Here is a 40,714-nt window from a genome sequence, read left to right on the forward strand (position 1 = left end):
GAAGAGCAGGGACGTTTCTACAAGGCCAGCGGCGCCTGGATCGATTGGCTGATCCAGGCCTATGGCCGCAAGTTGCAGTGGGTGCTCAAGCACCAGCCGCTGACCCTGCTGGTGGCCATCGCTACCCTGGGGCTTACGGTGGTGCTGTACCTGGTGGTGCCCAAGGGTTTTTTCCCGGTGCAGGATACCGGGGTGATCCAGGGTATTTCCGAGGCGCCGCAGTCGATTTCCTTTGCGGCCATGAGCCAGCGCCAGCAGGAGCTGGCGAAGATCATCCTCGCCGACCCTGCGGTCGAGAGCCTGTCGTCCTACATTGGCGTGGATGGCGATAACGCCACCCTCAACAGCGGCCGCTTGCTCATCAACCTCAAGGCCCACGGCCAGCGCGACTTGAGCGCAGCCGAGGTAATCACCCGCCTGCAACCGCAGATCGACAAGCTGGTAGGCATCCGCCTGTTCATGCAGCCGGTGCAGGACCTCACCATCGAGGACCGGGTCAGCCGTACCCAGTACCAGTTCAGCATGTCGTCGCCGGACGCCGAGTTGCTGGCACTGTGGAGTGGCAAGCTGGTGCACGCCCTCAGTCAACAGCCGGAACTCACCGACGTTGCCAGCGACTTGCAGGACAAAGGCTTGCAGGTGTACCTGGTGATCGACCGCGACGCGGCCTCGCGCCTGGGTGTGAGTGTCTCGACCATTACCGACGCGTTGTATGACGCCTTTGGCCAACGGCAGATCTCTACCATCTATACCCAAGCCAGCCAATATCGCGTGGTGCTGCAGGCTCAGTCCGGCGAAACCCTCGGCCCGGCCGCGCTCAACCAGATCCATGTGAAGACCACCGACGGCGGCCAGGTGCGGCTGTCGAGTCTGGCCCATGTCGAGCAGCGCCAGGCGCAGTTGGCGATTGCCCATATCGGCCAGTTCCCGGCGGTGATGATGTCGTTCAACCTGGCCCCCGGCGTCGCCCTGGGCAAGGGCGTGGAACTGATCAACCAGACCCAGAAGGATATTGGCATGCCGGTAGGTGTGCAAACCCAGTTCCAGGGCGCCGCCCAGGCGTTCGAGGCGTCGCTGTCGAGTACCTTGCTGCTGATCCTGGCCGCGGTGGTCACCATGTACATCGTGCTGGGCGTGCTCTACGAGAGCTATATCCACCCGATCACTATCCTTTCGACCTTGCCGTCGGCGGCGGTGGGCGCCTTGCTGGCCCTGCTGCTCAGTGGCAATGACCTGGGCATGATCGCGATCATCGGCATCATCCTGCTGATCGGTATCGTGAAAAAGAACGCGATCATGATGATCGACTTCGCCCTCGACGCCGAGCGTAATCAGGGCCTGGACCCTCAGACGGCGATTTACCAGGCGGCGCTGTTGCGCTTCCGGCCGATCCTGATGACCACCCTGGCCGCCTTGTTCGGTGCGGTACCGCTGATGCTTGCCAGCGGTTCCGGCGCGGAGTTGCGCCAACCGCTGGGTTTGGTGATGGTCGGTGGCTTGCTGGTGAGCCAGGTGTTGACGCTGTTCACCACGCCGGTGATCTACCTGTACTTCGATCGCCTTGGCCGGCGCTGGCGCAAAGAGCCGCAACGCCTGGAGCCGGTTGAGCCATGAACCTGTCCGGACCTTTCATCCGCCGGCCGGTCGCGACCATGCTGCTGAGCCTGGCGATCATGTTGCTCGGTGGCGTCAGCTTCAACCTGCTGCCGGTATCGCCCTTGCCGCAGATCGACTTCCCGGTGATTGTGGTGTCGGCCAGCTTGCCCGGTGCCAGCCCCGAGGTGATGGCGTCCACGGTGGCCACGCCGCTGGAGCGCTCATTCGGCGCGATTGCCGGTATTACCACCATGAGCAGCTCGTCGAGCCAGGGCTCGACGCGGGTGATTTTGGCGTTCGATTCCGACCGCGACATCAACGGCGCGGCGCGGGAAGTGCAGGCGGCCATCAACGCGTCGCGCAACCTGCTGCCCAGCGGCATGCGCAGCATGCCCACCTACAAGAAGATCAACCCGTCCCAGGCGCCGATCATGGTGCTGTCGCTGACCTCTGACGTGTTGCAGAAGGGCCAGTTGTACGACCTGGCCTCGACCATCCTGTCCCAGAGCCTGTCCCAAGTACCGGGCGTGGGTGAAGTGCAGATCGGCGGCAGTTCGCTGCCGGCGGTGCGCATCGAGTTGGAACCCAAGGCCCTCGATCAGTACGGCGTCGCCCTGGACGATGTGCGCAACACCATCGCCAACGCCAACCAGCGCCGGCCCAAAGGCTCCCTGGAAGACAGCGAGCGCAACTGGCAGATCCAGGCCAACGACCAGTTGGAGAAAGCCAAGGACTATGAGCCCCTGCTGATTCGCTACCAGGACGGCGCCGCCCTGCGCCTCAAGGACGTGGCGAAGATCACTGATGGCGTGGAAGACCGCTACAACAGCGGCTTCTTCAACAATGATTCGGCGGTGTTGCTGGTGATCAACCGCCAGTCCGGCGCCAACATCATCGAAACCGTGCGGCAGATCAAGGCCCAGTTGCCGGCGTTGCAGGCGGTGCTGCCGTCCAGCGTCAAGCTCAGCCTGGCCATGGACCGCTCGCCTGTGATTACCGCTACCCTGCATGAGGCGGAAATGACCCTGCTGATTGCCGTGGGGCTGGTGATCCTGGTGGTGTACCTGTTCTTGGGCAACTTCCGCGCTTCGCTGATCCCGACCCTGGCGGTGCCGGTGTCGCTGGTGGGTACCTTTGCGGTGATGTACCTGTACGGCTTTTCGCTGAACAACTTCTCGTTGATGGCGCTGATCCTCGCCACCGGGCTGGTGGTGGACGATGCCATCGTGGTGCTGGAGAACATCTCCCGGCACATCGACGACGGCGTGCCACCGATGAAAGCCGCGTACCTGGGCGCTCAGGAAGTCGGCTTTACCTTGCTGTCGATGAACGTGTCGCTGGTCGCGGTGTTCCTGTCCATCCTGTTCATGGGCGGGATCGTCACCAACCTGTTCCGTGAGTTTTCCATCACCTTGTCGGCGGCGATCATCGTTTCGCTGATTGTCTCGCTGACCTTGACGCCCATGCTGTGCGCCCGCTGGCTCAAGCCTCATGACAAGACCCGGCAGACCGGTTTGCAGCGCTGGAGCCAGAAGGTCAACGACCGCATGGTCGCCGGCTACGCCACCAGCCTGGACTGGGTGTTGCGCCACCGGCGCCTGACCCTGCTCAGCCTGTTGATTACCGTGGGGGTGAATGTCGCGCTGTATGTGGTGGTGCCAAAAACCTTCATGCCTCAGCAGGACACCGGCCAATTGATCGGGTTTGTGCGCGGTGACGATGGCCTGTCGTTCAGCGTGATGCAGCCGAAGATGGAAGTCTTCCGCCAGGCGGTGCTCAAGGATCCGGCGGTGCTCAGCGTGGCCGGCTTTATCGGTGGCAACCAAGGCACTAACAACGCAGTGATGCTGGTGCGCCTCAAACCCATCAGTGAACGCAAGATCTCTGCCCAGGCGGTGATCGAGCGTCTGCGCAAAGAGGTGCCGTTGGTACCGGGCGGGCGCCTGTTCCTGATGGCCGACCAGGACCTGCAGTTCGGCGGCAGCCGCGACCAGACCAGCGCGCAATATTCCTACATCCTGCAAAGCGGCGACCTGGCCGCGTTGCGCCTGTGGTACCCGAAAGTGGTCGCGGCGATGCGTGAGTTGCCCGAGCTGACTGCCATCGACGCTCGCGAAGGCCGGGGCGCGGCGCAGGTCACGCTGATCGTCGATCGGGACCAGGCCAAGCGTCTGGGCATCGACATGGACATGGTCACGTCGGTACTCAACAACGCCTACAGCCAGCGGCAGATTTCCACCATCTACGACAGCCTCAACCAGTATCAGGTGGTGATGGAGGTCAACCCCAAGTATGCCCAGGACCTGATCACCCTGAACCAGGTCCAAGTGATTACTGCCGATGGTGCGCGGGTGCCGTTGTCGACCATTGCCCATTACGAGAACAGCCTGGCCGACGATCGCGTCAGCCATGAAGGCCAGTTCGCTTCAGAAAACATCGCCTTCGATATGGCGCCCGGGGTGACGGTAGAGCAGGGCACCGCGGCCATCGAGCGTGCGATTGCCAAGGTCGGCCTGCCTGAAGATGTGATCGCCAAGATGGCCGGCACCGCCGACGCTTTTGCGGCCACGCAGAAGGGCCAGCCGTTCATGATTCTCGGTGCGCTGGTGGCGGTGTACTTGGTGCTGGGCATTCTGTATGAAAGCTATATCCACCCGCTGACCATTCTCTCGACCCTACCGTCGGCGGGTGTTGGCGCGTTGCTGGCGATCTATCTGCTGGGCGGCGAGTTCAGTCTGATTTCGTTGCTGGGCTTGTTCCTGCTGATCGGCGTGGTGAAGAAAAACGCGATCCTGATGATCGACCTGGCGCTGCAACTGGAGCGCAACGACGGCATGAGCCCGCTGGAGTCGATCCGCAGCGCCTGTCTGCTACGCCTGCGACCCATTTTGATGACCACCCTGGCCGCCATCCTCGGCGCCTTGCCGTTGCTGCTCGGCACCGGCGATGGCGCGGAAATGCGCCATCCATTGGGCTTGACCATTATTGGTGGCCTGGTCTTCAGCCAGATCCTGACCCTTTACACCACCCCGGTGGTCTACCTCTATCTCGACCGCGCGCGCCACCGCTTCAATGCCTGGCGCGGCGTGCGTACCGATGCTGCCCTGGACACTGCGCTATGACCGATTCAACCAAATTATTGTGGCGAGGGAGCTTGCTCCCGCTGGAGAGCGAAGCGGCCCCAAAAAAGCCTGGGAGTGCTTCGCTCTCCAGCGGGAGCAAGCTCCCTCGCCACAACAACACCATGAAGTTATTGGCGGTGATGATGTGTGGGGTGTTGCTCAGCGCCTGCGCCATTGGCCCTGACTACAAGCGACCGGAGGTCATCGAGCCGGTGCAGTTCAAAGAAGCCCAGGGCTGGCGCCAGGCCAACCCCAGCGACTCCCTGGCCCGTGGCGCCTGGTGGGAGCTGTATGGCGACCGCCAACTCAATGAGCTGGTAGAGCGCCTTAACACGTCCAACCAGACCGTTGCCCAGGCCGAAGCGCGCTTTCGCCAGGCCAAGGCGCTGGTGCGCAGTTCCCGTGGGGCGTTTTACCCCAGCGTCGACCTGAGCGTGGGTAAAACCCGCGCCAGCCAGGGTACCGGCAGCAGCAGCGCCAGCCTCAGCAGTTCCAGCAGTGGTATCCGCGACACCCTCAATGCGCAGTTGGGCGTGAGCTGGGAAGCTGATATCTGGGGCAAGTTGCGCCGTGGGCTAGAGGCCAATGAAGCCAGCGCCGAGGCCAGCTCGGCAGACCTGGCCGCGATGCGCCTGAGCCAACAGTCGGAACTGGTGCAGAGCTACCTGCAACTGCGGGTGATGGACGAACAGACGCGCCTGCTGCAAGCCACGCTGGACACTTACCAGCGCTCGTTGAAAATGACCGAAAACCAATACCGCGCCGGTGTGGCCGGCAAAGACGCCATCGCCCAGGCGCAAACCCAGCTCAAGACCACCCAAGCCAGCCTGATCGACTTGATCTGGCAACGCGCCCAGCTGGAAAACGCCATAGCCGTGCTGATCGGCGAAGCCCCGGCCAACTTCAACCTGGCGGTGAGCAAAGACATTCCGGCGCTGCCGCAAATACCGGTGAGCCTGCCGTCCCAGTTGCTGGAACGTCGCCCCGATATTGCCTCGGCCGAACGCTCGGTGATCGCCGCCAACGCCAATATCGGCGTGGCCAAGGCCGCCTATTACCCGGACCTCAGCCTGAGTATGCAGGGCGGCTATTCCAGCAGCACCTATGAAGACTGGATCAGCCTGCCGAACCGTTTCTGGTCGGTGGGGCCGAAACTGGCGATGACCCTGTTCGATGGCGGCCAGCGCTCGGCGGAAGTCGACCGCACCGTGGCCAGCTATGACGAGACCGTGGCCAAGTACCGCCAGACCGTACTGGATGGGTTCCGTGAAGTGGAAAACTACATGGTGCAACTCAAGGTGCTGGCGGACGAGGCTGTGGTCAGCAATGAAGCGCTGGAATCTGCGCGTGAGTCGTTGCGCTTGACCGAGAACCAGTACAAGGCGGGTTTGATCGCTTACCTGGATGTGGTGACTGTGCAGGCGACGGCCCTGAACAACGAGCGCACCGTGTTGACCTTGCTGCAATCGCGGCTGGTGGCCAGTGTGCAATTGATTGCAGCGTTGGGCGGTGGCTGGGACGGCCAGACCTCCCTGGCGGAAAAGGAGTGACCGGCTACACACGCATCCTGATCGCCTTCTGTAGGAGCGAGCTTGCTCGCGAAAAACGTCAACGATAACGCGTGCTTGCTGAATGAACGCGGCGTCTATGAGTTATTCGCGAGCAAGCTCGCTCCTACAAATAGCCCCTGCATGTTGATGTCCATGACGTGGTTGGAAACAGCCTGATAAAGCCAGCCGATTGACGCCAAAAACTCACTGATGGCCAACTGATTAATTAATCACCTGCCCAGAATCATTCTCGCTACAATCGCCCGATTTGCCACCCGGCACGGGCTTTTGCGCCCCGTCGCCTGCGAGACGTGCCATGTTGATCGGTAGCTATTCAACCTCCCTTGTCGTGATTTCCCTGTGCGTGGCCATCCTGGCGTCCTACACGGCCTTGGACCTGGCCGGGCGTATCGCGACCGCCAAGGGGCGGGCTGTTTACCTATGGATCACTGGCGGCGCAGTGGCGATGGGCGTGGGCATCTGGTCCATGCACTTTATCGGGATGTTGGCCCTGCGCCTGCCGTTTGCCCTCGGGTTTGAGGTCGTCATTACCCTGTTTTCGCTGTTGATCGCCGTGCTATCCAGTGGTTTCGCGTTATGGCTGGTCAGCCAGCCACGCTTACCGGCCTGGCAACTGGCATCTGGCGCGCTGATGATGGGGGCCGGTATCGCCAGCATGCATTACACCGGCATGGCCGCGATGCGCATGACGCCGGGCATCGATTACGACCCGGCCTTGTTCGGCGCTTCGCTGGTAATCGCGGTGGTGGCTTCCGGCGCCGCGCTGTGGATCGCCTTCAACCTGCGGCGCGACACACCTTATGTGCGGCTGGCACGGGGTGGCGCCGCCGTGGTGATGGGCGTGGCCATCGTGGGGATGCACTACACCGGGATGGCTGCGGCGGGCTTTGCCGATGGCAGCTTCTGCGGTGCTGCAGTAACCGGCTTGAGCGGCAAGGGCCTGGATAACCTGGTCTTGGTCACTTCGCTGGCGGTGCTGGTCATTGCGCTCTTGACCTCGGTGCTGGATGCGCGCCTGGAAGCGCGCACCGCCGTGCTCGCCGATTCCCTGACCCTGGCCAATCAGGAACTCACCCACCTGGCCCTGCATGACATGCTCACCGGCTTGCCCAATCGCACGTTGCTGGCTGATCGCATTCAACAAGGCATCCAGACGGTGAACGAGCGGGGTGGCTGCTTTGCCTTGATGTTCATCGACCTGGATGGTTTCAAACCGGTCAACGATGCCTTTGGTCATCACTTGGGCGACCAGTTGCTGCGCGAGGTCGGCTTGCGCTTGCGCGAGGACTTGCGCAGCCAGGATACTCTGGCCCGCATCGGTGGTGATGAGTTCGTGTTGCTGGTGCAGCTCACCCAGCCCGATGATGCCATGAGCCTGGCCGAGCGCCAGGTCAGCTTGATCAACCGCACCTTCACGGTGGCCGAGCATGAGTTGCAGATCTCGGCCAGCGTCGGTATCGCCATGTTCCCGGGCAACGGTAATAACCCCCAGGAACTGCTGATGAACGCCGACGCGGCGATGTATCACGCCAAGGGCATGGGCAAGAACGGCTACAGCTTCTTCGATGTGTCGATGAACACCAATGCGCGCAAACAACTGCAATTGTTGCAGGACCTGCGCAATGCCCTGGAGCAGGGGCAATTTCGTTTGCATTACCAGCCCAAGTTCGACGCCGTCAGCGGTCTTGCTGTGGGGGCCGAGGCGCTGTTGCGCTGGGAGCATCCGCAACAAGGCTTGTTGATGCCCGCTACGTTTATTGCACTGGCGGAGAAAACCGGGCTGATCATCCCCATCGGCGAATGGGTACTCGATGAAGCTTGTCGCCAGATGAGCCAGTGGTACGCCCAGGGTTATGAGCACTGGCGCATTGCCGTTAACCTCTCGGCGTTGCAGTTCTGCCACGCCGGGTTGGTCAACAGCGTAGCGGCCGCGCTGGAGCACCACCAATTGCCGGCCAACAGCCTCACGCTGGAAATCACCGAGACCACCGCCATGAGCGATGCCGACGCGAGCATGACGGTATTGCAGCAGCTCTCGGCCATGGGCGTCGACCTGTCCATCGATGACTTTGGCACCGGTTACTCCAGCCTGATGTACCTCAAGCGCCTGCCGGCCAACGAGTTGAAGATCGACCGTGGTTTTGTGCGTGACCTGGAGCATGACAGCGACGACGCGGCCATCGTCTCGGCCATCGTGGCCCTTGGCCAGGCCCTGGGCTTGCGGATAGTTGCTGAAGGTGTGGAGACCGATGTGCAGCAGCGGTTCCTCACCCGGCTAGGGTGTGACGCCTTGCAAGGCTACTTGTTGGGGCATCCATTGCCGGCCGATAGCTTCATGGCGAATATCCGGGGCGCCGAACAGCCTGCGCCTGACAAAAGCAGTCAGTGACGGGTATTCTTGGATCCAACCCTAAACATCTGGTCGAATCAGGAGGCCGCAGCCATGGACAAAGTCGTCATCATCACGGGGGGCAGTCGTGGCATTGGCGCCCAAACGGCATTGCTCGCCGCTCGCCAGGGCTATCGTGTCTGCATCAACTACCAGGCGGATGAAGACGCTGCCCACCGTGTACTTGAGCAGGTCCGCGCGTTGGGCGCCCAGGCGATTGCCGTGCGGGCCGATGTCAGCATCGAGGATGAAGTGATCGGCCTGTTCAATCGCGTTGATGCGGAGCTGGGTCGGGTTACCGCGCTGGTGAATAACGCCGGCACCGTGGGGCATAAGTCGCGGGTCGATGAGATGTCCGAGTTTCGTATCCTCAAAATCCTCAAGACCAATGTGCTGGGCCCGATCCTGTGTGCCAAGCACGCGGTGTTGCGCATGTCGCCCCGGCATGGCGGGCAGGGCGGCAGTATCGTCAACGTATCCTCGGTGGCGGCGCGGCTGGGCTCGCCGGGTGAGTATGTCGACTACGCCGCTTCCAAGGGCGCGCTGGATACCTTTACCCTGGGGCTGTCCAAGGAGGTGGCGGGCGAGGGCATTCGCGTCAACGCGGTGCGCCCTGGCTATATCTTTACCGATTTCCATGCCCTGAGCGGCGACCCGGACCGGGTCAGCAAGCTGGAGTCCGGGATCCCGATGGCGCGGGGCGGGCGCCCGGATGAAGTGGCGGAGGCGATTATCTGGTTACTGTCGGACAAGGCGTCGTATTCCACCGGAACGTTTATCGACTTGGGCGGCGGCCGTTAAAACGATCGGACAATCCGCCCTAATGTCTCCATGGCCTTTTCCGATGCCTCGTTCCAAGGGCTGCCGTAATTCAGGCGAATGCAGTTTCTGAACCGCTGGGTCGCGGAAAAGATCGGCCCCGGCGCAATGCTGATGCCCTGGGCGAGGGCCATCTGGAACAATTTCAGCGAGTCGGTCTGCTCAGGCAATTCCAGCCACAGAAAATAACCTCCCGCTGGCTGGCTGACCCGTGTTTGCGCCGGGAAGTAGCGGGCGATGGCCGCCAGCATGGCGCTTTGCTGTTCTTCCAGGGCGTAGCGCAGTTTGCGCAGGTGCCGGTCATAGCCGCCGTGTTGCAGGTAGTCGGCAATCGCCGCCTGGGCCGGCATCGACGGGCATAGCGAGGTCATCAACTTGAGCCGCTCGACCTTCTGTGCAAAGCGCCCTGCGGCGACCCAGCCCACCCGGTAACCCGGCGCCAGGCTCTTGGCAAAGGAGCCGCAATGCATCACCAGCCCTTCGGTATCGAAGGCCTTGGCCGGTTTCGGCGCTTGTTGCCCGTAGTACAGCTCGGCGTAGACGTCATCTTCGATCAGCGGTACTTGATGGTTGCGCAGCAGTTCCACCAGCGCCTGTTTTTTCTCTTCAGGCAGCGTAGCGCCCATGGGGTTCTGGAAGCTGGTCATGGTCCAGCAGGCCTTGATCGGATAGCGCTCAAGGCTTTGGGCCAGAGCGTTCAGGTCAATCCCGTCGCGCGGGTGCACCGGGATTTCCACGGCCTTGAGCTTCAGGCGTTCTAACACTTGCAAACACGCGTAGAACGCCGGCGCCTCGATGGCGACCAGGTCGCCCGGTTCGGTCACAGCCTGCAGGCACAGGTTCAACGCTTCGAGGGCGCCGTTGGTGATCAGCAGCTCCTCCATCGGCAGCATCAGGCCACCGACCATATAGCGCAGGGCAATCTGCCGGCGCAGTTGCGGGTTGCCGGGCGACATGTCTGTGACCACCAGGCGTGGGTCCATTTCGCGGCTGGCACTGGCCAGGGAGCGGGCCAGGCGCGGCAGCGGGAACAGCATGGGGCTGGGGAAGGCCGAGCCGAAGGGCACGGTGTTGGGGTCTTTGATGGAGTCCAGTACCGAGAACACCAGCTCACTCACGCCCACCTCGGTGGACTCATGCACCTGCTCACTCACCACAGGTTCAGAAAACGGGCTGGGCGCGTGGGTGTTGACGAAGTAGCCAGAGCGGGGGCGTGCGCGAATCAGGCCACGACGCTCCAGCAAGTAGTAGGCCTGGAACACGGTGGACGGGCTGACGCCGTAGGCCTGGCTGGCATAGCGCACTGACGGCACGCGCTGGCCGGGGCCGAGGACGCCGGAGCGGATCAGTTCTGCGATGTCGTCGGCAAATTTTTCGTAGCGTTTCATGGCGGCCTAATTAGCTTTTTGAATGTGTACGCAGGGCAAACTGTAGGAGCGAGCTTGCTCGCGAAAAACTCACAGTCGCCGCGTTCAGTCAGAAAGCACGCGTTATCGTTGACGTTTTTCGCGAGCAAGCTCGCTCCTACATTTGATCTCTATCGTTGCTCAGCGATTCAAGGGCGCAACGAAGCGACTGTCGGCAGCGGTATAAATCCACGGTTCATCCACATCCGTCACTTTAAAACGGATAGTTTGAGAACTGCTGGCCGGTGTGTCCGCCAGCAACGCCACCGACACCGGTATATCGACAATTTCCCCGGGCGCGAGGCTGACCTGGGTCTTGCCTTGCAACTGGAACCCCTCGGCGTCCACCAGCTCCAGGCGGTAGTCCTGGCGCTGCTGGGTCTTGTTGATCACCTTGAGGCTGTAGATATTTTCGATCAAGCCCTGGCTGTTTTCGCGGAACATGCCACGGTCTTTGGTTACATCCAGCGACACCATCGGCCGTTCAATCAGGGCCACCACCAGTGCCGCGATCATCACCACCAGCACGGCACTGTAGCCGATCAGGCGTGGCCGCAGCAGATGAGTCTTGCCACCCTGCAATTGATGCTCACTGGTGTAACTGACCAAACCACGGGCATAGCCCATTTTGTCCATGATCGAATCGCAGGCATCGATGCAGGCCGCGCAGCCGATACATTCCATTTGCAAGCCGTCGCGGATATCGATGCCCGTGGGGCAGACTTGCACGCACAGCTGGCAATCGATGCAATCACCGAGGCCAACCTGCGCTGGCTGCACGTCACGTTTACGCGGGCCACGGTGCTCGCCGCGGGCGGCGTCGTAGGAAATAGTCAGGGTATCTTTATCAAACATCACGCTCTGGAAGCGTGCATAGGGGCACATGTGCATGCATACGGCTTCGCGTAGCCAGCCGGCATTGATGTAAGTGGCACCCGTGAAAAACAACACCCAAAACAGGCTCACACCGCCCATCTGCCACGTCAGCAGTTCGGCGGCCAAGGGGCGGATGGGGGTGAAATAGCCCACAAACGTCAGCCCGGTCAACACACTGATGCCCAGCCACAACGTATGTTTGGCCGAGCGTCGTGCCAGCTTGTTCAGGCTCCAGGGGGCGGCCTGCAGTTTGATGCGTTGGTTGCGCTCACCCTCGGTCACCTTCTCGCACCACATGAACAGCCAGGTAAACGAGCTTTGCGGGCAGGTGTAGCCGCACCAGACGCGGCCGGCAAACACCGTGATCGCGAAGAGGCCGAAGGCACAGATGATCAACAGCGCCGAAAGCAGGATAAAGTCCTGGGGCCAGAACGTGGCGCCAAAAATGTGGAACTTGCTCTCGGCCAAGTCCCACAGTACGGCTTGGCGCCCACCCCAGTTCAGCCACACGGTGCCAAAAAAAGCCAGGAACAGCAGGCCGGCACCGCCCACGCGCAAGGTGCGGAACAAACCGGTAAAGCTGCGGGTATGGATCAGGTTGTCGCTGGATTTGGCCTTCACCTTCTTTGGGTGAATGGGCTCAAAGGTTTCCACGGTTGGGATTCGTTCGCTCATGGTCGTTCGCTCATCAGCCTCCATCAGGCCGATGAACTATGGGCGACAGGCTGTTTACATAACAGACTCAGGTGGAAGGATAAAAAGCGGATCAGATAGGCTTGGTGCGTTATTGTGCGTCCATGTGCTGCACCCCGAGGGCATAAGGGTGCAGAGATTCATCGGGTTCGATGATACAGATCAATCAAATCACCGAACCAGGCTCTTGCGCCTTCACATGGTTACGGCCATCTGTGGCCCCTGCAACCGTCAGCGCGTCGGCTTCGGCTTCAGTGATATAGATCCGCTCGCCAGCCAAGTCCACACAGGACATGGCTTTATCATTGTCGGTAAGGATGGTCACTCGGGTGGCGGGCAGGCTTTGTTCCTGGCCGTTGTCGTCGAGCGTGAAGTAGCACAGATGATTTTCGATGCGTACGGGCATGACAGTCTCCTTTTTGTGGATTACGCAGCGTTAGGCGGCCGCCCTGCGGGCGGGTTCCAGGCAACTGACTGGCGGTCTGCGTTGTCCATCCTTTATCTATCCATAATAAAAAGGAGCGCATCCATGGACGCCTGGTGGCATCTGGTGTGGCAAACCCTGCAGGCCGAATTCGCAGACATTGGCGACGCCCGGCAACTCACCCAAGTGACTGTGCGCCTGCTGATTGCGGCGATTCTCGGCGGTATCCTGGGCTTTGAACGTGAGCACAAGGGCAAGGCGGCCGGGGTGCGCACCCATATGCTGGTGGCACTGGGCGCCGCGCTATTTGTGTTGGTGCCGCAGATGTCCGGTAACCAGGCGGACGCCATGAGCCGGGTCGTTCAGGGGGTGATTGCAGGCATTGGCTTCCTCGGCGCTGGCACCATCCTCAAGGGCAAGGAAGACGAAGAGGGCCAGCACGTGAAAGGCCTGACCACAGCGGCCGGGTTGTGGATGACCGCCGCCATTGGTGTGGCGGCGGGGATGGGGCGTGAATCAACGGCGGTACTGAGCACGCTGCTGGCCCTGGTGGTGTTTAGCGTCATGCCTAGAATTGTCAAATTACTGGAAAAGTGACGTTGCCTCACCCATTGGTCAGGTCACGATGTTGCTTGCGCGCACCTCACCAAACACCTTGAGCACAAAGGGCGGTTTGTGTGGAGCATCAGCAACGACTACCACACTGGTGTTGGTGTCGGGGGCGTGATGGATCTGCATTTCCCCGATCGCCTCAGGGGTCCGTTCGACCCTTTGCAAAGGCCTGTTCAACTGCCTCTGGATGCCGGACAGATTCAGCTTGTCTTCCGAATTGAAGTTCCGGATTTCGCTGGGCGCATTCAGCGTAGACTCGCTGAGATTGTTGAAGCTATAGGTTGCAGGCCCTTGAGTTTCAGGCGTTTCGTCGACCTTTGCATCGCTCAGTGACATGCCTGTATCTACGAATTTCTTGGACCTGCTCTCCATGTCGGAAAAATTCTTGCGAATGTCACCCAGTTGTTCCAGCGAGCTTTTGAACTGATTGACGGGGCCCCAGAGTTCGCCATCGAATGAGCTGATGATCGCCTGCACAATGCCGAGCCTGAACTTATCGAGTGTATCGCTGGCTACGTGATTCTTGGAGTCGTCCAAGTTTGATTCAATCTTTTTTTTGTCGAGCTTGTTGCCGATCTCTCTAAGCACCGGGACGTTTTTTCTCGCGTTGGGACCCCTTGATAATGATTTGACATTGTTTGGGTGTAACAATTTATCGAACTCTGAAGTGATGGTGCGAGATTTCGACGAGTTCGGGTCGTTTTGTATCTCCCTGATTATCTCGGGGGTTAATGCTGTATTCAGATTCAGCAGGCTCTTTGTCGCGTCGGCTTCTTGCTTAGAAGGCGAGGTTTCGGACGGCGGCAGTGTGGAACGTGGACGGTCCGGTGCCTTTGGTGTGGCTGTCCAGTTCGGTCCCGCCTTGAGCATCGGCTTGATGCGTTCGGGTGTTGCTCTGTGTTGAACCAGGGGATCGTTGGTTGGCGTTGTCGTTGATGCAGAGGGAGCATGGGGTGACGATTGGGAGTTAATGACCGACATAAATTTACTCGCGATGAATGGGTTGAAAGTTCAAGTAAAAAGGTTGAGCGTTCACGCGAGATAAATATAGTAAGGAGCAGTGAAGCGAACATTCAGCATTGACTCTAGTGCTTGTAGGAGACCTCGTATTTAAGGCGTTCGCTCGACCACCTTTGCGCCTCGGCTGAGGTCGAGCGAACCTTTGCCATTCTCACTTATGAGCTAAACGATCACCGGCGGTACGGTAGTCGGTGGTTCTTCCACGGGAGGTGGATCGCTTTCGGGCGGCTCTTGCTCTGGAATGGGTTGCGGTGCGCCAGGGGGTAATGGCGGATTATCGATATTCGGATCTTCAGGCTCAGGGGGTATCGGGATATTCATCGGTGTGGCCTCCTTTGTGCTTTGCTCTATCGGTGGACCGCTGCCAGGGGTAATTGATTCCCCGCCCAGTGGCGGTATATCCACCTGAACTTTTGAACGGCCCCCGGGCTCGGACCTTATACGGCCCCGCTCAGGGAGAGAGGCGCCGTCTTTGAAATTAGGATCAAGCAAAGAGCGTCCACGGGGCGTAAGGGGAAGATGCTCGATGACTGCTGAAACACTGGCTCCAGAAGGCTCGATACTGCCGCTGTCGCAAGCGCTGTTGTTACCCAGGATCGCTATCGAAAGCACCATGCCGGTGATCGACAATGGTGAGTTCGCCGTCAAGGCCGTGGTCGGCCAGCGTGTCAATGTCACCAGCAAAGTGTTCGCTGATGGCCACGACAAGCTGGCGGTGCTGATCCGCTGGCGCGTGCTGGAGGATGAAAGCTGGCACAGCGTGGTCATGACCGATGTCGGCAACAATGGCTGGGAAGGCGCGTTCACCGTCGCCCACCTCGGCCCGCATGAATACTGCATCGAGGCATGGATCGATACCTTCGCCAGCTTCTGCTATGAACTTCGCAAGAAACATGAGGCCGGGGTGCCGGTCAGCCTTGAATTGCAGGAAGGCCGCAGCCTGGTGCTGCAGGCCGCCGAGCGCAGTGACAACGAGCTGCGCGACCGCTTGATGTTGCTGCACCACGAACTCTCGGGCCTGCTGGAAACCGAGCAGGTGGCGTTGTTCCTGCACGAAGACAGTGCACACCTGATGGCCCAGGCCGATCATCGCGCTTATTTGAGCATCAGCCCTGCCTACCCGATCGATGTGGAGCGAGAAGCGGCGCAGTTCGCCAGTTGGTATGAGCTGTTTCCCCGCTCGATCACTGAGGATCCGGCGCGGCACGGCACATTCAACGACGTGCATTCGCGACTGTCGATGATCCACGACATGGGCTTTGACGTGTTGTACTTCCCGCCCATCCATCCCATCGGCCGCAGCCATCGCAAGGGCAAGAACAACTCACTCACCGCAGGCCCCAATGATCCGGGCAGCCCGTATGCCATTGGCAGTGAGGAGGGCGGGCATGAGGCGATTCACCCGCAATTGGGCAGCCGCGAAGATTTCCGTCGCCTCGTCAAGGCCGCTGCCGACCACGGCCTGGAAATTGCCCTGGACTTCGCCATCCAATGCTCCCAGGACCATCCTTGGCTTGAACAGCATCCTGGCTGGTTCAACTGGCGCCCCGACGGCACGATTAAATACGCAGAGAACCCGCCGAAAAAGTACCAGGACATCGTTAACGTCGATTTCTATGCGGCGGATGCGATTCCGGGCTTATGGACGGAGTTGCGCGACATTGTGGTGGGCTGGGTGGAAGAGGGCGTGAAGACCTTTCGCGTCGACAACCCGCACACCAAGCCGCTGCCGTTCTGGCAATGGCTGATCAGCGACGTGCGTGCCAAGTACCCGGAGGTGATCTTCCTCGCCGAAGCTTTCACCACCCCGGCGATGATGGCGCGCCTGGGCAAGGTCGGCTATTCCCAGAGCTATACCTACTTTACGTGGCGCAACACCAAGGCTGAACTGAGCGAGTACCTCACCCAACTGAACCAATCGCCCTGGCGTGAGTGCTACCGCCCGAACTTCTTCGTCAATACGCCGGACATCAACCCGGGTTTCCTGCATGACTCCGGCCGCGCAGGCTTCCTGATCCGCGCTGCGCTGGCCACGATGGGCTCGGGCCTGTGGGGGATGTATTCAGGCTTTGAGTTGTGTGAGTCGGCGCCCGTGCCAGGCAAAGAAGAATACCTCGACTCGGAGAAGTACGAGATCCGCCCCCGCGACTTTACCGCGCCCGGCAACATCATCGCCGAGATCGCCCAGCTCAACCGCATCCGCCGCCAGAACCCGGCGTTGCACACGCACCTGGGGCTCAAGCTCTACAACGCCTGGAACGACAACATCCTGTATTTCGGCAAGCGCAGCGAGGACGGCAGCAATTTCATTCTGGTCGCCGTCAACCTCGACCCGCACAACGCCCAGGAGGCCCACTTTGAATTGCCGCTGTGGGAGATGGGCTTGCCCGACGATGCCCAGACCCAGGGCGAGGACTTAATGAGCGGCCACCGCTGGACCTGGTACGGCAAGACCCAATGGACCCGGCTGGAGCCGCAGATGCCGTTCGGGATCTGGCGCATCAGTACGTCCTGAATCTGATGAGGATCGAAAGTGTGGGAGCGGGCTTGCTCGCGAAAGCGGTGGACTGGTGGATAGATTCATTGGCTGACACAACGCTTTCGCGAGCAAGCCCGCTCCCACATTTACCGAGTTCAGTTAGCAAAATGTTGAGTTTTTCAGGAGTTTGCAATGGCCAAGAAACCCAAGGCAGCCACCTTTATCAAAGACCCGCTCTGGTACAAAGACGCGGTGATCTACCAGGTTCACGTCAAATCCTATTTCGACTCCAACAACGACGGTATTGGTGACTTTGCCGGGCTGATCGCCAAACTCGACTACATTGCCGACCTCGGCGTGAACCCCATCTGGCTGCTGCCGTTCTCCCCTTCGCCCCGCCGTGATGACGGCTACGACATTGCCGAATACCGCGGCGTGCACAGCGATTACGGGACGATGGCCGACGCCAAGCGCTTTATTGCCCAAGCCCACCAACGCGGGCTGCGCGTGATCACTGAACTGGTGATCAACCACACCTCCGACCAGCACCCCTGGTTCCAGCGTGCGCGCAAGGCCAAGCCAGGCTCGGCCGCACGGGACTTCTACGTGTGGTCGGACGATGACCAGAAATACGACGGCACGCGCATTATTTTCCTCGATACCGAAAAGTCCAACTGGACCTGGGACCCGGTGGCCGGCCAGTACTTCTGGCACCGCTTTTACTCGCACCAGCCCGACCTCAACTTCGATAACCCGCAGGTCATGAAAGCGGTGCTGTCGGTGATGCGCTATTGGCTGGACCTGGGCATTGATGGCCTGCGCCTGGACGCCATTCCGTACCTGATCGAACGCGACGGCACCAACAACGAAAACCTGGCCGAAACCCACGACGTCCTCAAGCAGATCCGCGCCGAGATCGATGCCCATTACCCCGACCGCATGCTGCTGGCCGAAGCCAACCAATGGCCGGAAGACACGCAGCTGTACTTTGGGGACAGAAAAGGTGATGACGGCGATGAATGCCATATGGCGTTCCACTTCCCGCTGATGCCGCGCATGTACATGGCGTTGGCCCAGGAAGATCGCTTCCCCATTACCGACATTCTGCGCCAGACCCCAGAGATTCCCGCCAACTGCCAGTGGGCAATTTTCCTGCGCAACCATGATGAGCTGACCCTGGAAATGGTCACCGACAAAGAGCGCGACTACCTGTGGAACTACTACGCCGCAGACCGCCGCGCCCGTATCAACCTGGGCATTCGGCGACGCCTGGCGCCGCTGGTGGAGCGCGATCGTCGGCGGGTGGAACTGCTTAACAGCCTGTTGCTGTCGATGCCGGGCACGCCGACCTTGTACTACGGCGATGAAATCGGCATGGGTGACAACATCTACCTGGGCGACCGTGACGGCGTGCGCACGCCGATGCAATGGTCTATCGACCGCAATGGCGGCTTTTCCCGTGCCGACCCGGCCAGCCTGGTGTTGCCGCCGATCATGGACCCGCTATACGGCTACCAGTCGGTCAACGTCGAGACCCAGGCTCAGGACCCGCACTCATTGCTCAACTGGACTCGGCGCATGCTCGCAGTGCGCAAGCAGTCCAAGGCCTTTGGCCGTGGCAGCCTGAAAATGCTCTCACCGACGAACAGGCGCATTCTGGCTTACACCCGTGAATATACCGGCGAAGACGGCCACACCGAGATCATCCTGTGCGTGGCCAACGTGTCGCGCAGCGCCCAGGCGGCGGAGCTGGACCTGTCGGCCTTTGCCGGCATGGTGCCGGTGGAGATGCTTGGCGGTAATGCCTTCCCGCCGATCGGCCAGCTGAATTTCCTGCTGACCCTGGCGCCCTATGGTTTCTATTGGTTCGTGCTGGCAGCGGAAAACCAGATGCCCAGCTGGCATGTGGAACCGGCGCAAAGCATGCCCGACTTCACCACTTTGGTACTGAAAAAACGCATGGAAGAGCTACTGGAAGAACCTTGCCGCACCAGCCTGGAGCACACTTCACTGCCCGCCTGGCTGCCCAAGCGGCGCTGGTTTGCCGGCAAAGACACGGCAATCGACACGGTGCACATCGCCTATGGCGTGCGTTTTGGCGACCCGCAGCATCCGGTGTTGCTCAGTGAGATCGAAGTGACCAGTGCTGGCCAAGTCAGCCGCTACCAACTGCCCTTGGGCTTCCTTGGCGAAGACCAGTTCACCAGCGCCTTGCCCCAGCAATTGGCTTTGGCCCGAGTGCGACGCACCCGCCAGGTAGGTTTGGTGACCGATGCCTTCAGCCTTGAGCATTTTATCCTTGAGGTGATCCAGGCCATGCAAGCCGGCACCGTGCTCAATACCCCTGACGGCGATCTGCGTTTCGAGGCCACTCAACACTTGGCCGCACTGCAACTGACCCGTGAATCGCCGGTGCGTTATTTGTCCGCCGAGCAGTCCAACAGCTCGGTGGTGGTCGGTGAAAGCCTGGTGCTCAAGCTGATTCGCAAAGTCAGCGCCGGTGTGCACCCGGAGCTGGAAATGAGTGCTTACCTGACCGGCGCTGGCTACCCGAACATTTCGCCGCTGCTGGGCTTTATGAGCCGCCGAGACGGGCAGGGGCAGGACAACCTGCTGATGATTGCCCAGGGTTACTTGAGCAATCAGGGCGATGCCTGGAGCTGGACCCAGAACAACCTGGAACGGGCGATCCGTGACGAGCTTGCCCAAGCGGTCTCTGAACAGGAACAGCACTACAACGCCCTCGGCGAACTGGCAGATTTTGCCGGCTTGCTCGGTCAGCGTCTGGGTGAAATGCACCTGGTGCTGGGGGCGCCGACCGCAGACAAGGCCTTCAAGCCGGAGGTCACCACGGCCAAGGACACCCAAGCCTGGGCCAAGGATGTGGGCGCTCAGATCGACCGTGCCCTGCAGTTGCTCAAGCTTCACCAAAGCCAGTTGAACCCCGCCGACCAGGCGTTGGTCAGTGAACTACTGGCGCAGAAAAAAGCTATCGCGGCGCATGTCCAGGCCTTGGCCAGAGCCACGGCGGGCGGGTTGCGCATTCGCGTTCACGGTGACTTGCACCTGGGCCAGGTATTGGTGGTCAAGGGCGATGCCTACTTGATCGACTTCGAAGGCGAGCCGGCGCGGCCGCTGCATGAGCGGCGTGGCAAGCACAGCCCTTATAAAGATGTAAGCGGTGTGCTGCGTTCCTTCGACTATGCGGCGGCCATGGCGCTGAATGTGCAAGGGGTGGATCACACGCCAGAAGCGAACACGGCGCGCAAACGCGTGACCGACCGCTACCTGAATGAAGCTCGCCAGGCATTTACCCAGGCTTACCAGGCCGCTGCGTCTACACTGGCGCATGACTGGCAGGATGCCAACGGCCAAGACGCAGCGCTGACCTTGTTCAGCCTGGAAAAGGCCGCGTACGAAGTGGCCTACGAAGCAGAAAACCGCCCGACCTGGCTGCCGGTGCCCCTGCAGGGGCTGCACGGCTTGCTGAGCGGGCTGACACCTATATCTAAACCTGTACGCGGTGGGGAGACGTCATGAGTTTTACACAGAGAGAACCGCTGCAGCCCAAGTTGACTGCACTGCCGGCGTCCAAGGACGTCGATGCACTGGTGCGCGCCGAGCACCCCGACCCCTTTTCGATCCTGGGGCCCCATGATGACGAGCAGGGCGGCCAGTTTATCCGCGCGTTCCTGCCGGAGGCCCTGAGTGTGCAGGTGCTGGCGCGTGACACGGGCGAGCCGTTTGGCAGCCTCGACGCCACCCAGGTGCCGGGCCTGTTTATTGGGCACTTCAGCACTCGCCAGCCCTACCTGCTGAAAATCCAGTGGGCCGGCGGTGAGCAGATCACCGAAGACCCCTACAGCTTCAGCCAATTGCTGCTGGGGGAAATGGACCTGTACCTGTTTGCCGAAGGCAATCACCGTGACCTGGGCAACTGCCTGGGGGCTCAGGTGGTCAGCGTCGACGGCGTGCAAGGCGTGCGCTTTGCCGTGTGGGCGCCGAACGCACGGCGGGTTTCGGTGGTGGGCGACTTCAATATCTGGGACGGGCGCCGCCACCCGATGCGCCTGCGTCATCCATCGGGGGTGTGGGAAATCTTTATCCCGCGCCTGCAACCGGGCGCGGCCTACAAGTATGAAATTCTCGGTGCCCACGGCATTCTGCCGCTCAAGGCCGACCCTGTGGCGCTCGCCACCCAACTGCCGCCGGACACCGCCTCGAAGGTCGCCGCACCTTTGCAAGTGGATTGGCAGGACCATGAGTGGATGCAATCGCGGGGAGACAGGCAGAAAACCACCGCGCCGTTGTCGATCTACGAGCTGCATGTGGGGTCCTGGCAGTGTGAGCTGGACGAGGCCGGTGAAGTGGCCCGGCAATATGGCTGGCGCGAACTGGCCGAACGGCTGATTCCTTACGTTCAGCAATTGGGCTTCACCCATATCGAACTGATGCCGATCATGGAGCACCCCTTTGGTGGCTCGTGGGGCTATCAGGCGTTATCCCAGTTTGCCCCCAGCGCGCGCTTTGGCTCGCCGGAAGACTTTGCCTGGTTCGTCAATGCCTGCCATCAGGCCGATATCGGCGTGATCCTTGATTGGGTGCCAGCGCATTTCCCCACCGATACCCACGGCCTAGCCCAATTTGATGGTACCGCGCTGTATGAATACGCCAACCCGCTGGAAGGCTTTCACCAGGACTGGGACACGCTGATCTACAACCTGGGCCGCACCGAGGTCCACGGTTTCATGCTCGCGTCGGCCTTGCACTGGCTCAAGCATTTCCACGTGGACGGCCTGCGCGTGGACGCAGTGGCCTCCATGCTGTATCGCGATTATTCGCGCAAGGCCGGTGAATGGGTGCCCAACCGCCATGGCGGTCGCGAGAACCTGGAAGCCATCGAATTCTTGCGGCACCTGAACGACGTGGTCGCCCTTGAAGCGCCGGGCGCGTTGGTGATTGCCGAGGAGTCCACGGCCTGGCCCGGCGTCAGCCAGCCGACCCAACAGGGTGGCCTGGGCTTCAACTACAAATGGAACATGGGCTGGATGCACGACTCCTTGCATTACATCCAGCAAGACCCGGTGTACCGCGCCCATCATCACAACGAGCTGAGTTTCGGGCTGGTGTACGCGTGGTCCGAGCGCTTTATCCTGCCGATTTCCCATGATGAGGTGGTGCACGGCAAGCACTCGCTGATCGACAAGATGCCCGGCGACCGCTGGCAGAAATTTGCCAACCTGCGCGCCTACCTCAGTTTCATGTGGATGCACCCCGGCAAGAAGCTGCTGTTCATGGGCTGCGAATTTGGCCAATGGCGCGAGTGGAACCACGACCAGCAACTGGATTGGTATTTGCTGCAGTACCCCGAGCACCGTGGCGTGCAGAAGCTGGTAGGCGATTTGAACCGCCTGTACCGCGAAGAGCCTGCGTTGCATGAACAGGACGATGCCCCCCAGGGCTTCCAATGGCTGATCGGTGATGACGCGATCAACAGCGTCTACGCCTGGCTGCGTTGGAGCAAGGATGGCAAGCCGGTGTTGGTGGTTGCCAACTTCACCCCGGTGCCCCGTGAAGGCTACGCAGTCGGTGTGCCGTTCGGCGGGCGGTGGAGTGAGGTGATCAACAGTGATGCTGATACCTACGCCGGCTCCAATTACGGGAATGGCGGAGCCGTGTTTACCCAGGATGAGCCACGCCATGGGCAACCGGTGTCGTTGTCGTTGAACCTGCCGCCCCTGGGCGTGCTGATTTTGCGACCTCAGGAGCCTGAAACGCTCTAGCGCGGCGTATGCCGCTGTTCGGCTTGCTGGCAAGGTGCCACAATGGCGCCTTTGCCGTCGCCGGTCAAACAGGCCAACCCCATGAATAACCTTGGGCAAGATCAGGGTCACCTCATCGAAGAGCAGGTGCGAACCGACCGTTTGCACCAGCTGTTTCGTCAATCATTCTCGGCGATCTTCGGCAGCTACCTGGGCGCGGTCATGCTCTGCTGGCTGTGCTGGGATCGTTTTGATCACCAGGTCATTCTGGCGTGGCTGGTGCTGCTGGCGGGTTCGTCATTGGTGCGCCTGCATCTGTTCGTGCAATGGTTTCGCTGCCCCGACGCCGGGCGCACCCCTGCTCGCTGGGAACGCCGCTATTGGGTCACGCTGATGCTGTCGGCGGGTATCTGGGGCGGCGGGGCGCTGGCGGTGATGCCGGTCGATGACCGCTTATCCCAGGTGCTGGTGATGCTGTTTACCGTGGGTATGTCGGTCAGCGCGGTGTCCTGTTATTCAGCCTATCGCTACATGACGCTGGGCTCGATGGCGTTGGTGTTGCTTCCCTGCACGCTGTGGATGCTGTTTCAGCCTTCGCCGATGCAGGTCGGCGTGGCGCTGGCGGTGCTGGTGTTTGCTTCGTTTGTGGTCGGTGCGACGCGCAAACTCTCCGATGCCCTGGAAAAAGCCTTTCGCCTGACGAGGCAAATGGAGCGCGCTCATCATATTTCCACCCGCGCCGCCCAGACCGATGAGCTGACCGGACTGATGAACCGTCGGGCGTTCTACGAACAGGCCCAGTTGCTGTACGCCCAGTGCCTTCGCGAGCAGCAGCCGCTGTGTGCATTGATGATGGACATGGACCACTTCAAAGCCATCAATGACACCTACGGCCACCAGGCCGGCGACCAGGTGTTGCGCCAGATTGGCGCGGTGATCAGCGCGTCCTTTCGCCAGACCGATATCTACGGTCGCCTGGGAGGCGAGGAGTTTGCCGTGTTGCTGCCCAATACCTCATTGGAGACCGCGCGCGGCATTGCCGAGCAGTTGATCCAGAAAATTGGGGACTTGCCCGCTGACCCGGTACAGGGGGTGAGCGCCAGCCTGGGTGTGGCATCCACCCACGCTCAGCATCTGGACTTGAACGGCTTGATGAACAGCGCCGACAAGGCCCTGTACCAGGCCAAGGCATCCGGTCGCAATCAGGTGGCGGTCGTCGACTGATCCTTGCACATCGCCTTTGCCAGCACCCGGGCAACCTGGTCGGCGGAGTAGGGCTTGGCGAGGAACTCAAAGCCTTCATAGCCGCTGTCTGCCAGTTCCTCACTGTAGCCAGAGACGAGTACCACGGGCAGGTCCGGGCGGCGCTGGCGCAGCAACCGGGCCATGGCCACGCCGGTCATGCCGGGCATCACCACGTCGGAGAAAATCGCGTCATACCCCTGAACGTCATTGCCGGCGAGGTTCAGCGCCTGTTCGGCATTGGTCGCCCAGGTGGTCTGGTAACCCAGGTCCTTGAGGATCTGGCTGGCGAAGCGTCCCACCTCTAAGTTGTCCTCGACGATCAGCACATGCTGATGAGCAGCCTCTTGCGGCCCTGGCAGATCTGCAGGCGTGTCTTGATCCGGCGCCGCTTCGCCTTCGACTTGTGGCAGATATAAGGTAAACACCGTGCCCTGGCCGAGGGTGCTGGCCACATCGATATTGCCGCCTGACTGCTTGGCAAAGCCGAATACCTGCGACAGACCCAGGCCGGTGCCTTTGCCCACGGCCTTGGTGGTGAAGAACGGCTCGAAGATGTGTTCGAAGGTGTCGCTGGGAATCCCGGTGCCGGTGTCAGCCAGGGAGATGGCGATGTAGGGCATACAGGATTCGGCATCCCCGCGAATACGTGGCAGCGCCTGCTGCCCGGCGACCTTGAGGGTCAGGGTACCCTGGCCTTCCATCGCATCGCGGGCGTTGAGGGCGATGTTGATCAGTGCGGTTTCGAACTGGCTGGGGTCGATGCGCGCATAGCAGGGCTGATCGGGCAGTTTAACCTGCACATGAATGCGTGCACCGGTAACGCTCTCGAGCATCTCGCCGATATTCTGTACGCGCTGGCCGACATCGAACACCTGCGGGTTCAACGGTTGGCGTCGGGCAAAGGCGAGCAGTTGGCTGGTGAGTTTGCTGGCCCGCTCCACGGTGTCGGACACCGCGCACATATAGCGCTGCCGGCGCTCCTCGGACAGGCCCGGCTGGCGCAAGAAGTCCACCGATGAGCGAATAATGGTCAGCAGGTTGTTGAAGTCATGGGCGACGCCGCCGGTCAGCTGGCCGATGGCCTCCAGCTTCTGTGACTGGCGCAGTGCGGCTTCGGCTTCGGCCAGCGCTTGGGTACGCTCATTTACACGTTGTTCCAGGCTGGCATTGAGTTCTGTATAGGCGGCCAGGCCCTGGCGCACGGCGGCATCGGCGCGTACGCGCTCGATATGTGCCCAGGAACGCTCGGTGACTTCGCCCACCAGCGCCATGTCATAGGAGGACCAAAAGCGCGGCAGTTTGTCGTGCACGGCCATCAGCGCGGTGAGCCGCCCGTCTTTGATCAACGGCATGCAAATAGTGGCTGTCACCCCCAGTGCCTGGAAGCTCGCGGCGTCATGGGGCGGCAGCTCGATCAGATTATTGCGTATCACCAGTGGCTCGCCGGCACGCAGGCAGTTGACCGCGCACTCACCGAATGCCGCCAGGCTGTAATGCCCGATGATGCTCGGCGAGCCATGCGCCGACCAGTCGCCGCGAATGGTGAAGCCATCTTCATCCTCGTCCATGTCGGCGTAGGCACAGATGGACACCTGCAGATGTTCGGCCAGCAGGCGGGTCGTCGACGTCAGGATGGTTTCGGCGTCGGTGGCATTGGCCACGCTGTTGCCGATGGCGTCCAGCACTGCCAGGCGACGGGCCAGGAATACCGTGGCGGTTGTTTCGGTCACCGTGTCGAGCAAACCGACCACCACGCCTTGGGCATTGCGAATCGGGCTGTAGCAAAAGGTGAAATAGGCTTGTTCCGGCGCTTCGTTGCGTTGGATCAACAGCGGGAAGTTTTCGATATAGGTGGCGTGCCCATCGAACGCGGCGTCGGCGATAGGGCTGATATCGTCCCACACCTCGTGCCAGATCTCGTTGAACGGGCGGCCCAAAGCGTCGGGTTTGTTACCCAGGATCGGCGTGAACGCGTCGTTGTAGAGGGTAATCAACTGAGGCCCCCAGACGATGGCCTGGGGAAAACTCGACGCGAAGCACAGCGCAACGGTTGTCTTCAACACATCGGGCCAGTGTTCAAGTGGCCCCAGGGGCGTATTGGCCCAATCGTGCTGACGAACCCGCTCTGCCATTTCGCTGCTGCCTTGCAGCCAATTCATCATTGGGTTCACACCTTGCTTGCTACGTATTGTTTAGCTTTGAAGAGTCAGGCCGACTAGCAACAGACCGGTATGACCGCATTCAGTTCAGCGCAATTATCTCCCTGATAGCACTTTGATTTCATTGTCTATTTGCACGCCGTCATTATTGGCCGGGTTGGGCCGGCGCCCACCCTTTATTGCGTGCCGAATAAGCCTGTCCAGTAGATGCCCGCGTCACTCTTGGGGTCCATGGCGTAGGCGGCGCCCAATTCGCGAAACTGCGGGTTCATCAGGTTGGCGCAGTGGCCGGGGCTGGCGAGCCAACCGTCGACGACCTTGCGCGGCGTGTCGAGGCCGGCGGCGATGTTTTCACCGATATTCTTCGCGATATACCCGGCCAATTCTGCACGGTCGCCGGGCGTACGGCCGTCGGGGTCCAGGTGGTCGAAGAAATTGCCGTTGGCCATGTTGCGGGTGTGGCTGTTGGCTGCGCCGGCCAGCGTGTCGTTCCACGATAAGGGCGCCGTGGCGGTGAACGCCTGGGTGCCACACTGGCGCGGCTCGGCACGGGCGGTGTTGATCAGGTCGAGCAGTTTTCTGCCTTCGGTCTGCCAATCGCCCAGGCCGCTGGTAACCAGCGGGCGAGCCAGCACGATGCGCCAGTCCTGGCCGCTGTTGCTGACGCCGATGTCGACAAATTGCGGATCGAGCACTACGCGGCAGAAGCTCTCGCGCACCGCTTTCATCGCGGCCTCGGCATCCTTGGGCCCGGACAGGCTGATAGCCTGCACATTCACCATGGGGTACGCAGCCCGCGCCAGCGACTGCTGCAAATCGCCGACATTGGACGCCGGCAACACCAGCCGTGTGTCGCTGGTCAGCGGCGGCAGCTCCTGGGAACCCTGGTCACCGCAGCGTTGCACCTGGCTGCGGTATTGGTTGATCTGTTGGACTAACTGACTTTCTTCATTCGCCATCGCGCTGGCGCAGAACACCGTAGTGGCGGCCAGCGTCGTAAGACCCATCATCAATGACAGAACGCGCATGGACGTTACCCTTGAGCTTGAAAGTGCCCATGATGCGCGATCCAGGTGCATCCATGCACCCGTTGGTCCGAACTTTTTTGCTCAGTTCTTGAATGCCGAGTGTTTCGCGCCCTGATCGCACAGGGCAAACACCACCACCAACAAGGCAGAAATCGCGAGGATCACCACCACGCCATCGGTGGAGTGGGTGGCCGACGCCGCCACCATCGACAGCGCACCCAGCGGTGCCAGGCCACCGGCAATGGCGGTGCCGATTTCCCGCCCGGTGCCAAAACCCGAAGAGCGCGTTTGCGTCGGGAACTGCCGGCTCAGGAACGAGCCCTGGGGCGCAAACATCATCGGCGCGAGGATACCGGTGCCCACACCGATGGCGAGGTAAATCATCAGGCTTTCACCGCTGTTGAGCAGCGCCAGGAACGGGTAGGCGAACAACAGCGAGCACAGCCCGCCGAGCATCAACACAGCCTTGCTGCTCCACTTGTCACACAGCCAGCCGAAGCAGGGCACGGCGACGATGGCCACCAGGCTGGCGATGGTCACCGACAGCGAGGTGACATGCACATCCACGCCTTTGAATTGGGTCAGGTACGCCAGGGAGAAGGTCTTGAAGATGTAGCTCAGGGCGTTGTAGCCAATCGCGACAAAAAACACCACGGCGAGGCCCTTGAGGTCGTTCTTGAACAAGGCTTTGAGGGGCGATGGCTTGGCTTTGGCTTTTTCCTTGCTCAGCGCTTCGAACTGCGGGGTTTCCGGAATGCTGTTACGCACCCACAGGCCGACGCCCACCAGCACGATGCTGCAGATAAACGGAATACGCCAGCCGCCGGCCAGCAGGAACTCGTTGCCGTTGATGGTCAGCAGGTAGATGGTCAGCGAGGACAGCAACAGGCCCAGGTTCAGTCCCAATGCCGGCCAGGCGCCCTGGCTGCCACGCTTGCCTTGGGAGGCATGCTCGTAGGAGGTGACCGCCGCGCCTGACAACTCGGCACCCGCGCCCAGGCCCTGGATGATGCGGATAAACACCAGCAGGATCGGGGCCCAGATGCCGATGGAGGCGTAGCTGGGGATCAAGCCGATCAAGGTGGTGCACACGCCCATCAGGCAGAAGGTCAGCACCAGCACTTGCTTGCGCCCGAACTTGTCGCCCAGGTAGCCAAACAGGATGCCGCCGAAGGGGCGGGCGATAAAGCCGATGGCAAAGGTCGAAAAGGCCATCAGCGTGGCAGTCTTCGGGTCGCTGTTATCGAAGAAGATCTTCGAAAACACAATCGCCGCCATGGTGGCGTACAGGTAAAAGTCGTACCACTCCAGCATCGAGCCGAAGATGGTGGCGGCGGCTACTTTGCGCAGGCGCTTGCGGGTTTGTTCGGGCGTTTCGGTACCGGGGATGGAGGCGGATGCCGACATGCTGGACTTCCTTCTGGGTCTTTGTAGTTATTGTTGGGTGAACGGGCGGTGCGGTCTTACTGGAGGTGGAACAGGCGGTCGGCGATCATTGCGCCGATGGGCATGGCTGAGGTGGCGGCCGGTGAGGGCGCATTGCACACATGCAGCATCCGTGAGGTTTGGGCGAACAGAAAGTCGTGCACCAGGCTGCCGTCGCGCATCACCGCCTGGGCACGGATACCGGCCTCGTAGGGCAGCAAGTCATCGAGGGTCAGGGACGGGCAGTACTTGCGGCACTGCTCCAGGTAGCCGGACTTGAACAACGAGTTCTTCATCTCGGTGGTGCCGGAACCGAGGTTTTGCCAGAGGGTTTTCCAGAAACCCGGGAAGCTGGCGTACTGCGCTACGTCGCGCCAGTTCACCGAAAACTTGCGGTAGTTCTCGCGGCCCAGGCCCAGCACGGCATTCGGGCCGACGGTGACGCTGCCGTCGATCATGCGGGTCAGGTGCACGCCGAGGAAGGGCAACTCCGGGTCGGGGATCGGGTAGATCAGGTGGTTGACGATGTTGTTCTTGGCGGCGGGCAGGCGGAAGTATTCGCCCCGAAACGGGATGATCTGATGGTCGATGCGGATGCCGGCCAGGCGGGCCAGGCGGTCTGACTGCAAGCCGGCACACACCACCAGGTGGCGGGCCTGCCAGGTCTCGCCCTCGGTGTTGACGGTGACCGTGTCGGTGTTTTCGTGGATGGCGGTGACGGTGCGCTCCAGGCAGATCTGCCCACCGTTGCGACGAATCACCTGGGCCATGGTCTCGCACACCTGGCGGTAATCGACAATCCCGGTGGCATCGAGAAACAAGCCGCCGAGGCCGACGATGTTCGGTTCACGCTGGCGCAGTTGTTCGGCATTCAAGCGCTCGACCTGCATGCCATTGAGCTGGGCACGGGCGTACAGCGCTTCCATGCGTTGCATTTCCAGCGGGCTTGAGGCCACCAGCAGCTTGCCGCACACCTCGAATTTGATCCCGTGTTCGCGGCAGAACTGCTTGGTGGCTTCGGCGCCGCGCTTGCACAAATCGGCCTTGAGGCTGCCGGGCGCGTAGTAGATGCCGGCATGGATCACGCCGCTGTTGTGGCCGGTCTGGTGCTTGGCCAGCGCCGACTCTTTTTCCAGGATCACCAGCGACGCGCCAGGTTGGCGCTTGAGCAGCTCCATGGCAGTGGCCAGGCCGACGATGCCGCCGCCGATAATGCAAAAGTCATGAATCATTGCAGGGGTACCTAGGCTGTACATTTCAGTCTGCTTATCAGGTTGTCAGACTAATGTTTTTGTTAAAAAAATGGCGTGTCCGCGGACACGCTGCAAACAAGGTAGATCAATTCGTGGTCGGTAATTCCAGTTGCAGGCGTCGCGCCGCGGCACGCAGGTGCGCCTCGGCACTGGCGGCGGCGCGTTGGGCGTCGCCGTCGGCGATGGCCTGGTAGAGCTGTTGATGTTCTTCGGTCGCATCGGCCGAACCGGTGGCAAAGCGCGACGCCGAGTTCTCCCACGCGGTTTTACGCGCACTGGCCAACTGGCTCCTGAGGAAGTCATGGAAGGCCACGAAGTAGTCATTCTTGCTGGCGTCGGCAATGGCGCGGTGGAATTCCACATCGGCCAGCGCTGCGGCTTCAAAGTCGTTGCGGTTGTCCTGCATGGCCTGCAACGCGCTCTTCATGCGCTGCAGGTCGGCGCTGTCGCGGCGCTGGGCGGCAATCGAAGCGGCCTGGGTTTCGATCCACAGGCGCACTTCGAACATCTGCGCCAGGTCAGGTCGTCGACCGTTGGGCTGCGGAAACCGAAACACCGTGCCCGCAGGGGTCTGCGAAATAAACGAGCCCAGGCCCCGGCGGGCGGTGAGCACGCCGTCGGCCTTGAGCTGGGCAATGGCTTCACGCACCACGGAACGGCTGACGTTGAGTTGTTCGGCCAGTTGCTGTTCGGTCGGCAGGCGCGACTCCGGGGCCAGTTGGCCGGATTCGATTTCTGCGCGAATGGCGCTGACAACCCGTACGACAAGCGAATCGGGGCGCTGGAGCTCAAGCATGGGAAAACCTTGGTGATCAGGTTGTCAGACAATAGTCGTTACGATTTTAGCTTGTCAACGTTTGTCTGCTTCGCGCTGGCCAGGGACTGCCCACGTCTCCAGGCGATCAGCAAACCTACCGCCATGGCGAAGCTTCGCGCCGGTAAGCATCCACCGGCAAATTCAGCATCGTGGTCGCCGGTTTCAACACGGCCATCGTCCTGGCGCGTGGCACCGACCTGGCCCATCGCTGGCTGCGCGCGTGTTTGCGCGAGGTGTGCGGGCCATGAGCGGCGCGCAACAGGTACAATCGCCGCTGCCTTGACGCGAAACCCCAGGAATTTGCATGTTCAGCCTTACCCGCTATACCACGCCGTGCCCCGAACCGATCAACAGCCAGATCCTGCAGATGGTGGTGGACAACCTCACCGACATCAGCAGCGTGGCGCTGGCACCGAGCAACCTGCTCTACAACATCTACCAGTACGCCATCGGGTTTGAGGTGCATCTGTACCTTGAGGCGTTGAATGGCGAAAAGGGCGTTGCGGTGGAGTTGGTCGTGGCGATGGAAGACGAGACGGTGGTGGGTTTTTGCCTGTATCTGCCGGTGAAGGATGATCCGCACGCGTGTGGTATTGCGTTTATGGCGGTGCAGGCCGGCTTTCGTCGCCAGGGTGTGGCACGCAGCATGATGGACGAGGTGTTGGCGCGTTATCCCCACGCCGAACTGGCCTGTGCGGTAGAGAAGGTTGCGGCGTTCGAAGCCATGGGCTTCCAGGTACGCGGTGCGCGTGGCCCCCAGGTCGTGATGAACACCCGCAACTACGGCACCGAGGGGCTGATGGGCGTGTTGGATGTGGCCTCAATCTACAGCTCGCTGGAAGTGCGGCAGATCCACACCTACCTGCTGCAAAAACACGGCAAGCGCGCCATGGTCGACGCAGAGAAACAGCGCGATCGGCACCTGGACCAGTTGACGCGCAAGGCGCAACTGTTCGTCCAGGGCCGTCTGCCTACGGCCTGACGCGCATGACCATCCCGAGGATAGTCTCCAGCAGCTCCTGCTGAGCTTCCTCGCGGCTGATCTCGCCATTGGCCGCCGCATGGGACAGGGCTTCCGCCGCGCCGAGCATGGCGCGCAACCCTGCCTGGGAAATACTGCCGCCGTGGGTGAAGGGCGACAGCGCGTCTCTGCACTTATCGAGGAAGATCGCCTCGTATTCACGCTTGGACGCTTCCAACTCCGGCGAACCGCTCAAGGCGGCAATCACCCCGGGGATTTCCCGACCTTGCAACAACACACAATCGACATATGACGATGCAATGACCCACGCGCGGTCCTCAAGGGTTGCGTTGCTGATGGCGATGGCATTGGCAAACACCTGGTCCTGGCGCGCGTCGAAGTCTGCATACAGCGCGGCCAGCAACCCCGCCCGCGTAGCGAAGTGGTCGTACACCACCGGTTTGGTGACACCTGCCAACTCGGCCAGGCGGCCCAGGGTCAGGGCGTCGGTGCCCTCGTCACGCACCAATTGCCAGGCCACGTCGAGTAACTGACGCAGGCGATCTTCACGGGACAAACGACGACGTGGAGCAGGTGATTCACTGCTTGACATGCTTATATACCAAAAGTAACTTATTCGACGTAACTTACTAAAAGTAGATTAAGCCGAAACGGAGTCAAAGTCATGCACGCACTGATCGTTGTTGCCCATCACGACCCACAATCCCTTACCCACAGCGTGGCCGCCGAGGTGGGTGCAGGCTTGAGCGCCTCTGGCCACACCTTTGAAATAGCCGACCTTGCCGCTGAAGGGTTCGACCCACGCTACACCGCCGCCGACCATCGGGTGCACCGTACTCGGGCGACGCCGCCAGCCGACGTGTTGGCCGAACAGGCCCGCATAGACCGCGCCGACGCGCTGGTGCTGGCGTTCCCTATTTACTGGTGGTCGATGCCGGCGTTGCTCAAGGGCTGGGTCGACCGCGTATTCGTCAATGGCTGGGCGATTGATTACGGCCCCGATACACCGGTGCAGAAAAAACTAAGGCATGTGCAGGTGCATCTGCTGGCCCTGGGTGGGGCTGATGACAGTGCCTTTGAGCGACACGGTTATGCCAAGGCCATGAACACCCAGATCGACTACGGCATCTTTGATTATTGCGGGGCGCGGGTACTCACCTCGCAGTTGCTGCTGGACTCGGAAAGTGGCACGGCCCAGGTGCATTTGCACAAGGCCAAGGCTGTGGGGCAGGGGTTGTTTGAGCGTGAGGCCGTCGCGGGATAATTCAAGCGTCGCGAAACAGGTCGTGGGCGTCGAGCAAGCGGTAGGCAATCTCTGGGTTTTTCTCCAGGCCACGGCGAATGGAGGCGGGGATCGACTGGCGGGTCTTGCGGCATATGCCGGGCAGTTCGTCGATGACGATCTGGATCCCGCGCATGCTCTTGACCTCGGCATGCCCGGGCGCGATGTGTACGCGGATGCCCAACTGGTCGTACATTCGCTGTTGCAAGTGTTCGAGGTCTTGCAGGCTCTTGAGGTTTTCCAGGCGCTCCAGCAGGATTTTTTCCTGCTGTCGCGTCAGTTGCAGAATGCGCAGATCAGCGCCGGGCGCTTCCAGCAGTTGTTCACGGTTGCAGACACAGGCGCCGGGTGGGCAGGGTTGGCGAAGGGTCATTGACGCTCCCGGCGAGGTTCAATTGTAGGAGCGAGCAAGCTCGCTCCTACAGGTGGCTGTGTCAGTAGTTTAAGTGGACGCCCAGGCTGGCCAGGGCTTTCCAGTAGTCAGGGTAGGTCTTGGCCACACAGTCCGGGTCTTGAATGCGAATGCCCGCGACTTTCAGCCCGGCCAGGGCAAAGCACATGGCGATGCGATGGTCGGCGTGGGTGTCGATCAGTGCGGTGCAGGCAGAGCCAGCCAGGGCGGGGTCGCTGGCGACCAGCAGGTCATCACCCTCGATGGTCGCCAGGCCCGGGCGAATTTCGTTGAGGCCATCGTGCAGCGCCTGCACGCGGTCACATTCCTTGACGCGCAGGTTCGCCAGTTCAGTGAAGCGCACCGGGGTGTTGTTGAACGCGGCGAGCACCGCCAGGGTCGGGATCGCATCCTGCATTTGTGAGCCCACCACCTTGGCCTGCATGTTCGGGAATTGCGCGATCACGGCCTGGGCCTTGGCGTCCGGCTGGGTGAAGTCCTGTGGGGCCACACCAATATCGATACGGCCACCGGTCAGTACTTCTGCGGCCCACAGGTAAGTGGCGGCGGAAGCGTCGGGTTCGATCAGGTAATCATGGGCGGTATAGCCGGTGGGGGCCACGCGCCAGGTGGTGTCGTCCACGGTGTCTACCTGAGCCCCGAACGCACGCATGCAATCGAGGGTCAGGTCCACGTAGCCACGGGCGCCGATGTCCTTGCCGGTCAGCGCCACTTCAATCGGCGCTTCGCCGCACGCCGCCAGCATCAGCAGGGCCGATACGTACTGGCTGGACAAACCACCGTCAATCTCAAAACGCCTGGCCTGGACCTTACCCACGCCGTGCACGGTTACCGGTGGGCAACCGGTGGGGCTGTCGACCTGGATGCCGTTCTGGCCCAGGGTGGCCAGCAGCGGGCCGATCGGGCGTTTTTGCATGTACTCGTCACCGTCCAGCACCACGGTGCCTTGCACGGTGGCGACGGCAGCCGTGAGAAAACGCATGGCGGTGCCAGCGTTACCGAGGAACAACGGCTGGGCCGGCAATTGCAGCGAGCCTTGGCTGGTGACGACAAAGGTGGTGTCGTCCGGCTCGTCGATGGTGACGCCCATCTGCCGCAGGGCTACCGACATGTGGCGCGTGTCATCGCTTTTGAGCGCACCGCTCAAACGGCTGGTGCCCTTGGCCAGTGCCGCCAGCAACAGCGCACGGTTGGTAATGGATTTGGAGCCGGGGGGCGCGACCTTGCCAGTGAGGGGGAAGTTGGGCGGTGTAACGGTCACGGTTTTCTGCGAACTCAAGGTACAAGGCTCCTGGTCAAGGCGAGGTGGCGTGGAGTGGCCGACGTGCGGACCCGAATCATCAGGCAAACACGCCATGCTTGTCGAGTGAGCGGGTGATCTGCGTGATTTATTGGAATGCGCTCCGGCCCAAATGTAGGAGCGAGCTTGCTCGCGAAAAACGTCAACGATAAAGCGTGCTTTCTGAATGAACGCGGCGCCTGTAAGTTTTTCGCGAGCAAGCTCGCTCCTACAACTGGCATCAGGGCTTGCCTGCCTTAACGCTGGCTCAGCCAGTAGTCATGCAGCGCCCGCGCAGCCGGTTCGATTTCGCTGACCTGCAGTTGATGGGCGTTTATATCCAGATCCGCCGGCAGTTCGAAATTGTCCTGTTCGGCGCACCAGGAAATCCGCTCCAGTTGCCCGGCTTGTGCAGCGGGCAATGGCGGCCAGTTGGCGATCGCCACACCGCGCACATAACCAAAGCACCATTCCTCGGCAAGGGTCACCGCCTGGCCTTGATGTTCGGTTTCATCGAAACGGGCTTTGAATGCCTGGGAGTCAGTGGCCGATTGCGCGGCCAGGGTATTCATTTGGCGTACACACAGCTCGAGAAAAGCCTGGGCCTCGTCCATGTTGTCCCATTCAGGGTTTTGCCCGCCCCAGATCGCCGGGAACCACTCGGCCACATCCACCTTGGCCGGGCTGGAAACCAGGGCGGCGAAATAACCGTCGAGTTCGGCCATGTTCAGCACCGAGTGGTCTTCGCCGTATTTGAGCAAGGTGGCGTCAATGAATTCGAAATCGGCGGGAGCGAGGGGTTGGGCGTGCATGGCATTTCCTTAAAACGTCGAGCGCCGCGCACAGCGCGGCTTAAAGCGCAAAGGATGGCCTGTGCATCGGGTTTTATCCAGCGTCTTTTCCCTCACCGTGGTCAGTCCCGTTTTTGGCCGATGCGCCGTGGCGCACCCTTGATATAGTCTGGCCTTTCTCAATCGCCAGTCAGGGATCACTGCCATGTCCGAATACCAAGCCTTCGTTGTCGAACTCAGCGGCAACGTTGCCCATGTGCAGATCAATCGCCCGGAAAAGATCAACGCCATGAACGCGGCGTTCTGGACCGAAATCATCGACATCTTCCAATGGGTCGACGAGACCGACGCCGTGCGTGCCGTGGTGCTCAGCGGCGCGGGCAAGCACTTTTCCTCGGGCATCGACCTGATGATGCTGGCCTCGATCGCCAATGACTTTGGCAAGGACGTGGGGCGCAATGCGCGCCTGCTGCGCCGCAAGATTCTCGAACTGCAAGCCTCGTTCAACGCCGTGGACGCTTGCCGCAAGCCCGTGCTGGCGGCGATCCAAGGCTACTGCATCGGCGGTGCCATCGACCTGATCAGCGCGTGCGACATGCGCTACGCGGCCGAAGACGCGCAATTCTCGATCAAGGAAATCGACATCGGCATGGCCGCCGACGTCGGCACCTTGCAACGCCTGCCGCGCATTATCGGCGACGGCATGCTGCGTGAACTGGCCTACACCGGTCGTCAGTTCGGCGCTGAAGAAGCGCGCAGCATCGGCCTGGTCAATCGCGTGTTTGCCGATCAGCAAAGCCTGCTGGCGGGTGTCATGGACCTCGCCCGGCAAATCGCCGCCAAGTCGCCGATTGCCGTGACCGGCACCAAGGCCATGATCAGCTACATGCGCGACCACACAGTCAATGACGGCCTGGAATACGTTGCCACCTGGAACTCGGCTATGTTGCAATCCAACGACCTGCGCGTGGCCATCGCGGCCCATATGAGTAAGCAGAAACCCGAATTCGTGGATTGACTGACATGACCCCAGGCTGGATTACCACAACGCTGCTGGACAACGACGCCCCCGGCGGCTGGGCCGTTGCCCGCAGCCGCGAAGGCTTTTTACACGATACCAACGGCCCGCTGTTCCCGCGCGAATGGCTCAAGCGTCAGGACCTGTCGGTGTTTGCCGAACACGGTATCGGCCATCTCGATGGCGAGCCGGTGTACCTGTTGGAACTCAACGCGCCGGCAGAGGTGCCAGGGTGCAGTTGGCAAGGCTTGCGCGGCTTTATGCTGCAAGGTGATCACACCCTGTACAAGGTGCTGGGCTACGCCGCGCAGATCGGCACCTGGGCGCGGGAGCACCGTTTTTGTGGCAGTTGCGGCCAGGCGATGGTACAGGTACCGCGGGAGCGGGCGATGTATTGCCAGGCCTGCGACCTGCGCAGCTACCCACGCATCTCGCCAAGCATGATCGTGCTGGTGACCCGTGGCGATGACATCCTGCTGGCGCGCTCGCCGCGTTTCGTCACGGGGGTCTACAGCACCCTGGCCGGTTTTGCCGAGCCGGGTGAGTCCGCCGAAGACTGCCTGATCCGTGAAGTGCGCGAAGAGGTGCAGGTGGAGGTCAAGAACATCCAGTACATGGGCAGCCAATGCTGGCCGTTCCCTCACTCGATGATGCTGGGCTTTCACGCCGAATACGCCGGTGGCGATATCGTACCCCAGGCCGACGAGATCGAGGACGCGCAGTGGTTCAATATCCACGAGCTGCCGCCGTTGCCGGCGTCACGCTCGATTGCGCGTTACCTGATCGACCTCTACGTGGCCCGCCGTTTAGGCCACGCTGAACCAGTGCTGCCAGGCTAGGCGCACGGTCAGGCCCAGCACCACGGTGATGAACACCGGGCGAATGAATTTGGCGCCGCCGCTGATCGCGCTGCGTGCGCCAAAGAACGCGCCACACATCACCGACACACCCATCGCCAGGCCGACGATCCAGTCCACCGACCCATTGATGATGAACACCGTCAGCGCCGCCGCGTTGCTGACGAAGTTCATGCTGCGCGCCACGCCGCTAGCCTTCACCAGGTCGATGGGGTGCAGCAGCATCGTGCTGACCGTCCAGAACGCGCCCGTGCCGGGCCCGGCCACGCCATCGTAAAAGCCCAGGCCAAAGCCTTGGGTGGCTTGCCATTTCTTTTTGATCGGGGCCTCGGCATCCAGTGGTGCCTTGGGCGTGCCCCCGAACAGCAGGTACACACCGCAGGCGAAGACGATCACCGGGAGCATCTTGTTCAGGGTTTCGGCAGGCAAGTAATGGGCGACGACCGCGCCGGTCAGCGCACCGATCAAAGTGCCGACGATGGCGTGCACCCATTGGCGTGGGTGGAACAACTTGCGGCGGTAGAAGGTAAAGCTGGCGGTGGCCGAGCCGAAGGTGGAGCTGAGCTTGTTGGTGCCCAGCACCAGGTGCGGCGGCATCCCGGCGGTGAGCAGGGCGGGCGTGGTCAACAAACCGCCACCGCCGGCGATGGCGTCGATAAAACCGGCGATAAAAGCGACAACGGCCAGGATAGCCAGGGTGGTGAGGTCAACGCTGAGTTCGAAAGGCATGGGCAGGGCTTATTGTTGGAGGTGCGCTATGCGAAAGGTCGCCATCTTACCTGCCGAATGCACGCAGAACCAAGTGTGGGAGGGGGCTAACGCTCCTACAGGCATTCGGGCAAGCCCCTGCTTGGCTATTTGTGGGTTCCCAGCCACTCCAGTGCCGTGCGCCAGATGCAGATACCCAGGAAGTACGCCGACATCAGCGACCACAAGCCAAATGTCCAAGGGTTGGTATTCGGGTAATCCACCACCATCAGAAAGCTGCACAGCAGCCAGATAGTGGTCACCGCGATGTTGATCGGCATGAAACGCTTGACCCGGAACGGGTGCAGGAACTTCATCGGCGTCACGGTCAATAGCGCCAGGCCGATCACGGTCAGCAAGGTGACCCAGGCATCCGGCTGGATGATATAGACGCACAGGGCAACGACGTTCCAGGCGGCAGGGAAGCCGACGAAGTAGTTGTCCTTGCTCTTCATGTTCACGTTGCAAAAGCAGAACAGCGACGACACCAGAATCACCGACACTGCAAACAGGTGGGTGAAATCAGGCAGGTCGATGTAGCGGTAGATAAACAGTGCAGGAATGAACACGTAGGTGAGGTAGTCGATCACCAGGTCCAGCACCGAGCCGTCAAAGCTGGGCAGCACCGTGCTGACATTCACCCGTCGCGCCAGCGAGCCGTCGACGCCATCCACCACCAGTGCCAGGCCCAGCCACAGCAGGCACGCCTTGGGGGAGTTTTCCAGCAGCGCCAGGGTGGCCAAAAAGGCCAGTACCACACCGGTGGCGGTAAAGCCGTGGGCGCCCCAGGCTTTGAGTCTGGCTACATGCAGGGTCGATATCACGGGCGGTTCTCCAAAAGGTCAAACGGGGCAGCCGACGACGTAGCGCCGTCGAGTCTGGCCAGGGAATGCAGGTATCGACCGGGAAGGGGAGGATAAGGTTCACCGCCCGGCGTATCCGTTAGCGTAGCAAGCGCAGGATGTTTCGCATCAGCCCTGACGGAACACCAGTGCCTTTAGCCCACTCTGTGGGTCAATGTCAGGAAATTCCGGTGGGTTTTCCAGCCGCTGTACAAACCGCAGGCCCGGTGCTTCGCGGGTCACGCCGTCGATCAGGAAATCTTCGCCGAAGGCCGGATCGTTCATGCATGCCAGTACGGTGCCGTGGGCACTGAGCAAGTCCGGCAGGCGGCGCAGCACGCGCTGGTAATCCTTGGTCAGCAGGAAACTGCCTTTCTGGAAGGAGGGCGGGTCGATGATCACTAGGTCATAAGGACCGTTGTTCGTCACCTTGGCCCAGGACTTGAACAGGTCGTGACCCAGGAAACTCACTCGGCTCAGGTCGTGCCCATTCAGGCGATGGTTGTCACGGCCACGGCTGAGGGCACCACGGGCCATGTCCAGGTTCACCACATGGTCGGCGCCGCCTTCGATGGCGGCCACGGAAAAACCGCAGGTATAGGCAAACAAATTCAGCACACGCTGGCCTTGGGCCTGTTCGCGCACCCAGTTGCGCCCGTAACGCATGTCGAGGAACAGCCCACTGTTCTGCTTTTTACCCAGGTCGATCAGGTAGCGCAGGCCGCCCTCGGTGATGGTCAGCTCGTCGATGGCGTCGCCCACCAGCCATTCGGTGGTGCTTTGCGGCAGGTAGCGGTGTTGCAGGGCCACGGTGTGCACGCCGAGAGCTGCCCAGTCGATGTGCAGTAGCGTTTGCTTCAGGGCCTGCAGGTGCTCGGTTTCCTTGAACAACGCCACCAGCACCACCCCTTGCAGCCAGTCCACCGTCAGTTGTTCCAGGCCCGGCCAGCAACGGCCACGGCCATGGAACAGGCGCCGAGTTTCCGCAGGTGCGTCAGCCAGGGCAGTGAGCAAGTGGGCGTGCAGGGTAGCGAGTGCGTCTGGGGTCATCGTTAAGCGTCAGTCATCGGGCGGGCGGCATTTTAAACACAACTGTGGGTCAGCGCGTGGCAATCAGCGCCGGTCCGAATGACTCTTTCAAGAAAACCGGGGCGATATAGCGCTCGTAATGCGCCTCGGACAGCAGAAAAAACTCTCGATCTATCGCATCGCGTAAATCCGCCAGGTGGCGTTCGCGAAACTCCGGTAACAGCGTCAACCCATAGGCATCCAGCTTGGAAATTACCCGCGCACCCCGCGCAATCAACTGGTATGCCCAGCAATACGGCGACTGGTGCGGCATAAAACGGATCTTGCGCGCTTCCAGCTGCTGTCGCAGGCAGTGCGGGTCGAACACTTCCAGCTTGCTGGCCATCACCTGCACCAACAGTTGTTCCAGACGCAGCCACACCGCCTGTTTTTCCTCGGCGTTATAGCCATTCCACTGGATCACCTCGTGGTGATAGCGCTTGCAGCCCCGACAGACCAGGTCACCGTAGACGGTGGAACACAGCCCGACGCAGGGGGTTTTGATGGTGTGGTTGGGCATAAAGGCTTACTTGCAAAGTCTATGGATCACCAATAGCCAATGTGGGAGCGGGCAAGCCCGCTCCCACATTTTTTGGTTCGTGTTGATTCAGTCCCAGCTCAATGCGCCGCCAGTCTGATACTCGATCACACGGGTCTCGAAGAAGTTTTTCTCTTTCTTCAAGTCCATGATCTCGCTCATCCACGGGAACGGGTTGGTGGTGCCTGGGTACTCTTCCTTC

Annotated in this window: 32 protein-coding genes and 1 pseudogene; 14 read left to right on the top strand and 19 right to left on the bottom strand. The window is 61.0% G+C overall.

Annotation, left to right across the window (positions count from 1 at the left end; all coding sequences use genetic code 11):
* From CER19_RS25540 to CER19_RS25560, 5 genes are all read left to right on the top strand, one after another.
* On the top strand, positions 1 to 1,614 hold a 1,614-nt coding region (locus CER19_RS25540), incomplete at its 5' end, for an efflux RND transporter permease subunit (protein ID WP_178088133.1).
* On the top strand, positions 1,611 to 4,718 hold the full coding sequence (locus CER19_RS25545) for an efflux RND transporter permease subunit (RefSeq protein WP_116668420.1): 3,108 nt from the start codon (positions 1,611 to 1,613) through the stop codon (positions 4,716 to 4,718). The genes CER19_RS25540 and CER19_RS25545, both read left to right, overlap by 4 nt.
* A 122-nt stretch (positions 4,719 to 4,840) precedes the next feature.
* Positions 4,841 to 6,268: an efflux transporter outer membrane subunit gene (locus CER19_RS25550; protein ID WP_116668421.1), complete on the top strand. Its 1,428-nt coding sequence runs from the start codon at positions 4,841 to 4,843 to the stop codon at positions 6,266 to 6,268.
* A gap of 316 nt (positions 6,269 to 6,584) precedes the next feature.
* Positions 6,585 to 8,678: a bifunctional diguanylate cyclase/phosphodiesterase gene (locus CER19_RS25555; protein WP_116668422.1), complete on the top strand. Its 2,094-nt coding sequence runs from the start codon at positions 6,585 to 6,587 to the stop codon at positions 8,676 to 8,678.
* A gap of 54 nt (positions 8,679 to 8,732) precedes the next feature.
* Positions 8,733 to 9,479: an SDR family oxidoreductase gene (locus CER19_RS25560; protein WP_116668423.1), complete on the top strand. Its 747-nt coding sequence runs from the start codon at positions 8,733 to 8,735 to the stop codon at positions 9,477 to 9,479.
* On the opposite strand, the gene mapR is transcribed toward CER19_RS25560, so the two are convergent.
* The 3 genes from mapR to CER19_RS25575 form a co-directional block, all read right to left on the bottom strand.
* The gene (mapR, locus tag CER19_RS25565; protein WP_116668424.1) at positions 9,476 to 10,885 is read right to left on the bottom strand and encodes a GntR family transcriptional regulator MpaR; all 1,410 of its coding nucleotides are present in this window, start codon (positions 10,883 to 10,885) and stop codon (positions 9,476 to 9,478) included. The two genes, CER19_RS25560 and mapR, sit on opposite strands and share 4 nt — an antisense overlap.
* A 159-nt stretch (positions 10,886 to 11,044) precedes the next feature.
* A complete protein-coding gene (gene ccoG, locus CER19_RS25570) occupies positions 11,045 to 12,454 on the bottom strand; it encodes a cytochrome c oxidase accessory protein CcoG (RefSeq protein ID WP_116668425.1) in 1,410 nt (469 codons plus the stop codon).
* A 184-nt stretch (positions 12,455 to 12,638) separates the two neighbouring features.
* Positions 12,639 to 12,878, bottom strand: coding sequence for a DUF3203 family protein (locus CER19_RS25575; RefSeq protein WP_116668426.1), 240 nt, complete (start codon positions 12,876 to 12,878; stop codon positions 12,639 to 12,641).
* A 123-nt stretch (positions 12,879 to 13,001) separates the two neighbouring features.
* Here CER19_RS25575 and CER19_RS25580 point away from each other — a divergent pair, with 123 nt between their 5' ends.
* The gene (locus CER19_RS25580; protein ID WP_116668427.1) at positions 13,002 to 13,493 is read left to right on the top strand and encodes an MgtC/SapB family protein; all 492 of its coding nucleotides are present in this window, start codon (positions 13,002 to 13,004) and stop codon (positions 13,491 to 13,493) included.
* An 18-nt stretch (positions 13,494 to 13,511) separates the two neighbouring features.
* Here the strand turns inward: CER19_RS25580 and CER19_RS25585 are convergent, their stop codons facing one another.
* Both CER19_RS25585 and CER19_RS28875 read right to left on the bottom strand, forming a co-directional pair.
* Positions 13,512 to 14,489, bottom strand: a complete 978-nt coding sequence (locus tag CER19_RS25585) for a hypothetical protein (RefSeq protein ID WP_256660537.1) — start codon at positions 14,487 to 14,489, stop codon at positions 13,512 to 13,514.
* Positions 14,490 to 14,690: 201 nt separating this feature from the next.
* Positions 14,691 to 14,849, bottom strand: coding sequence for a hypothetical protein (locus CER19_RS28875; protein ID WP_165861675.1), 159 nt, complete (start codon positions 14,847 to 14,849; stop codon positions 14,691 to 14,693).
* A gap of 205 nt (positions 14,850 to 15,054) precedes the next feature.
* Between CER19_RS28875 and CER19_RS25595 the strand changes: the two genes are divergently transcribed.
* The 4 genes from CER19_RS25595 (at position 15,055) to CER19_RS25615 (ending at position 23,993) form a co-directional block, all read left to right on the top strand.
* On the top strand, positions 15,055 to 17,043 hold the full coding sequence (locus tag CER19_RS25595) for an alpha-1,4-glucan--maltose-1-phosphate maltosyltransferase (RefSeq protein WP_116668430.1): 1,989 nt from the start codon (positions 15,055 to 15,057) through the stop codon (positions 17,041 to 17,043).
* A 156-nt stretch (positions 17,044 to 17,199) separates the two neighbouring features.
* Complete coding sequence (treS, locus tag CER19_RS25605; RefSeq protein WP_116668431.1) at positions 17,200 to 20,547, top strand: maltose alpha-D-glucosyltransferase; 3,348 nt, start codon at positions 17,200 to 17,202, stop codon at positions 20,545 to 20,547.
* Positions 20,544 to 22,790 (top strand): 1,4-alpha-glucan branching protein GlgB, encoded by a 2,247-nt coding sequence (gene glgB / locus CER19_RS25610; RefSeq protein WP_116668432.1) that lies wholly within the window; start codon positions 20,544 to 20,546, stop codon positions 22,788 to 22,790. The genes treS and glgB overlap by 4 nt, the downstream gene beginning before the upstream one ends.
* 42 nt (positions 22,791 to 22,832) lie before the next feature.
* Complete coding sequence (locus CER19_RS25615) at positions 22,833 to 23,993, top strand: diguanylate cyclase (protein WP_116668433.1); 1,161 nt, start codon at positions 22,833 to 22,835, stop codon at positions 23,991 to 23,993.
* Here the strand turns inward: CER19_RS25615 and CER19_RS25620 are convergent.
* The 5 genes from CER19_RS25620 to CER19_RS25640 all read right to left on the bottom strand — a co-directional run bounded on the left by CER19_RS25620 (position 23,972) and on the right by CER19_RS25640 (position 30,675).
* Positions 23,972 to 26,176 (bottom strand): GAF domain-containing protein, encoded by a 2,205-nt coding sequence (locus CER19_RS25620; RefSeq protein WP_116668434.1) that lies wholly within the window; start codon positions 26,174 to 26,176, stop codon positions 23,972 to 23,974. The two genes, CER19_RS25615 and CER19_RS25620, sit on opposite strands and share 22 nt — an antisense overlap.
* A gap of 173 nt (positions 26,177 to 26,349) precedes the next feature.
* A complete protein-coding gene (locus tag CER19_RS25625; RefSeq protein WP_014718680.1) occupies positions 26,350 to 27,201 on the bottom strand; it encodes a CAP domain-containing protein in 852 nt (283 codons plus the stop codon).
* Positions 27,202 to 27,282: 81 nt separating this feature from the next.
* Positions 27,283 to 28,608, bottom strand: a complete 1,326-nt coding sequence (locus tag CER19_RS25630) for an MFS transporter (protein WP_116668435.1) — start codon at positions 28,606 to 28,608, stop codon at positions 27,283 to 27,285.
* A gap of 56 nt (positions 28,609 to 28,664) precedes the next feature.
* On the bottom strand, positions 28,665 to 29,858 hold the full coding sequence (lhgO, locus tag CER19_RS25635; RefSeq protein ID WP_116668436.1) for an L-2-hydroxyglutarate oxidase: 1,194 nt from the start codon (positions 29,856 to 29,858) through the stop codon (positions 28,665 to 28,667).
* Between the two features lie 106 nt (positions 29,859 to 29,964).
* Complete coding sequence (locus CER19_RS25640; RefSeq protein ID WP_116668437.1) at positions 29,965 to 30,675, bottom strand: FadR/GntR family transcriptional regulator; 711 nt, start codon at positions 30,673 to 30,675, stop codon at positions 29,965 to 29,967.
* Between the two features lie 325 nt (positions 30,676 to 31,000).
* On the opposite strand from CER19_RS25640, the gene CER19_RS25650 reads away from it, so the two are divergent.
* Entirely contained in the window at positions 31,001 to 31,678 is a 678-nt protein-coding gene (locus CER19_RS25650; protein ID WP_116668438.1) for a GNAT family N-acetyltransferase, read from the top strand.
* On the opposite strand, the gene CER19_RS25655 is transcribed toward CER19_RS25650, so the two are convergent.
* On the bottom strand, positions 31,668 to 32,270 hold the full coding sequence (locus CER19_RS25655; protein ID WP_116668439.1) for a TetR/AcrR family transcriptional regulator: 603 nt from the start codon (positions 32,268 to 32,270) through the stop codon (positions 31,668 to 31,670). The two genes, CER19_RS25650 and CER19_RS25655, sit on opposite strands and share 11 nt — an antisense overlap.
* A gap of 72 nt (positions 32,271 to 32,342) precedes the next feature.
* Between CER19_RS25655 and CER19_RS25660 the strand changes: the two genes are divergently transcribed.
* Positions 32,343 to 32,942, top strand: coding sequence for an NAD(P)H-dependent oxidoreductase (locus tag CER19_RS25660; protein WP_116668440.1), 600 nt, complete (start codon positions 32,343 to 32,345; stop codon positions 32,940 to 32,942).
* Position 32,943: 1 nt separating this feature from the next.
* Here CER19_RS25660 and CER19_RS25665 read toward each other — a convergent pair whose 3' ends face one another.
* The 3 genes from CER19_RS25665 to CER19_RS25680 form a co-directional block, all read right to left on the bottom strand.
* Positions 32,944 to 33,333 carry a hypothetical protein gene (locus CER19_RS25665; RefSeq protein WP_116668441.1) on the bottom strand — a complete coding sequence of 130 codons (390 nt, stop codon included), beginning with the start codon at positions 33,331 to 33,333 and terminating at the stop codon, positions 32,944 to 32,946.
* A gap of 61 nt (positions 33,334 to 33,394) precedes the next feature.
* A complete protein-coding gene (aroA, locus tag CER19_RS25670; RefSeq protein WP_116668442.1) occupies positions 33,395 to 34,651 on the bottom strand; it encodes a 3-phosphoshikimate 1-carboxyvinyltransferase in 1,257 nt (418 codons plus the stop codon).
* Positions 34,652 to 34,908: 257 nt separating this feature from the next.
* Positions 34,909 to 35,463 (bottom strand): UPF0149 family protein, encoded by a 555-nt coding sequence (locus CER19_RS25680; protein ID WP_116668444.1) that lies wholly within the window; start codon positions 35,461 to 35,463, stop codon positions 34,909 to 34,911.
* Positions 35,464 to 35,647: 184 nt separating this feature from the next.
* On the opposite strand from CER19_RS25680, the gene CER19_RS25685 reads away from it, so the two are divergent.
* Entirely contained in the window at positions 35,648 to 36,460 is an 813-nt protein-coding gene (locus tag CER19_RS25685; RefSeq protein WP_116668445.1) for a crotonase/enoyl-CoA hydratase family protein, read from the top strand.
* 5 nt (positions 36,461 to 36,465) lie between these two features.
* The gene (gene nudC, locus CER19_RS25690; protein WP_116668446.1) at positions 36,466 to 37,299 is read left to right on the top strand and encodes an NAD(+) diphosphatase; all 834 of its coding nucleotides are present in this window, start codon (positions 36,466 to 36,468) and stop codon (positions 37,297 to 37,299) included.
* Here the strand turns inward: nudC and CER19_RS25695 are convergent.
* The 5 genes and pseudogenes from CER19_RS25695 to CER19_RS25715 all read right to left on the bottom strand — a co-directional run.
* A complete protein-coding gene (locus CER19_RS25695; protein WP_003191011.1) occupies positions 37,267 to 38,046 on the bottom strand; it encodes a TSUP family transporter in 780 nt (259 codons plus the stop codon). The two genes, nudC and CER19_RS25695, sit on opposite strands and share 33 nt — an antisense overlap.
* A 125-nt stretch (positions 38,047 to 38,171) precedes the next feature.
* Positions 38,172 to 38,888, bottom strand: coding sequence for a phosphatidylcholine synthase (gene pcsA, locus CER19_RS25700; RefSeq protein WP_116668447.1), 717 nt, complete (start codon positions 38,886 to 38,888; stop codon positions 38,172 to 38,174).
* A gap of 147 nt (positions 38,889 to 39,035) precedes the next feature.
* A complete protein-coding gene (locus CER19_RS25705; RefSeq protein ID WP_116668448.1) occupies positions 39,036 to 39,956 on the bottom strand; it encodes a class I SAM-dependent methyltransferase in 921 nt (306 codons plus the stop codon).
* Positions 39,957 to 40,005: 49 nt separating this feature from the next.
* Positions 40,006 to 40,494, bottom strand: a complete 489-nt coding sequence (locus tag CER19_RS25710) for a DUF1289 domain-containing protein (protein WP_014718664.1) — start codon at positions 40,492 to 40,494, stop codon at positions 40,006 to 40,008.
* 87 nt (positions 40,495 to 40,581) lie between these two features.
* Positions 40,582 to 40,714: pseudogene (locus CER19_RS25715) on the bottom strand (ribonucleotide-diphosphate reductase subunit beta); the annotation flags it as partial.

The organism is Pseudomonas sp. GL93 (genome assembly GCF_003408955.1).
Lineage (GTDB): Bacteria > Pseudomonadota > Gammaproteobacteria > Pseudomonadales > Pseudomonadaceae > Aquipseudomonas > Aquipseudomonas paracarnis.

Excerpts from the sequence above, each read along its gene's own strand:
- CER19_RS25545 (WP_116668420.1), top strand. The coding sequence starts at position 1,611 with ATGAACCTGTCCGGACCTTTCATCCGCCGGCCGGTCGCGACCATGCTG.
- CER19_RS25550 (WP_116668421.1), top strand. The coding sequence starts at position 4,841 with ATGAAGTTATTGGCGGTGATGATGTGTGGGGTGTTGCTCAGCGCCTGC.
- CER19_RS25555 (WP_116668422.1), top strand. The coding sequence starts at position 6,585 with ATGTTGATCGGTAGCTATTCAACCTCCCTTGTCGTGATTTCCCTGTGC.
- CER19_RS25560 (WP_116668423.1), top strand. The coding sequence starts at position 8,733 with ATGGACAAAGTCGTCATCATCACGGGGGGCAGTCGTGGCATTGGCGCC.
- mapR (WP_116668424.1), bottom strand. The coding sequence starts at position 10,885 with ATGAAACGCTACGAAAAATTTGCCGACGACATCGCAGAACTGATCCGC.
- ccoG (WP_116668425.1), bottom strand. The coding sequence starts at position 12,454 with ATGAGCGAACGAATCCCAACCGTGGAAACCTTTGAGCCCATTCACCCA.
- CER19_RS25575 (WP_116668426.1), bottom strand. The coding sequence starts at position 12,878 with ATGCCCGTACGCATCGAAAATCATCTGTGCTACTTCACGCTCGACGAC.
- CER19_RS25580 (WP_116668427.1), top strand. The coding sequence starts at position 13,002 with ATGGACGCCTGGTGGCATCTGGTGTGGCAAACCCTGCAGGCCGAATTC.
- CER19_RS25585 (WP_256660537.1), bottom strand. The coding sequence starts at position 14,489 with ATGTCGGTCATTAACTCCCAATCGTCACCCCATGCTCCCTCTGCATCA.
- CER19_RS28875 (WP_165861675.1), bottom strand. The coding sequence starts at position 14,849 with ATGAATATCCCGATACCCCCTGAGCCTGAAGATCCGAATATCGATAAT.
- CER19_RS25595 (WP_116668430.1), top strand. The coding sequence starts at position 15,055 with ATGACTGCTGAAACACTGGCTCCAGAAGGCTCGATACTGCCGCTGTCG.
- treS (WP_116668431.1), top strand. The coding sequence starts at position 17,200 with ATGGCCAAGAAACCCAAGGCAGCCACCTTTATCAAAGACCCGCTCTGG.
- glgB (WP_116668432.1), top strand. The coding sequence starts at position 20,544 with ATGAGTTTTACACAGAGAGAACCGCTGCAGCCCAAGTTGACTGCACTG.
- CER19_RS25615 (WP_116668433.1), top strand. The coding sequence starts at position 22,833 with ATGGCGCCTTTGCCGTCGCCGGTCAAACAGGCCAACCCCATGAATAAC.
- CER19_RS25620 (WP_116668434.1), bottom strand. The coding sequence starts at position 26,176 with ATGATGAATTGGCTGCAAGGCAGCAGCGAAATGGCAGAGCGGGTTCGT.
- CER19_RS25625 (WP_014718680.1), bottom strand. The coding sequence starts at position 27,201 with ATGCGCGTTCTGTCATTGATGATGGGTCTTACGACGCTGGCCGCCACT.
- CER19_RS25630 (WP_116668435.1), bottom strand. The coding sequence starts at position 28,608 with ATGTCGGCATCCGCCTCCATCCCCGGTACCGAAACGCCCGAACAAACC.
- lhgO (WP_116668436.1), bottom strand. The coding sequence starts at position 29,858 with ATGATTCATGACTTTTGCATTATCGGCGGCGGCATCGTCGGCCTGGCC.
- CER19_RS25640 (WP_116668437.1), bottom strand. The coding sequence starts at position 30,675 with ATGCTTGAGCTCCAGCGCCCCGATTCGCTTGTCGTACGGGTTGTCAGC.
- CER19_RS25650 (WP_116668438.1), top strand. The coding sequence starts at position 31,001 with ATGTTCAGCCTTACCCGCTATACCACGCCGTGCCCCGAACCGATCAAC.
- CER19_RS25655 (WP_116668439.1), bottom strand. The coding sequence starts at position 32,270 with ATGTCAAGCAGTGAATCACCTGCTCCACGTCGTCGTTTGTCCCGTGAA.
- CER19_RS25660 (WP_116668440.1), top strand. The coding sequence starts at position 32,343 with ATGCACGCACTGATCGTTGTTGCCCATCACGACCCACAATCCCTTACC.
- CER19_RS25665 (WP_116668441.1), bottom strand. The coding sequence starts at position 33,333 with ATGACCCTTCGCCAACCCTGCCCACCCGGCGCCTGTGTCTGCAACCGT.
- CER19_RS25680 (WP_116668444.1), bottom strand. The coding sequence starts at position 35,463 with ATGCACGCCCAACCCCTCGCTCCCGCCGATTTCGAATTCATTGACGCC.
- CER19_RS25685 (WP_116668445.1), top strand. The coding sequence starts at position 35,648 with ATGTCCGAATACCAAGCCTTCGTTGTCGAACTCAGCGGCAACGTTGCC.
- nudC (WP_116668446.1), top strand. The coding sequence starts at position 36,466 with ATGACCCCAGGCTGGATTACCACAACGCTGCTGGACAACGACGCCCCC.
- CER19_RS25695 (WP_003191011.1), bottom strand. The coding sequence starts at position 38,046 with ATGCCTTTCGAACTCAGCGTTGACCTCACCACCCTGGCTATCCTGGCC.
- CER19_RS25705 (WP_116668448.1), bottom strand. The coding sequence starts at position 39,956 with ATGACCCCAGACGCACTCGCTACCCTGCACGCCCACTTGCTCACTGCC.
- CER19_RS25710 (WP_014718664.1), bottom strand. The coding sequence starts at position 40,494 with ATGCCCAACCACACCATCAAAACCCCCTGCGTCGGGCTGTGTTCCACC.